Source organism: Halobacteriovorax sp. DPLXC-1, from assembly GCF_036903125.1.
Taxonomy (GTDB): domain Bacteria; phylum Bdellovibrionota; class Bacteriovoracia; order Bacteriovoracales; family Bacteriovoracaceae; genus Halobacteriovorax_A; species Halobacteriovorax_A vibrionivorans.
Window position 1 is genome coordinate 748,311 of record NZ_JAYMCO010000003.1, and the last position, 55,836, is coordinate 804,146.

A 55,836-nucleotide genomic window follows, 5' to 3' on the forward strand; every position below is an offset into this window, starting at 1 on the left:
GCTTCACGTTTGTAGCAGCAGGATATTTTGCATGGGCAAAGAAGTATGAAAAGTATATTTCGCAAGAAGTTCTAATTGCCCTTGTATATGCTTTTGCTTCATCTGCTGTTCTTTTAGTTGTTAATATGATGGCCCATGGAGCTGAACATATAAAAGAAATCCTTGTTGGAAAAATCCTTTGGGTAACATGGATGGATGTTCTAAAGACAGGGGTGATCTATTCAATTGTCGCTTTAATTCATTATATTTTTAGAAAACAAATAATAGCAGCTAGTATGGAAAAGTCAGACTCATCTAGCTTCTGGGACTTTGTGTTCTTCTCTCTATTTGGTGTTGTGATAACATCCTCAGTTGGGATTGCTGGTATTTTACTTGTCTTCTCATTTCTTGTGGTACCTGCTCTTTTAAGCAGCAATCTTGTAAGCTCTCTAAAAGGACAACTTCTTTTAGGTTGGGTCATAGGAACGATACTTAGCTTTATTGGTATGACCTTGAGTTATGTTCTTGATCTTCCTGCTGGAGCAATCATCGTTGTGGTATTTACAGTTCTTCCAATCTTTGTACTACCGTTTATATTACGAAAAAAGATCGCTACTTAATTTGAATCTTTAACATAATTTAGTTTCGAGATTTTAAACTCATGTCGAAGAGCTTTCTAATAATAATGCTTTTAGGAGGCCTTATGAAAATATCATATTTATTATTTTTAGTTGTATTTCTTTTAAATTTCTTTATTCCAAATGATGCCCTTGCTGTAAAAAACGAAGGGCTAGACAGTATTGTCACAGGTATTGATGTTAATGGTAATGAGTCAAGTTGTTTGCGTATGGTACAGCCTCTTTATTGTTCGATGGAAATTCAAGTAGGTGATTTGCATGGACTAGACTGTCGTTCAAGAGGATTTAAGGCCGTTCAATGTGGATGCCACAATTTTGTTTGCGTTGAATATGAAACAGATACAGTTGTTGGTGTTGATCGCCAGGGAATGAAAAGATCTTGTCGCCCTATGAAGGAAGGAACATCTTGTACAGAAATTTTTACTGAAGATGAGGCATTCGCTGAGCGATGTCAGGAAAAAGGTGGAGTGGCCGTTGCATGTGGATGTCATGATTATATTTGTGTGAAAAATTAACCTATCTTAAATTCTCATATTGTTTCATTAGAGAGATAACTTTCTTTATCAAATATAAATTACTTCTCACTGAGAAAGGGAAAAACAAGGATGATTATGGAAGCATTACAAAATGAATTAAAAACGGGAAAGGTTAAATTTTTTAATGAAGCAAAAGGTTTTGGATTTATTAAGCCAGATACAGGAGACGGGGACTTATTTGTTCATATTTCTGCTGTCGAATCAGGTAACAAACTAGCTAATGATGACAAAGTGACATATATGATTGGAGAAGGAAGAAGAGGCCCATGTGCAATGAAAGTTAAGAAGGCTTAACTTTCTTTTTCAATTAAACTTGATGTGAGAAAAGAGGGGCATTGGCCCCTTTTTTTTATTTATTTTCTTTAATATCTTTACAAGACCAATCAAAAGAGTGAACTCCATGTTCTGGAACTCTAGCAAATGTCCAAATATTACCATTAATCCCTGGGGCAACATGATCTAGGCGAAAACGAAAGTTTCCTGTCGTAAACGATTCTACTTTCTTGTTGTATTTAGGAATATAATTTACCTTCTTTATAAAAGAATACTCATTATTTTGATTTAGATCATCGACGAATACTTCAACTTCGTGAAACGGAGTATTTCGACCAAATCGCGACTCATATATTATTGCATCAGTAACTTTCGAGCTCATGTCATAATTTACGCAATGGTATAGCTCTTTTCTTTTAGGTGTAAGACCTGCCAATGTATTTAGTGATACAAAAATAAGTGCGCTTAAGATTATCGATTTCATAAATTCTCCTTTGGGGTAGCTTTAATTTTAAGGGCAATTCGAATTTAAGTGAAATTAACTTATCTAAGAAAATATTTCTTCCGATTTTCTAACAAAGTATTTCATTGAGGAGGTATTTATGGAATTCTTAGAGATTATTTTACTGATTATGTCGGCCTATTATATTTGGCGTAGGCCTCAATTTCAAAAAAGGGCAGAAAATCTTTTAATTGGAGCTACTTTTATTATGTTCTTTGTTTGGTTTGTAGCGACTAAGCATATGATCCTTCCTCCAGGAAATTACTAATGTCAGGCAAAACTGAGCGCTTTTACAATATTGTCTCTCTTGCAACGATTGCTCTGGTTGTTCTACCTATTGGTATCGCAAGTATTGTTCTAGGTTTCGGATTTGGCGATAACCCTTGTATTCTTTGTTGGCAAGAAAGAGCTGTTATGATGTTCATCAGTTTGACGACACTCTTTATTTTGCGCTACGGCCTAAGACCAAAGTACTTGGCCTTACTTATTTTCTACTGTGCAATTGGAATCTTTATGGCCTTACGCCACACTGGTGGTCATTTTTTAAGAGATATTGGACAGGGATTTGCACTTGAGATTCTAGGATTCCATACATACAGTTGGGGGATTTTTATTTATTGGATGATTTTTATATGCTTGGCCATCATTCTTGGCTTCTTTGGAGGTAACCTTGTTGATAATGAAGACGGCGAAGTTCGATACCTAACTAAGCTGCAGGGAAGTGCTTTTGTTATCTTTTTCATCGTTCTTGGAATTAACTCCATACAAGCGATTACACAAGTTGGGCCACCGCCATTTATTGGACAAAGTGATCCAATACGTTTCTCATGGACTCCAAAAGATTGGAAATGGTCGACACAGTCGTGGTCAAATATTCTTAGTCCTATGAGTTTACGTGGTAAGTATCATGTGGAAAAGCCAGTTATTAAGACTCAGGCCAAAAGAGATATTGCCATGTTTGAAAGCGGTGATGAGTTAATCAAAGTTAAGGAAGTAAAACTTCCTGAAACGATCATTGGTAATATTACAGACATTGATTATCATCCAAAATCGAAACTATTTGCTCTTGTTACAGATCAGTTCTACGTTTATATCCTCGATGATAAATTAAGTGATATAAAAGCTTACGTCCACCTGGATAATCTCTTTAGTATCGAAATAAAGACTCTTACAGCAGTTTCCTTTATTGATCGTAATCGATTAATGGTTACGGGAATTAATAAGAGTTATGTCATTTTAAAATTGGATAAAGAGGCTAAGTTAAAGAATCAATATGCGTCTTTTAAAGATGGTACTGATGGAATTTTAGAAACCAGGCGAGGACGATTTTCAACAGTACGCTCTAAATATGCATATATTCAAAGTTTAAGCTTTGATCGCGAAACAAATGAATTTGTTACCTTAAGTGTTCCTAATAAGAAGTTCAATAAGATCATTGCGACAAGATTTTCTTCAATAGACTATATGCTTAGTAGTGAAAAGGAAGTCTTTACTAATGAAAGTGAATTTCAGCCTCATGTGACGAGTTTGAAAATCTATGATTCCATTGCCTATGGACTTGCTCCTGATAATAGAGAAATCATTATTTCAGATAATAATTTCTCTTCTTTTACTGGATCTATTCTCTTGCCTGTTAATGGTGACTACAGGGGAGTGGTTATCTTTGAAAAAGATCAATTCATTATTATTGATGGCAATATCGCAAGCTACTTTATTAATTAGAACTAAGTGCTTTTATGATCTCTTCATTCTTTGTACGATCTTTGTAATTAATATGGATATCACTATAAGTAATCTTATCTCCATCTATAACAAATACTGCAGGATGGGCCACCATATGATGTGTTTCTCCAGAGTCTGCTTCAACATCAATTTGATATGATTGTTTGTATTTCTTTACGAGTTCATCATCAATTTTATTCACAATATTAAAGGCCAATAAACTTTGTGCTTTAGGATCACTAATAACATCGAAAGTGAATTTATTTTTATCTTTCATTTTCTTTGCAACTGCAGCTCGATCGACACTTATAACTAAGATTTGAGAGTTCTTGTCGATTTTACTCATAACTTCTGATTGCACACTCTTTAATTGCTTTATGCAGTACGGGCACCATGAACCACGATAGAAAATAAGAGCGGTCTTTTTATCTAAATTATCTAATTGATATTCTTTTCCTGTGATAGATTTTAGAGCTAAATTTGGGACCTTCTCACCGGCCTTTAGACCTATTTCAGATGCAAAACAACTTAAAGACAGTAATAAAATGATTATATATTTCATTTTTTCTCCATTTTCTTCCCTTGAGCTAGACGGACAAAGGGAAATTCTATATTGTTGCCCTGTGAAAAAATCATTCTTTCAATTCACATTCCTTGAGCTACAAGAGTTATTGAGTTCTAAAGGCTTAAATTCGTCTGGCGCAAACCTTCTTTACAATTGGTATTATAAGAAGAAAAACGCATATAGCAAAGAAATCCAAGATATTGCGAAATCAACTTTAAGTTTTATCAATGAAAACTTAAGTTTTTCTTTGCCTAAAGTCGCAATGGTTCAAGAGGCCAACGATCGTACCGTTAAATTTCTCTTTGAATTAGAAGATGGTAATAAAGTTGAAAGTGTTCTTATTCCATTTCATAAGAAGTATTCGATTTGTCTGTCTTCTCAGGTTGGCTGTGCGATGAAATGCTCTTTTTGCTTTACTGGTAAGCAGGGCCTAAAAAGAAACCTTAAGGCCTATGAAATTATAGGTCAGTTTCTAGCGGCATGGCATTGGCTTAAGGAGAATCGCCCTGGAGAAGAGCGCATCTTAAATATTGTCTTCATGGGACAAGGTGAGCCTCTACATAATTTTGATGAGGTGAAAAAAGCATGTGATATTTTTACTTCACAATATGGAACTTCAATTGGCCATCAAAAAATTACCATATCAACAAGTGGATATATACCAGGTTTAAAAAGGTGGAAGGATGAAATACCTGGAGTTAATCTGGCCTTATCTCTACATTCTGCATTTGATGAGATTCGAAATGAACTTATCCCAATAAATCAGCGCTATCCATTAGAAGAAGTTCTCGAGTACATTGATAATATCCCATTAAGATATAAGCAATTTGTTACTTATGAATATTTATTAATAAAGGACTTAAATGATGGAGAAAGGGATGCAAGAGCGCTAGGAAACTTACTTCAAAATAGAAGGGCCCTCATTAACCTGATTCCGTTCAATGAATTTCCTGGAACACAATACAAGCGTCCAAAAGAAGATAATATTCTTAATTTCAAAGAAATCCTCGATACTTACTCTATTCCAACTCTTGTTCGTACAACCAAGGGTGATGATGTCTTGGCCGCATGTGGTCAGCTCAATACTAAATGATCTAATTTTAGTACAAAACCTTAAAATATATGTACTTTTAATAGGACGGAATTCCCACTATTCTTTTAGTAAATAAAAGGAGTCGAAATGGGACGTTTAGTAGATGGAAAATGGATAAAAACCTCAATCATAACAAGTGATGATGATGGTGCTTACGATCGTATTCCTCGATCATTTAGAGATACGATTTCAAAAGATCACGACACTTTTAAGCCTGAGTCTGGCCGCTATCATCTCTATGTAAGTTACGCTTGTCCTTGGGCCCATCGAACTTTAATTTATCGAAAGCTCAAAGGGCTTGAAGAGCATATCAGTGTAAGTGTTGTCTCTCCAGATATGTTAGATATGGGGTGGACTTTTGAAACTAATATTTCAGGGGCCACTGGAGATGACCTATATGGCCTAAATTACCTGCAAGAGATTTATACTAAAGCTGATCCAGAAGTGAGTACTAGTGTTACTGTTCCAGTCTTATGGGATAAGAAGACACAGAGAATCGTAAATAATGAATCATCTGAGATTATTCGTATTTTTAACAAAGAATTTAATGAGCTAACAGGTAATACTGATGATTACTATCCTAAAGAGCTAGCTAGTGAAATCGATGAGCTAAATGATTTTATTTATCCAAATATAAATAACGGAGTTTATCGTAGTGGCTTTGCAAAGAAGCAAGAAGCTTATGAATCCGCTGTTACTAGTTTGTTTGATGCTTTAGATAAAGTTGAAGAGAAGTTAGAAGGAAATCGTTTTCTCTTAGGAGAAAGGTTAACCGAAGCAGACCTTCGTTTGGTTCCAACTCTTCTTCGTTTTGATTGCGTTTATGTGACCCACTTCAAATGTAATCTTAAACGAATAAAAGATTACAAAAATTTATCTCGTTATCTCAAGGAACTTTATGAGATGAAGGCGATAAGTGAAACAACGAATTTTGAACATATTAAAAGACATTATTTTTATAGCCATGAGGATATTAATCCATATCGAATTGTCGCTCTTGGCCCTTCGGAAATTATATAGGTGATTTTATGAGTAAAAAAGAATTAGCATATATTATTGATCCACCTCCTAAACACTGGGTTGGTAACGGCTTTCATGTCCACACAATGTTTCATCCTGGACATAATCTTTATAAATATACGACACCATTTCTTATGATGGACTTTGCTGCTCCTAAGAAATTTGCTCCAACAAAAGCAAAACGTGGAGTCGGAGAACATCCCCATCGAGGATTTGAGACCGTTACGTTTGCTTTTGGTGGAGAAGTTGAGCACAGAGACTCAAGTGGTGGCGGAGGAGTCATTGGAAAAGGTGATGTCCAGTGGATGACTGCTGCAAGTGGTGTTGTACATGAAGAATTTCATTCTCAGAAGTTTAGTGAAGAGGGTGGCGTTTTTGAAATGGTACAGCTTTGGGTAAATCTTCCAAGCGAGTTCAAAATGACGTCGCCAAGATATCAAGGCGTAAAGGGAGAAACTTTTCCAAGGATTCATCCTGCTCAAGGAGTTGAACTAAAATTAGTTTCAGGAAATTATTTAGGAGAAGTGGGTCCTTGTAAAACGTATTCTCCAATAAATCTTATTCAAACAGATATGAAAGAAGCTTCTAACTTCTCGCTTTCTTTAGAAGATAAAACAAACTTACTTGTTCTCGTTAGGAAGGGAAGTATTTCTTTAAATGGTAATGAAGTTAACGAACATCAATTAGCAATTTTTCATAGGGATGGCCAAGAGGTTGAGGTATCGAGTAAAGTGGGGGCAGAGCTTTTAATAATGAATGCCGTTCCAATTGATGAGCCTGTCTTTTCACACGGCCCTTTTGTTATGAGTACAAAAGAAGAAATTATTCAAGCTTTTGAAGATTACCAATCAGGCAAAATGGGACACCTCAGTTAATGGATTTTCCTTCTCAAGATATTGAAGCAACTCAAAAGAAAATAAGTCAGAAAGAATTTATTGCATTAATGGCCGCACTGATGTCATTTGCGGCCCTAGCTATTGATTCGATGTTACCGGCCCTAAACTTAATTGGAGATAGCTTAGGTGTCGTTAATCCCAATGATAACCAAATGGTCATATCATTTATATTTATCGGGATGGGAATTGGGCAATTATTATTTGGGCCAATTTCTGATGCCATCGGTAGAAAGCCTTCAATGTATATTGGTATAGGAACTTTCTTCTTTGGTTGTATAATATCTTATAGTGCAACAACATTTAATCTAATGTTGTTAGGAAGACTTATACAAGGTTTAGGGGCAGCATCAGCTAAGATTATATCAACAGCGATGGTAAGAGATCGATTCTCTGGAAATGTCATGGCAAAGACGATGTCTTTAATTATGATCATATTTGTCCTCGTTCCAGCGCTTGCGCCAACTTTAGGTCAACTAATTCTAAGCTTTGGAGGATGGCGAGATATATTTCTCTTTATGATCTTTTTGGCAATCATTAATTTCGCTTGGTTCAGTACGAGACAAGAAGAAACATTAATTGAAGAGTATCGCAGGCCTCTTTCTTTTTCTAAGATTAAAGAAGCAACTCTAGAAACCGTTAAGCACCCTGCTACTGTTGGTTACACTCTAGCAGCTGGTTTAATATTTGGTGCTTTTATTGGCTACTTAAATTCATCTCAACAAATATTACAATTAAAATATGGACTAGGTGATAAATTTCCAATCGCTTTTGGTGTTTTAGCATTGGCCATTGGACTATCTTCATTTTTAAATTCAAAACTTGTTGAAGAAATGGGGATGAGAAAGCTTTGTGAAACAGCTCTTACAGTTCTTACTATTGTCGCAATTATATTTAATATTATTGTTTACTTCACAAATGGAAATCCATCGTTTTATTTATTCTATGGTTTTCTGCTTCTTTGTTTATTCAACTTCGGTCTACTATTTGGGAACTTCAGTGCTTTGGCCCTCGAGCCTATGGGGCATATTGCCGGAACAGCAAACTCTGTTATAAGCTCTGTCCAGATTCTTATTTCAGCTCTTATTGGTTCCACTATTGGGCAATTGTATAATGAAACGGTAACGCCTATCGCAATAGGCTTCTTAGTTTGTAGCATGCTATCTCTTTTCATCGTAAAAAAAGTAAAATAGATAGACGATTAAAGTAAAATTTGGTCTCATTAATATATGTTAAAAGCATGTATCTTATTCTTATTTGTGACCATTCACACTTTTGCGTTTTCACCTCCTTCTGAGCATATCCGTAAGAGTCGTTGGGATGTTTCTCCAATCCAAATCAAATTCTTAGCTACTTTCTTTGCTATCGAATTAGTGACATATTCCATAATTTCCCCTGAATTTGTAAAACAAGAAATCGATAGTAGTGATTACGACTTTAACGAAGATGATATTGAAGTTCCTGTATGGGCATACCAACTAGGTAATCATGGGCCTGAAGTTTTAACAGCTGGAATGTATGGATACTATTTATTTGGAAATGATGAATACGCTTTTGAAAAAGCATTTGTTTTTACTGAGTCTATGCTCATTTCTCAGGGGATAACTTTTGGTACAAAGTATGCTGTAAATAAACAGCGCCCAGATGAATCTAATTATCTTTCGTTTCCAAGTGGTCATACAACTCATGCTTTTACTGTTGGGATGTGGATGAGTATGGATATTTATCGAAGCGAGAAGTTTCATGAAAATATTTACATTGCATCTCTACCACTTATTTACGCTTCATATATTGGCTGGACTCGTATTGATGCAAATAAACATAGCTTCAAAGATGTCGCTACTGGGGCCCTTATAGGATCTCTGACGAGTTATTTCATGTACGAGTTTCACTTTGATGAAAATGGAAAGTATCGATTTAATAATAAGAATGGAGCAATTCTAACTCCAACTGTTGATCCTATTCGTAACCGTTACGGTCTAAGCATTGGGGTTTCTCTATGAATTATCTAATTTCTATTCTATTGATCTTCTTCTCTTTTTCATCAATGGCCCAACTTAAGAGTCTAGACTACTTATATCGCTTTCCAGAAAAGGGTGGGAGTGTAGTAGAATATTCTATCTATTGGTCATTGGATGAAATGGAATTTGATGATCGATCTGGTGGCGTTGAAGAATTCTTTGAGGTTGATCGCTCTGTTCTGGTTGCTGGGATTAACTATAGGTATTCAATATCGGATCGTTTTCTTATTGCTTTTAGTACTCATGCTGAAGTAGCTGATTTTGATACTCATCTAGAAGATGAAAATGATAGTGAAACACCTGAGAAGAGTCCTTTTGCATTCTATGATCCAAGCATTGATTTACGTTATCGATTAATTCAAGAAAATGAAGTCTTCTTTGATATTGAAGCCTCTATTGTATGGGGTGCTACTAATTCTTCTAAAACTCCTTTAAATAGAACAGTAAGTCCTTTTGATGGACAAGAATACTATAAGATTGCTGCGTATACTGGTATTGATTTTAATACTTTTTCATTTATGGGTGTCATTGGTGCTAACTTCTACAATGGTGGTGTTAATCAGTCAGAATTTAATAATGAACGATTAAAGGCACAAGACAGTTCTCAGGTTCTGTTGGGCTTTCTGGGACAAGCTAAAGTGACAAAGAATATAAGAGCGACTGTTGGCTTCAATTTTCTTTCGGCCGACGCTTTTGACCTCACTGGTGTGACAGAGAGAGTTAATGTGGATCAATCAACTCAACAAAATTATTACATAGAATTTGACTATCTTAAGTTTCAAAATAGTTTAGGTATTATAAGCTTTAAAGTTAATCAACGTATTGATCGTTATAATTTACTTATAAATAACAATGATCTCTATGTTGCAGATAATACTTTTTTAGATTTTATATTTAAAGTTGAAAAGTGGTTCTAATGAGTCTTTTATTGGCCTTTGCTTTTTTTATAAGCTGTGGTGGCGAAACTGTAATTCAAAGAGAAGCAAATACTTGTGTGACAAGTGATAAGTTTCCAAAGACCTATATTGTTATGAGACAGTGGGGTTGGGATATTTGGTTATTAGAAGCAGGTGTTAAGGATGCACGCACTCTTCGCTATGTAAATGATAAGAAGTGGCGACAAGTGGAGTGCCCAAAATGAAACAAGTCCTATATTTCTTATTTCTATTTATTTTTTTATCGAGCTGTAGTTATCGTGAAACTATTCTACGTAAGGCTCCTGACTTCCTCAGTGACAAAATTGAAGACTATTTAGAATTAGATGAGGCACAGGAAGAAGAACTTCGATCTCAGGTAACATCTTCATTTTTTGAGCATCATAAAGAAGTAATCATCTTAAGAAAAATCTTAGCTGATTATGATATAACGAAAGACTCTCTAAGAAAGCAAGTCGTGAAAGGATATCCTCCGTATTCTCGTGTTCTAAAAGATGTAAATGCTATTTCTATTGAAGTGCTCTCTAAGCTTGATAGTAAGCAAAGAAAGGAGCTTGTTGAAAAACAGAAAAAAGCAAATGAAAAAAGAGAAACTGACCTTAAAAGTTATAAAAAGCGAGGAATAGAGAGACTTTCAAGATTGTTTGGTGAATTAACACCGAAGCAAGATATATTAGTGGAAAAGCTTGTTGTGGATTACTTAAAGAAGAAGGAAAATCTTAAGGCTTCAAGTGCTTGGAGAAAGAAATTTGTCGAGACATTAAAGATAGATGATCAAATAGCTTACCAAGTAGCATTGAAAAGAAACTTTAGTGATGTAGAGAATTTAAAGCAAGTTTTAAAGGACAATGAATACTTCTTTAAATTCTTTGATGAATTTCAAAAAACCTTAACAAGTAAACAAGTCGAAAAATTTAATAAGAAGAAACAAGAGGTTCTGGCCTGGATTGATCTATATTTAAAAATATATAAGACTCCTACAAATCATACCTAAGACGCATTAGCAGTGACTGATTGGCCAGGATTACTCGTCCATCAAGCTCAGATTCAAAAATTGTGTTATCTTCATCTAGTTTTATATCGATTTTAAATGCTTCGATACCTAGTCCTAGAAAAAAATCGTTATCAAAGCGATAGTCAGCATAGAGATTATTAGAAAAGACCTTTCCAGAAAAGCTACCTATCTTAATATAGAAGAGATTTAACTCACTATTTAAAATCCATTTTTGAGTTAAGTTAATCTCAGCTTTGAGTTTAAATGTTGGTAATGGTGCGACAAAGCTATTCTTGGTCTTTGCTTGTCCTGATTCACCAACACCTACTTCAATAGGCATGACATAGAATCCAGCACCACCTGAGAGATTAATTCGATCATCAAGAAAGAATGAGTAAGCATAGAAGAGTCTTATGATATCAAAGTTAAATACTGAGTCGATGAGTGTTCCAGTTGGGATTGTTTGCTCATTACCATCTTTATCCTCATATTTTATATCTTCAGCAAGTACTTTTCTTCCACTACGATGATACTGATACCAGGAAAATGCCATAATATGCTTTTTATTATCACTAAATCGCCAGTCATAGTTTAGTCGAATTGAACTTTGGTTTTCTTTTAGGCCTAAGGTATCCTCCGTATCAATTATAAAGCCTCCACCTGAGCGCGTTCCAAGTTGGATTGAACTATCGTGGAAAGAGACACCATAAGTTAAGCTGATACTGTGAGTGGGCCACTTCATTTCATCTGAAGCGAGTGTAGAAAAGGGGAGAGTGATAACCAAAAAAAATAGGGCCTTAAACATGAAAACTCCTAAACTATATAGTGACACTTATATAGTTTAGGAGAAACTTAATTTTGTATTTAAATTTTATTAATCGATACTATAGAGAAGCTCATCAATTTGCTTTTCATCTTCCTCTTTAGAAGGAGCTTTTGCTAGTACTTCTTTTGCAGCGTTAATCTCTTCTTGCGTAGAGCTTTCGTCTGCCAGTACTTTTCTTGCTTCTTTTTCTTTTGCAATCCTTTCATCTCTGGCCTTACTGAAGTTAACAATCTTATTTCCTTCAGCAAGTACTTCATCATAAGAGATACCACCCATCTTTCTCTCTGATGGTGTCTGAGGTAAGAATATATAATCAGTTCTTTTTAGCTTTAATCGCTTACTTTGATAAACCATTGCTTTAGCAAAAGACTCAAATGCTTTTCTGGGTACGTAATGCTCAGAATCTCTTTTTAGAATATAACGTAATTGAGATAATTTCGATGCATCAGTTCCATCTTTTGGCGCTTTTTGGCTAAGTGGTAGATAAAATTGGTAGTCAAGGATATTACTAATAGCAAACTCATGTGCTCCCTTGATTCCAATTTCTCTCATTGTATCATTAGAAGTCGTTGTACAATTATAAAATGGAGTAATTTCTAGACCCTCTTCTGTACGTACTCGATGTAGTTGTTCTTCAAAGATATCACGAACTTTCATCATATCTTCTTTTGAGCGAGCATAGCCAATTAGTGTATAAGTTGGACGGTAATTAACCTGTCCTTGAATTAGGTGACCAAAGTAACTTACTAGGTCTGTATTACTAGCAAGAACCTCTTTTTCACCTTTAAAGTAAAAATTAAATGTTTCACCTTTTATTGATAAGTCTTTTTGTACTTCTCCCATTCCAATAGCAAAGTGTCCTGCTGCTGAACCTGGAATATCTCCTTGTCGTCCACTTAAAGTGACAACAAAAACGTGATCTCCTGGAGTGGCCTGATAATTATCACGATGACGAATTGTTCCTCTAAATGGCTCAAGTGATTGTGAGTTTTTATTCTTTGGCATTTCTTTAAGAATGTATTTTAAAGGATTCTTTTCGAATTTCTTATTTGCTGGATATGGATTATCACCAACAGTGAAAAGGTTTGCAGGAATAATTGCATTAATTATATATGTATTGTCTTCCATGTGACCTTGAGTGTGGACTTTCTTTCCTACAAAATAGTCACGTGATTTTTTATCAAATTTTGTTCCGTAAATCTTCTTTGTTCTTCCAAACTCAGCCTTTTGATCATTAAGATAGAATGAACCATCGGCACTTTTTGTAAGAACTCCAACTCGATCTTCTAAGTCGGCAACAACTCTTGGCATCTTATCAATAATAAGGTTATTCTCAGAGATCTCACCATCAAACTCAAAGACATAATTAGGAGAGTTGACTAGGACTTTATCGAGATACTTATTGTAGCTTTTAGGGAATTTTAATTGTGTAACTTTGAAGTTGTCGACTTGGCCATCAATATGGATTTTTGCTTTCACAACACCATCTTTCTTAAATAACTTTCCACGGTAGCTTTCAGCTTGTGTATTTGTACTGAAAACGACTAATGTCATTAAAGCTAGGCAACAGATATTCTTCATCGTCTTTCTCCCTAATTGTGATTTACGATTGGATTTTTCTATTTCATATATAAGTGCAATAGATATGCCAAGTTCATATCGTGATTACAGGGTGTTAGCAAATAATTGAATGTTTAGTTATTGAAAAGTGTTTAGGAAATAAACAGTGGGCCAAGGAATTTGGCCCACGATATAGACAAGTATTATAGTTGCTTGTTGATGAAATCTCTAATCTCAGACATAGACATCATATCATCTGGATCAATACAGAATTCAAGACGATCGTTAGCGATGCGGATTTCGTTAGCAACATCTGCTGTTGAAACTTTAGCATCTTCAGAGCGCTTGTCATTTAAGTCTTCAGTAAACTCTGCAAGAGTTGTCCCTGTTACTTTTGGTGCAAGTTGTGCATCTTCGATAAGCTTAATTTGTCCGCTAAAGTTTCTTCTACTTGAGTCTAGAACACCAGAGGCAGCAAGCGTACTTGATGAACCGTAGTAAACAGCTTCAGTTGCTGAAGTAATACCATCATGAATAATATCTAGAGCGATAAGATCAATGATAACATTATCTGAATCTGCTAAAACAGCTGTTCCTGCTGCAATTGTTGATGATGCAAGCTCAGTTCCACCCCAGGCAAGTGCTACACCTGTTGTACTAAGTGCTGCAGCCGTACCAATTGCTTTATCAGTAGGTGCATCATTTCTTTCTTTGTAAAGCTCAAGACAATTTGCTTGTGCTGCTGTTGTTGCAATAGAGCATAGTAGCCCAAGTGCTAAAAGTGATTTTTTCATTGTTCCTCCTAAAATTACCATCTCTCATGTAAAAGATAGAATCGTTTTTGATGATCTAGTATTTCTTTGTTAACTAATAGTCCTTCGTATGGTTCAGTGTAGACACGAACTCTTCTTTTTGTTCGATGATCGCGTTTCCACTTAATAATTTCTCTTTTAGAAAGCTTTTGTCCTTCTTCTTGAATCTTTGCTAAAGTACCTTTTCCATAAAATGACTCTAAGCTTGTCTTGATTTCAGACTCGCATTTTGAGCTATTGCAAATTTCATAGAGGTTAGCTGGAACCTTTTCTAGGCCATGTAATTCATCAAATCCAATACGGTCTGTTTTTTTGATAAAAGCCTTGTATTCATTAAAGGCAGCTAGGTCAAATGATACAATCTCATTTAGTTTTCTAATTTCATTAAGACTTAGCTTATTAATTAGCACTTTAACTTGTTCTGGTTTTATGTCGTATCGAAGTTGATCAATATCTTTAAGATCAAGTATCTCAACAACTTTTTCTTTTAATTCTCTTAGTGATTTAATCTTAATAATTGGATAAGGATTAACTAATGCTCTTTTTAAGTACTTTGGTAGAGCTAGAGGGATTCTTCCTTTTATACCAAGGCTCTTATGATATGGAAGTCCTACTTGTTTAAAGAAGTTTACAAGTGCTCCAGCACAATTATTTGCAAAGAAAGTATAATCTCCCAAATCACTACTTTGTGGAAGGTCATAAAGAAGAGGAAAGATTTCTTCTACTGTTGTCTTTACTTGTCCTTCAGTTTTCTTTGGAATTGCTGATAGGGCATAGATTGACCCTGTTTGCGACCTCAGTGGCAGGATTCCATATTGTCCCTGTCCATATTTTTCACTAGAGTAGTTTTTAAGTTTTTCAACAGTTTCTTGCATTACACCTTTATGTGTTTCAATGCGGTGTTTAGCGATCTGTCGCCATTGCTCTTTTAACTCGTTAATTACGTTATTTCTGATTTCTTCATTTGAGATAATAATGTATCGATCAAGATCTCTTTTTTGTCTGTTATTGTATTCATCCATAAAAAGACGAAGACTTTTGACTTGAGGAAATACTGGGTATCCACCAAAAATACCTTTTACATAGTTGAGCTTTACACTATCGACATTTGCTACAAAGCTTAGAACAACATCATCAGATTCAGTTCCAATATCATCAACAAAACGAAGCATTGTGTGACCAAAGCCACTTTCAATATTTGACCAAGAGCTTGATGCAATAATAAGCTCTAAACCTATAATTCGACCGGCATCATGACGCCTAAATAGGCGTTGAAAGAAGCGACCATTCTCATTTAATAAGTCCTGATAATTTGCAGACCAGTTGATTCGATTAATTTTCTTCTTGCGCTCTTTTTCTTTGCGACGTTCTTTCATTCTTTCACGTTGTCTTTCACGAAAGTCTGAGTCGCTGTGTCTGGCCTGGGCCTGTAAGCTTGAAATTAATGTAGTTAGTACTACTAAAAGTAGTGCGGTTCTCTTCATCTAATTCTCCAAATATTCCCTGTTAATATAGGTTATTTAGAGATTCAGATGAGTATGATTGTAAAAGTTTTTAGGGGTGTAAATTTAATGAACAGGTTTAAATCGTTGAATTTATGAAGTCGATATCCAGGCCTTGCTCTTTAAAGTGCTCTCTTAAGTAGAGCTTTCTTGCTTGATTGGGTCCTTTTTCAATTAGCCCAAAGACAACTTCTTTTAAAGTAGCAAAAGCATAATTGTGATAATTTTCATCATTAATTTGTATTGAATTAACTTTTTTCTTAGGTGCACCAAATGCAGATCCCATGAGTGAGGCCGCTATGGAAGAGGTTTCTTCTTGCTTACCAGCACTTTCATCCATAATTGTTTGTGCCAGTTTTATCTCTTGTGCCTCAACATCTCTAAAAGTGATATCGTTATTCTTAAGAGTGAATCCATATGGGCAGTGAAGACAGCTTGTTCGACAGCAAGAACCTCGGTTTCTTAAAAATTGTGATGTCTTAACCTCTAGGCCTTCATCATTAGTATATGTAAGTTTTTGATTTGAATCCATAAATCGATATTAGCCTTTAAAGAAACTCTTGTCGAGAGTTCTTACTTTGTGGCCAGATGCTTTTCTGCTCGCCAAATACCAATTAAGCTCAAACCAGAACTCATGGAAGTGACATTATTACCCTTTAAAAAGATTGTTGTGGGTGTGGACTTTACTTGGAGCTTTCTCGTTGCATAAGGAGAATTTATGAAACGAAACTTATATGGACTTTGATTAATAAAGCGACGTACTTTCACTCCTGTTTCAAATGCGTTAATAGCGTAGATTGATTGTGGATTGATTTTTCCTTCCAATACTGAGTCATGGAGTCTTTGCATTTCAACTTTACATGGCCCACACCACGTTGCCCAAAAGATCGCAATAGAGTGATCCTTCTCATTTTGAGACGGAAAGTTGATCTTCTCATTTGTTCTGATATCAAGATATTCTTTTGGATTGAGATTAGAGCCCTCTTTATTAAAGTTATTCATGACAGCAGGCGCCTGCTTGTAAATTATAAACCCAAGCAGCATGAGACTGATAAAATTGGTGGCAAAATTCCACTTCTTTTTCATGGCAAATATTTTAGCATGATCTTAAATGGAAGTGATTAATTAAATCCTAATTTTTGACACCTCTCTAAGTTACTAGAAGTACAGTAAGCTACGACTAATAAATAGACGCTACTTAAGGAATGTAGTATTTAATAAACATGAATAAAGAAGAACTTGAAAAGAGATTAGTCGATCTTGAAGAAAAATTTTGTCATCAAGATCATTTATTAGGCCAACTAAATGAAGTTGTAACAAAGCAAGAGTTTATCATTGATGAATTAGTTGCACATGTTAAGAATCTCGTGGCCGCCCAGAGCGACGGTCCTGCTGAGCAGATGACACTTGAGAATCTTAAAGACTTTAAGCCACCACATTACTAGAGGCAAAAAATGATTAAACTCGAAGAAATTTATCAGGGGCTACGAGAGTTTAAACAGCTAACAGGTCGCCCTCAACAAACTCCAGGTGCACACTTTTCTAAAGTTACACCTGAGAAAGCACCTAATCCTAAATTACTTTGTTGGAGTAATGGCCTAGCTACTGCCATGGGAATTAAAGATTCAGATAAAGAACTTTGGATTAAACTTTTAAGTGGTAATCAAGAAAATTATATTCCAACTCCGATTGCTGCTCGCTACGGTGGCCATCAATTTGGACATTGGGCCGGACAGCTTGGTGATGGCAGGGCCATGAGTCTTGGTCAATTAAATGGGATGGAAATTCAACTTAAAGGTGCAGGTCTAACTCCTTATTCAAGGGGAGCAGACGGTAAGGCCGTACTACGCTCATCACTTAGAGAATATATTTGCTCTGAAGCAATGTTTCATTTAGGAGTTCCAACCACAAGGGCATTAAGCCTTGTTGAGACCGGAGAGGATGTCCTTAGGGATATGTTCTATGATGGAAATGCTGCTTACGAGAAAGGAGCTATTTGTACTAGAATTGCACCTAGTTTCTTGAGGTTTGGGAATTATCAAATACATGCGGCCAACCATGAACTCGAAGAATTAAAAGAACTTATCGATTATACAATAGAAAATTATTTTCCTGGCATGTCCATTAAGGAAATGTTTGGTGAGGTTGTGCGCCGAACTGCTTATCTCATGAGTGAATGGATGCGTGTTGGCTTTGTTCATGGAGTGATGAATACTGACAACTTATCAATGCTAGGACTTACTATCGACTATGGGCCTTATGGTTGGCTTGATCGATTCGATCCTAATTGGACACCAAATACAACTGACTTCAGAGAAAAACGTTACCGATTTATTAATCAAGTCAATATTGCATATTGGAATCTTGCTCAATTAAAAGAGGCGCTTCAGACTGTTTGTCTTGATAACCTCGATGAACAACTGGATAGCTTTCCTGATAAGTTCCATCACTTCTATCAAGATATTCAAGCAAAGAAAGTTGGACTTAAAACCTGTGAGCGTCAATTTATAGATGAACTCTTTGATCTTCAATATGATCTTCAAGCAGATATGACCCTCTTTTATCGCAGCTTAATGGATGTGATGGAGGGCAAAGAAGTTGACTGGCAAAGCATCTTCTATAAAGACTTAACTAATGATGATAGAAATCGTCTGGATATCTGGTTAAAGAAATGGCAAAGGGAGCAAAAGCTTCAAAGAGTAGATCCTATGATTGCCTATGGAGTTATGAACGAATCAAACCCTGTCTTTATTCCAAGAAATTATATCGTGCAACTTGTTCTTGATGACCTAGAAAAAGGTGATGAAACAAGTCTACGTAATTTAGAGCAGGCGATTTTGAATCCATATGAATTAAATGAGTTCACGAGACCTTTTTATAAAAAAGCTCCTGAGTGGTCGACTTCACGACCAGGATGCTCAACTCTAAGTTGTTCAAGCTAATTTAGGGCCTAGTTGCAAAATTGTGCAGGAGCTCGCTTCCAAGTCGGCTCACATTGTGTGATCCATTTTCCGCTATCATAGTGAGCGTATCCAAACCACCACATAACGTGATCGTTGTCTTTAAGCTCAACTTCGTTTGGATAAACCTCTGGACTTAGGCCATTTACTGAGTAACACCATCCATGAGCATTCATTTGAGTATCACTTAAGACCTCCATGGCATCAATTCCTGTTGGAGTATCAAAGATGGAATTCATTCCTCGTTGTGTACCCTTATGAGGGATTTGATAAGTATTTAGAAGCTTAATTGTTGCACTTCCAACTGTTGCACCATTATCTAGTTGCATTTGGGTTTCAAATAGAGCGGCTCTTTCACATGGGCCAACAAATTCAAAAGTTGCAGCAAGGTTAAAAGTTGAAATAAGTGCTAAAAGTGCAAATTTATACATAATCTCTCCTAAATATATGGCTTTGTAACATTCGATGTTTTCATTGCCATGGTGCCATGCGCAAGCGTATGATTTTTTACATGTCTAAATATGTTTGGGGTAGTGAAGAGACCCAATACTTCTTCAAATTAAATCCAGAGGCCATCTTGGATGCTATTGACGCTGTGGGCTTTAAAACCACTGGCCGTTGTTTACCTTTAAATAGTATCGAAAATCGTGTTTATGAAATTGAAGTTGATCGACCTGAAAGTGAGATCAACTCACCAAGTGATAATTTTATCGTGGCCAAATTCTATCGTCCTGGACGTTGGACAAAGGAACAAATACGAGATGAACACGACTTTTTAAATGACCTTGTGGAAGCAGAAGTTCCAGTGATTCCACCACTAAATATCGATGGTGAAACTCTATTTGAAATGCCTGATCATAAGATTTTGTATTGCCTTTATGAAAAGAGAGGGGGAAGAAACCCTGAAGAAATGAATGAAGAGCAACTTGAAATAATGGGGCGCTCACTTGCTCGTATCCATAGTGTTGGTGCTCTTAAGGCGGCCGAACATCGAATAAAACTCACTCCTGAATCTTACGGAGAAGCTAATCTTAACTACTTAAAGTCTACGGACTATATTCCTGCAGATATCAGAGAAAGCTTCATTACAATTTGTGATCAGATCATTCGTGAATCAAAGCCTCTCTTTGAGAATATGAACTTTCAAAGAGTTCATGGTGACTTTCACAAAGGAAATATCATTTTAAGAGGTGATGATTCTTACTTTGTTGACTTTGATGATATGGTAATGGGCCCAGTCGTTCAGGATGTATGGCCGATTTGTCCAGGGGATGATCAACAATCCATTATCGATCGAAATATATTTTTAGATGCATATGATAGTATTCGCTCATTTCCTTATGAGCAGCTAAAATTAATTCCTTCTCTTCGTGCACTACGCCTCATTCACTTTAGTGCATGGATTGCGAAGCGATGGGACGATCCGTCATTTAAATATACTTTTGGCTACTTTGAGTCGCCTAATTATTGGTACGGCCAAATGAATGATTTAAGGGCCTTACTAAGTAAGATTATAGAAGTTAAGAATCCATACGTTTACTAGACGAATTCATATCTTTGCGAGAAAATTTAGTTCTAATCACTAAAATTTTATGAGGTAAAGAATATGGATATTCGTCTTAAAACTTTCGAAGAATATGAAGCCGCTTATGAGCAGGCAAAGAATAACCCGAGTGAATACTGGGGAAAGATCGCAGAGAATTTTCAATTTTCTAAAAAGTGGCAAGATGTTACGTTAGGTGATTTTACTGATGGGGAAATTCGTTGGTTTAATGGTGCCAAATTAAATATCACTGAAAATTGTCTCGATCGTCATCTTGAAACAAGAGGTGATAAGAAAGCACTGGTCTATGTTGCTAATGATCCTAGTGAGAAAAATCAAGAATTCACTTATAAAGAACTTCACGCTCAAGTTTGTAAAACGGCAAATATGTTAGAAGAGCTTGGTGTTAAAAAAGGTGACCGTGTTTGTATCTATATGTCTATGGTCCCAGAGCTGATGTTTACAGTTCTTGCTTGTGCCAGAATTGGTGCGATTCACTCTGTTGTTTTTGGTGGCTTCTCAGCTCAGGCCCTGGCCGGAAGAATTGTAGATGCAGAGTGTAGTGTGCTTGTCACAAATGATGGAGGACTTCGCGGAACTAAAGTCACTGAACTTAAGTCTATTGTCGATGAGGCCCTAAAAGAAAAAGACTGCTCTTGTGTTAAGAATGTAATTGTACATAAGCGTGCAAATAATAAAGTAACTATGCAAGATGGGCGTGATCTTTGGTGGCACGAACTCTTTGATAAAGCTTCTGATAAACACACAGCTCCTCAACTCGATGCAGAAGATCCATTATTTATTCTCTATACTTCTGGTTCAACTGGAACGCCTAAGGGTGTTGTTCATACGCAAGCTGGTTATATGGTTTGGGCCGCTTATACTTTTGCCAATGTCTTTCAAGTAGACCCAGGAGAATCGACTAAAGATATGTACTGGTGTACAGCAGATATTGGTTGGATCACTGGCCACACTTACATCACTTATGGGCCACTTTTAAATGGCGCCACAACAATGATGTTTGAAGGTGTACCAACTTATCCAGATGCGGGACGCTTTTGGGATATCGTTGAAAAGAATAAGGTAACACATTTTTATACTGCGCCAACTGCGGTTCGTGCTTTAATGGCGTGTGGAGACGATGTTCCTGCAAAGTATGATCTTTCAACTTTAAAGGTTCTAGGCTCTGTTGGTGAGCCTATTAATGCTGAAGCTTGGCATTGGTATAATGAGCATATTGGAAAGAAGAAATGTCCAATTGTAGATACTTGGTGGCAAACTGAAACAGGTGGAATTCTTATTTCTCCACTGGCTGGGCTGACAAAGACAAAGCCTTGTAAAGCAACACTTCCTCTTCCTGGAATTATTCCTGTTCTAGTTGATGATGATGGCCGTGAGATTGGTGAAACAATGGCCGAAGGAAAGCTATGTATTAAGCACCCATGGCCAGGAATGCTTAGAACTGTTTATAAGAATCATGAGCGTTTCATGAATGCCTATCTTAGAACTTATAAGGGTTATTATTTCTCTGGTGATGGTGCCAAACGCGATATCGAAGGTTATATGCGAATCACAGGACGCGTGGATGATGTTATCAATGTGTCTGGTCACCGTTTTGGAACGGCCGAGATTGAAAATGCTATCGGTAAGAATACGGCCATCGCTGAAAGTGCCGTTGTTGGTTACCCGCACGATGTAAAAGGTGAGGGGATCTATGCTTATGTTGTGACTGATTTAAAAGATGAGGCAGAAGTTACAAAGCATATCAACGACACAATTATAAAAGAAATTGGTGCCGTTGCTCGCCCTGATAAGATTCAAATCGTTTCAGGCCTTCCAAAAACTCGAAGTGGAAAGATTATGAGAAGAATTCTTAGAAAGATTGCGGCCCATGATTTTAATAACTTCGGTGATACTTCGACTCTTCTAGATCCAGAGGTTGTTGAAGAAATAAAAAATGGTGTTAAGTAAGTTAAATTAAGTAAACATTTTACATAAGTATTATTGATTCCTCTCTTATGTGCTAGAAATAGTGCATGAGAGAGGAAGGCCTTGAGCTAATGCGTGACATTCTTAAAAAGCATCACACCCTTAATAAGTCTAGGGTATGGTTTGATCTTATTATTAATGCAGTTATTGGTTGGAGTGCATTCTTTTATACGTGCTTTCACTTTAATATCATCTCTTTCTTACTTGCTATATTTTTTATCTATCGTGGGACACTCCTTGTTCATGAGGTTTCACATATTGCTAAAAAGATTAAAGGCTATCGCTTAGCTTTTAATTTATTATTTGGATGGCCAAATGCCTATCCCGTATATCTCGGTGATGCCCACCTTTTTCATCACGGAAAGAGGACCTATGGAACCACTCGCGATCCGGAGTATAAGTATATTTCAAGTTTTGATTCTTTGACTCTTATTAGGCCATTTTTGTCATCGCTACTTTTACCATTCATTCAAATTATTAGGTTCGGCATCTATCCACTTTCATATCTATTTCTTAATAAAGAACAAAGAATTTGGACTTATCAGAATATCTCAACTCTCGCTTTTTCTATGGATTATAAAAGGCCATATAGGAGGGAAGAGGAGATTCGTCGAATGATAAGAAATGATCTCATGTGTATGCTTTATAAATTTGTCATTGGGTGCGCTATCTATTTTAGTATTCTTCCATTTGAGATGATTTGGGTTTGGTATAGTGTTGTGGTCATCTCATCAACTCTTAATATGTATCGAGCGCTATTTAATCACCTCTATACAAATGAAAGTCTGACTCCAATGGGTTGGGAGGATCATCTTCTTGATACTGTGACAATAGAATCAGGGCCGAGTTCATTTTTTATCTTTGTTAATGGCCTTAATTACCATGCCATTCATCACCTTTTTCCAGAGCTACCTTATACTAATTTGGCCATGGCCCATCGTGAGCTAATGCAAAAACTTCCCGATGATCACATCTATAAACTTAATACTTTCTCTAGTATTTTTGACGTTTTAGCGACTTCAACTTCTATTGAGCGTAGTAAAAAAGAAATCATTCAGACCGAGCTCGTTTAGTGTATAATATGAGTCATGAAAAAGACTTTTATTCTTCTAGTTTTCGGATTACTTCTCTTTGGATGCTCAAAGCCAACACCAAAAGAGACTGTGGAAACAGTAATTCGTGAGACTTTCTTAGTAAATTTTGAAGAGACATTTAATCACTATGATCCCGGATTCAGCTCAAGTCAGCAAATCGCTGATTATCGTGGGTTCGTCAAAGATGTAGTCATTTGGGAAAAGAACATAAAGAAGACAAAGAAGGAAGTCTTAGAGGCAATCCAAGGCCTACTTTCATTTAAAATTGTTGAGGTAAAAGAAGAGGCCAGAACAGCTACAGTAAAGGCCGTTGTAATCGTACCAGAGTTTGATAATAAATTTGATATGCAAATAGCTCTTTTAAGCTTAACAAGGCCACCTCTTATTTCTAAGAGAGCTCAGGCCAATGCAACTATTTTAAAAAATATAAATGATGGAGAGTATACTCTAAAGCCAGTAGAAATTACTTTTACTTTAAGAAAGAAAGATAAGTGGCGTGTTGCAGGAGTCAATAACGTAAGAGGACTGTGGCGTTTTGAAAATTAATTTTCTCTATCTTCTATTATCTTTATTTCTATTTGGTAGTCTTTACGCTGACCATGATGGTGATCTCTATAAAGGCCACGGCCACTATGGCCAATCTCCTTTTTCAATTACTTTTGATCAGGTCAGTGAACAAGCTGAGTTAGTAGAAGAAGATTTTGATTTTGATCATTCTTTATTCATTTCTTCATATTGCTTCAAATTATCTAAGAAGCCTGCCACGTATAGAATTGATTTTTCCCAAACCTATTTTAGCCAAGAGCATCTTGGTGGTCACTCAGGACTAAGCCCGCCAAATAATCCAAATTCATAAGTTTTTTTATTATTTAATGTTTTTGGAGGACGTATGGAAAATACGACAAATAGCACTTCTTCGGAAGTTAAGAAATTTGATTATGAAGGTAAAATTCCTGAAGGGAAGGAGTATATAAATGAAGGGGGAAGTGATATAGGCCTATATCTAATTCTTACTCTCTTTATTGTCGTCTTCTTTGCAGTGATCTTTTTTCAAATGTATGGATAGAAAAGATAGATAAGAAGAAAGGGCCAGTTAATGGCCCTTTTTTATTATTTGAAAATGAGAATTGCATCTTCATCTTGATCCTTATTTGGATCCATGATGAGCTCATCATCTTGATCAGTTTGATCCTGATCAGTTTGGTCTTGATCAGTTTGGTCTTGATCAGTTTGATCCTGGTCGTCAGTTGGATCTGTCGGCTCAGTTGGCTCAGTTGGTTCCGTTGGCTCAGTTGGTTCTTCGATCTCATATACTGGTGTTCTGTTGATATATTCAGGTCTAAACCCATTCTCAACTGCAATTTGAACTAGCTCTTCATACTTTGTCTCATCAATTTCTCTGTCGCGAGTTAAGATGAAAAGAGTATTACGATCTCTATCTCCTACGATAGCTTCTGTATAATTCTCATCAAGATGAATGATCTGATAGTCTCCAGCTCCAACTCCAAAGTATCCAAGAAGAGGAACAAAGCTAACCTTAAGTTTCGCATTTGAAATCTTATCAGCGACTTTTGCATAGGCCTTGTCAACTTTCTCTTCTCCATTTGCTAGCTGGCAAGAGTTCTTTACTCTAACGCGGTTATGCTTAAACTTGTATTGTGCTTTAGTTCCCTTACATCTTAAGTTAAAGAAAGCATCGTATGCACCTTGTTGGTACCAAGTTCCTAAATATTGCTCAAGATTAACATATTCTACTGTTTGAAAATTATTAAGAGGAAGCTCTTCTGATGGAACTAAAACTTCATTAATTTCGTGAACAATAATATTCTTATCAAATCCCTTTAGAGTACTAAGACGAATGGCAAGATTATTAAGAATAAATTCTTCGCTATCTTGATCCACAAGAATGACACGGCCATTATAAGTCTTTACTTGCTTATCAGCTCTTAGATCCTTCTTTGTTAAGCGCCCATAGCCAACGTGATACATTAGAACTTTTCTTAGCTCTAGTGGATTCGCAAGTAGGTACTCTACTGTTTCAGGTGGAAGCTTTGCAAAGGCCTGGTCGTTAGGTGCAAAGATTGTGATATCTTCGTCTGCATGAACAAGATCATCTAGACCTGCTAATTGAGCTGCACTGATGAAGTTTCTAAAACGTCTCGTGTGCTTCATTGCAGTCATTGTTTCTGTTTTTGATAATGTCGTGTTTGAATTTCTTTTTGTTTGCTCAGCAGTGGCCGAGTTAAAAAAGAAAGGTAGTACTGTTAATAGTAGTACGAGTTTTTTCATTGAATCCTCCCATAAGTTAATGAAAGGAAATGTAGCTTTTTATTAATACTTTTGATGTTTAAGATTGGTTAAGAAAGGTTAGTAAAAGTTAAGGGGCCGAAGCTGGCCCCTTATTTACTCTATACGTTTGCTTTAATTAGTTGAACTTTAAAGACTAAAGTTGAGTGTGGAGGAATTTTCGCTCCTGCACCGTGCTCACCGTAAGCAAGCTCTGATGGAATTGTTAATTCCCAAGTGTCACCTTCTTTCATTAGTTGAAGTGCTTCAGTCCAACCCTTAATAACTCCACCTACTGGGAATTGGATTGTTTGACCTCTTTGGATTGATGAATCAAAAACAGTTCCATCAATTAATTTACCTTCATAGTGAACTTCTACAGTTGAGTCTGCACTTGGAGTTGCACCGCTTCCGCTTTCTAGAACTTTGTATTGAAGACCTGATGCCGTTGTTGTTACACCTTCTTCACTCTTATTCTTTTCAAGGTAAGCACGACCTTCTTCCGCTAGCTTATTTGCAGCTTCAGCAAGTTGTCTTGCCATATGCTCTTGAAATTCATTCATTGTTTTTTGTGTTTCTTCTGCTGAAAGTTGGCTTTCTTCACCTTTCATTGCTGACGTAACAGCATTTGCGAAGATTTCAGAATTGATTTCTATTCCTTGAGCAACAAAATCAGATCCAATTTGACGACCGATAATGTAGCTTACTTTTTCCATATGAGTTTCCATAAACATCCTTTGTTTGTTTAATTGACAGTATTGAAAAAGCACCATAGCACTTAATGGAGGATGTGTCGAAAATTTGAGCTATTGTCGCATTGTTCCGTTTGCAGCACCACCAGGATACCAACAAATTGGTCGCTCAATATTTAGAACCCCATGGATCATTGTGTCAAAACGGCATTGTGAATCTGGGTAATAGGATGCATCGGTATTAAGCTCAGTTGCAACTTTATTAGAGAATTGATCGAAGTCGACTTCATCTCCTGTGGTCTTAAAAAATGCCTGATCGGCTTCCATGGCCGTTAATAATCTAAGGCATGTATTTGAGTTGTGCATAATCTGATTTGAGCAAATTGCTTCATACGTTGGATTACTATTGATCTCACGTAACTCATTTAAATACTTAAAAACTATTGGTAAACACACCTTTGTGGCAAAGTAGTCAGATTGTCCCTCTGTTGTACTACCTGAGCTCTTAAAGGGTTCTCCTCCAATACCGTGTCCAATTTCATGACAGCCAGTAAGGGCAAGTCCATCAGGAGTCATGCCTGAGAGACGAGCAAAACCACCCATTAAGTAAATGCGATGCTCTATTTGATTCTGATCACTTTCAACTTTTACATATGAAGCGTGAACCATGTCGATATCCCACCAATAGGTGTCAGCATTGGGGATACCTGGGATTGGTAAGTTAATTTTTAAAACTTCATTTTGCGAGGGGGCCAATTCGCTATATGCTTGGTAGAGGGCCTCTTTTACTTGTAGAAATTCATCTCTTGTCACACTTGCAAAAGATGAGCTTGCTAAAAAGATTATGGCCACTAAGAGAATGAAATTTTTCATATATGCTATGTACTAAGATCTAAGAATTAGAGCAAGTGAGATGGTAAAAAAGTAGAGTATTAGGAGGAGTGATGTATCACGAAGTACTTGATTTTTGGTTCGATGAATTAAGTGATGAACAAAAATGGGTCAAAGATCCTAAAGTTGATCATGAAATAGAGAAGCGCTTTGGTCGTCTTCACACTATGGCCGCTAAAGGGGAGCTCTTTGAGTGGCGCCATGAGCACTTAGGGCGTCTTGCTGAAATCATTCTCTTAGATCAATTTTCTCGTAATATTTACCGCGACGATCCTCGCGCATTTGCCAGTGATGACATGGCCTTAGTATTGGCCCAGGAGGCCGTGGCCCAGAAAACCCATGAAGGCTTCACGCAAAGAAAGAAACACTTTCTCTATATGCCCTTTATGCACAGTGAATCCTTAGTGGTTCAAAAAGAAGGACTGAAGTATTTTGAGGAACTAGGAAGTGAGCAGGCCCTTAATTATATGCATCAGCATATGGCCATTATCGAACGCTTTGGTCGCTACCCACATCGAAATAAGGTCTTAGGTCGACGCTCAACAGATGAAGAAAAGAAGTTTTTAAAAACACCTGGCTCAAGTTTTTAACGTATAACCAAAATATCTTCAAGGAAGAATGCCGATAGTTCACTTCGTCCACTGAGATTCGACTTTTGATAGATTTTTGTACAATGTTGCTTGATTGTTTTTTCTGCTGTGGAGCGAATATCTGCGATTTCTTTGATACTTAAGCCTTTTAACAAAAGTAGAGCGATATCCTTTTCTGACTTGGTCAGATTCCAGTCATCCAATTGTTCATTGATTTTGTCAGAAATTCCTTCTGAGAGATTCTTTGTTTGTTCTTTAAAGTTTTGTAAGTCAGTTTTCAACTTTGATACGTTTGCACTTATCCTAATATTCTCTTTCTTAATAAATAATAACTTAAACCACAAATATGCAGCTCCGATGAAGCCAATGATCATGATGATGGCCTCTTCAAAGACATGTTCAAAACTTGCCCCTTCATGGAGGTCCTCGTAAATGTCAAAGATAAGAAAAATTGAAATGGTTAGGAAAAGAAGCCCTGTTATAAGGCGTTCACGTTTATTTAACATTGGATTAGGACCTTGGTCTTATATATTTGTAACATCTTGTTTTTACATATTTTATTTGGAAATAGGACGTAAGTCCAGTTACAAAAATTTACTTTTGGAGCGAATCTATATGCACGAAGGAGGAACAAATGACTCGTATTGTTCATATGGAAACGCTTAGACCAGACTACACTTATTCAACACAGGAAATTATGGAGACTGCTGATCGTATGTGGTTGAAAGATGTAGATAAGTTAACAAGAAGAAAGGCCCTAAAGATTCTTGAGGGTGCAAATATTGACCAAAGAAGTATTGTGGTGGATTTAGAGACAGTTTTCTCAGACTTAAGCTTTGAAGAGAAGAATAATATCTACAAAGAGAAAATGATTGAGTATGGAAAAAGGCTTCTTAAGCAAACATTTGAAAATAGTGATGTGGATCCATCGCAAGTGGATTATATCATAACAACAAGTTGCACTGGTTTTATGATTCCATCAGTGGATGCCTACTTGGTAAATGAGTTTGGAATGAAGCCGGGGGTGGTTAGGCTACCTGTTACTGAAATGGGTTGTGCAGGTGGAACTTCGGCCCTTATTTATGCAGATAACTTTTTAAAATCAAATCCTGATAAAACGGCCCTTGTCTTAACAATGGAGATACCAAGTATCACATTTCAAAAGGATGATCTTGATGGGGCCAACCTTGTTTCAACGGCAATTTTCTCAGACGGCTTTGCTTGTGCTGTCTTAAAAGGTGGGGAAGGAAAGGGCGCCCATATCATTGATAGTGATATGTACCACTTTAGTCACGGTGAGTATCTCATGGGCTTTGAGCTTGTTAACTCAGGTTTAAAGATTGTGCTTGATAAGGATGTACCTTCCGCAATTGAAGGAAATTTTGAAGATATATTCCTACCTTTTTTAAAACGCAATGGACTTGAGATTGAAGATATTGAAAATTATATGTTTCACCCAGGAGGAAAGAAGATTATTCAAATGGTGGAAAATTATATTTCAGACTACCAAAAAGATATCTCTGAGTCTCGTTGGGTCTTAGAAAATCACGGGAATATGTCCAGTGCTACTATTATGCATATTCTTCATAAGGTAACGAATGAGCGCACAATTAAAGAAGGTGAACGTGGTTATATGCTCGCCTTTGGCCCTGGATTTATGGCCCAGAGTATTTTGCTCGAGTGGAGGTAGCCCACCTTGAACTTCAATCGCGCCGCCCTCATTCTCATCTTTCTTGCAGCCTTTGGTGCCATGTTCTCTTACACAAGAGAGCTGGCCCAGAAGAATCCAGAATCTATCTTTCTAACTGATGAAGGAATGGAAAAGTTTGAAAAATTCCAAGAGGATTTTCCAGAAGTCGAGTCATTAGTGATCTACTCTCATGGTATGCCTACCGTGAATACCTACGAAGATCTTGAGGTATTTGGAAAGAAGCTAGAGGAGGCATGTGATGATGAATGTTACTTTCTCTATCCACATGAATTAGTTAGGAAACGCCAGGACTACTTAGACAGATTAAAGGAAAGAGACTTCAAAAGTCTTGAGTTAACATCTTCAGAAAGTGTCGGCTTTATCGTCTTTAATAAAGGGGAGAAGGGGCAGTTAAAAAATATTGTTAGGGAAGTGGAGAAACAAGTTCGCTTTCATTGTGCAGGTCATGACTATACAAATTACCAATTGGATAAGTCTTCTGAGGTCGTGCAAGAAAAGATCTTTCCATTTCTCTTTGCCTTCTCTTTATTTCTACTCTTTGTCTTTATTAGAAATATCGTAGATTCGATTCTCTTATTCTTTCCATGTGTCCTCTCTTCTATACTCTCTCTTAGTGTCATTAAGTATTTCTTTCATCATATGAATATGGTGAATTCAATAGTGCCCTTGATGACTTTTGTGATTACTTTATCTCTTGGACAACATCTTTATTTTACTGCAAGAGATATGGGATCCCTAAAGCTTGCCTTAAAAGTAAAATTAAAGCCAATTGTCTTAATGCTTATCACAACCTTTATAGGCTTCTTGTCTTTATATATTAGTGAGATTTTTGTCATTAGAAGCTTTGGTCTACTCAGTAGCTTTCTCATTCTTATCTCATCGATCTTAGCAATTATATGGCTAATATCTGTTGAAGGGCTCCTTCACTACCGTAGAGATCGAGAATATAAGTTAAGACTCTATCCTAAAAAGAGCCTTTCTTTTTTTGGGATTATTTCTCTTGTTGTAATTGCTCTCCTGGCAGGGATTTGGGGAGGAAATAATGTGAAGGTTATCACTGATGCCACAAAGTACTTTCCTAAAGAAAGTGATATACATGCAAGTTTTGAAGAAGTAACGAAGCTTGCAGGTGGAGTGCCCATCGTTGAAATTGGTATTAACACAAAGGACTATGAGTCTTTAAAACATATTCTTAAATTAGAAAATGAGTTGAAAGAAGTAACAGGTCTTAAGGTCTTTTCACGAAATCAGATGATTCAAAGAATTAATAAAGACTATAGTGGAAGCCTCTCAATACCTGAAAATCGTTTTGCCTATACTACGCTGTATTCAAAAGCACCAGAGGCCTTAAGGGAAGCCTATTCTATTGATGGCGAATATAAGATCACTTTACTCGGTGCTCCTCTAAATGTTGATAAGTATGAAAGTCTTATAAAAAAAGTGCATCAGATTCTAAAAGGGCAGAATTACACAATTGATGGCCTTTATTATAATTTAATGATTTCTCAAAAAGAGATGGTTCATACGCTATCAAAAAGCTTTCTTATTAGTCTTATCATTATGGCATTGATAGCAGTGATAACACTTAAGGAGCTTAAGTTATTTATTATTTTTATTCTCGTTAATACACTACCTTTAGGGCTCTCTCTTGGTTTTTTAAACCTTAGTGATATGTCACTTAATATTGCTACTGTTATGACTTATAGTGTAGGTCTTGGAATTGTGGTGGATAGCACATTCCATATTCTTCATTATCTAGGTAGTCATAAGTTTTCCATGGAAGAATACCTCGAGACAATTGTTAAACCCGTCTTAACAAGTTCAATTACATTGATTGTCGCATTCCTCTTATTTGGCGCCTACGATTTTCTACCAATAAAGGAATTTGGGCTCAATCTTTCATTTATTTTACTTTGTGGGATGATATTTGATCTCTTTGTTCTACCAACTCTTTACTTAGGACGATCTGATTTTAACACTGGGGGAAGTCATGATTTATGATGCAATTGTTATTGGAGCCGGCCCAGCTGGGTGCATCTTTTCACACCTTATGGCAAAACAAGGAAATAAGATTTTAATTTTGGAAAGACAATCAGAAATAAAGAGGAAGGTTTGTGGAGAATATCTTTGTCCTGAAGGAGTTAAATCCCTTAGAGAATTAGATTTAAATCATGTCTTATCTGGCTTTAAACATCTAAATGGAATGATTATCCATTCTCCGAAAGGAGCGGTTGTCGATTCAAATTTTCCAGCTAGTCATGGCCGTTCTAATTATGGAGTCAGTGTTAATCGTGAAGTCTTTGATAACCGTCTCCTCTCTCAAGCAATGGAGAGTGGGGCACAAGTAAAAATGGGAACAACAGTTGTCGAGATTAAATTTAATAGTTCTTTCTGGCAGATTAAAACTTTTGATGGAGGAGAGTTTTATTGCCGTCTCTTAATTGGTGCTGATGGCAGAAATTCATTTGTTGCTAAAAGTCTTAATCTAAAGCTTGAAAACGAAAAGAAGAATATTGCTCTACATGCTTGGCTTCCTTGTAAAAGAAAACTTCCTCGAAAAGGACAAATGTTTATTTTTGATGAAGGTTGCTATATTGGTGTTGATCCAATCAATGACAAAGAAGTTAATATCTCTCTTGTGTGTCAGGCAAAGCATATAAAGAAATACGGCTCGGCAAATGATACGTTTGAATTCTATCTTAATAAAATAAAAGATCAAATAGGAGTCTCTATCACAAAAGAGATAAAGGTTCATACCAGTTTTCCTATCGAGCACTCTGTAAGCGATATCATAAAAACAAATGTCGCCTTAATAGGTGATGCCGCTGGATTCGTTGATCCTATTACAGGTGAAGGGATCTTTAATGCCATCAAGACTGCCCATATGTTAGTGCAGTCTTTAGAGGATTACCCATCTCTTGTGAGTTTTGAGCAGGGCCTTCTGAATTATAAACAAAAAAAAGAACTCTACTTTAAAGAAAAGACAAGACTTAATAAGGGATTTCAATGGCTCATTCGTTCTAAGCTCCTTGTTGAGATCGTTGCGGCCTTTATTAATTTAAGTCAGAAAAAAAGAGATGCTTTCATCGGCATTATTGGAAATATCTACACACCATTTCGTGGTGTAATGAAAATGATTTTTTAAATCGAGGTTTATATGAAGAATATACTTATTGGATTCATGACAATTCTATTTTTTCAGTCTCTTTATGCAAAGGAGCTGAGCTTAAATTATAACGATTATGACAGTGCACATAGTGGAGATAAGAAAATCATCTTTCATATGGAGTCCACTAAGGCGGGGCTTATTACAACCAGTTTTGATGGTGTCGTTAAAGAAGGAAGTATTGTATATAAAGAGGAAAAAGGGCAATATCGAGATGTTGTTATTAGGATAAAGGCAATGAGCTTGGATACTGATAACGATGCAAGAAATGAAAAAATGTATGAGGAGACATTAACTGTTAAGAAGTATCCTGAAATCATTGTTTCTCTAAAAGGTCCTATCAAGTTTAATCAAGAAAATATTGCTATCATTAAAATTAGAGGGCAAGAGTATCCAATTAAAATCTTTATGAGGGAAAGTCATAATGAAAAACAAACCTTGATTTCAGGGCATTCAAATGTATCAATTAAGGCGTTAAAGATATCAGATCCATCAATTTGGATTGCCTCTGTCAGAGATCTCGTTGAGATAAAATTCACATTTGTCCTTTAATTTGTTAACATGCATTGCAATACAAAAGTTTGAAAAGGATAAATCTTGAAAGATGCAAAACTAGTGTGGTCTGACGAGGCCGGTGATTTACGCCAAAAAAATTCAAAGAAGAACTCAAATAAAAATGCCAACGAAGAAGTTAACGAATCTGAACTTGTTCTAAGTATTAGACGACTTACCTCAGGTAAGGGCCGTGCTATTGTGGAGATCTCAAGCCTTCCAAATAATAAGAAATGGTGCCAAAAACTAGCAAAAGAATGCAAGAAGTCCCTAGGTGTAGGCGGTGCTTATAAGAATGATTATATCGAAGTTCATGGTGAAAAACTTGAAGAAGTGAAGGCGCTACTCGATAAAAAGAATTTGAAGTGGAAGCAGACTGGAGGCTAGACTATCAAATATTTGCGTGCTAATATTTTTATCATGTTAAGAATTCTTCTTTCTCTATTCACAATTGCCATGATTTTTGTGAGCTTCTCTCACGAGGCCCACGAAGTTATGACTGAACTACAAGTTAAAGTAGAGAAAATTAATTCCTCACACGATATTACTCCTGCTAATCACTGCGATGGCCATGATAGTAACCCAGACCACTGTCATATTCATTGTACAGGACTCCATTTCGTGGCCGATATACACCAAGTACACCAGTTAGATGTGCCAGTTAAAATTGAATCTCAATTATTAACTTCTGGAGATAATTTCTTTAAGTCTCCATTCCTAGATCCCACAATAAAACCACCTTCTTATTCTTAACTAAATTTAACACGACTTTTATCAAAGAATATTAGAAGGATAGTTGCATGAAATGCTTATACACTTGCGTCTTAACGCTTGTACTCTCACAAGTAGTGTTTGCTACAAAGAGTACTTGTCAGATTAAAGACGCCAATGAGTTCTTAAGGCTCATTAAAGAAAACCATCAAGTCAATCTCTTGGCCGAATCAACAAGAGAGTCTCTAGCAGGAGAAATTGAATCTGCTAATGCTGTTTATAATCCAGAATTTGAATCTGAGATTGTTTCTGGTGGCAGTGGTGAATTAAACTCCATGATTAAGGTTACTCAAACATTTGAGCTTGGTGGAAAGCGTGGGGCCCGTGAAAGTCTTGCGAAAAATCAAATGGTACTGGGTGAATTAGAAATAAAGAATAACAAAGAGAATGTTATTTTAGAAAATGTTTTGAGTCTTTACCGCTTAAGACAAATTAATGAATTGATACCGATTTATAAAGAAGCTTATGAGTCTCTACAGAGTCTTTTAAAGAAGAAGGGCCGTATCAAGAAATCTCTCTCTCCTTCACAGGAGGTTGAATATGAAACTCTTTCACTTGCCATTGATGATTACTACCTAAAGCTTTCTGAATTAACTGCTAAGAGAGCAACGCTTTTAACTCATTTGAAATTAAATGCAGGAGGAGGTTGTAGTGTTAGGCTAACTTCTTTACCAAGAGAATTTCGTTTTAAGAATATTTCCATGCACGAGCTTAACTTAGAAGAAAGTACTGAGTATCAAAAGAATAAGGCAAAGCTTTTGGCCGCAAGGTCTAGTTATGATCTGGCAAAGTCTAATGCCTATAGTGATTTAAAAATCGGGCCGATGTATGAGTTTGCAAAGGCCGATAACCAAAAGGATCATGCTTTTGGATTAAGTCTGACTTTCGATATACCTGTTTTAAATACCAATGATGGGTCAAAAGCGAAAGGTCTGGCCCAAGTTAAGAGGGCCGAATTTAATATGCGCTATCAAGAAATTGACTTAAAGATGGACTTAAATAATTGGCTGGCCAAGTACAAGAGGTATAAGTCTGTTTATCAGCGTATGGTTTCAAGAAGTTCACTTGAGAAGAAACATAAGCGTATTGAAACTCTCTTTCAACGAGGAGTCATTTCTACTGGCCTTGTTATTGAGGCTCATAGGCAACTCGTTGATTTCACTAATCGTCGTAACGATTATGAACTTGGAGCCGTTGAAGCTTTATGGAATATCTATCTGTTACGCGGATCAATTTTAAAGGAAAGAATATGAAATATATTAAGTTAATAGTCTTAGTCTTCTCTCTAAGCATTTTTGCTAGTGGAGACGATCACCACGATAATCACCACGAGGACCACCATGAAGAACACAATGGTGAACACAAAGGTGAGCATGGAGAACATCATGACGATCATGACGATCATGACGATCATGACGATCATGACGATCATCATGGACACGGAAATGAAAAATCAGGAAAAAATAAGGCCATCACAGAAATTGACGAGCACTTGGGCTTAAAGCTTTCACCTCAAGCAACAGCACGCTTAAAGATTAAAACCATTCCTTTTTCTTATAATTTAAGTGATCTAAATAAGTCATCATATGTGATCATCGGAAAAGAGCGCGCTCTTTATCGTAAAAGAAATGGTTTTTATAAGCTTATTGATGAGCATGATTTTTCCACTGCATTTAAACCCTCAGATGAAATTGTCATTGAAGGAATAGAGCTACTTAGAATAAGCGATATCTTCTCAACTGATAAGTCTGAATACGGCCACGCACATTAGGATTGGGGGGATAAGATGAATTTAATTAATAAGCTTATTGAATTTAGTGTTCACAATCGACTCTTTGTCTTTATAGCAACGGTTATTCTCATTATTGGTGGGATCTATTCATTTGATCGACTAGCAATTGATGCTGTTCCAGATATAACAAATACTCAAGTACAGGTTAATACCGGAGTTAAGGGTCTAACACCCGAAGAAATTGAGCGAATGGTGACTTTTCCAATTGAGTCGGCCTTAACAGGTATGCCTGGAGTAGAACAGACACGCTCAGTTTCAAAGTATGGAATCTCACAAGTTACAGTAATCTTTAGTGAAGAGACTGATATTTACAAGGCCCGTCAGTTAACGTCAGAAAAACTTGTTAACCTGGATCTTCCTCAAGGAATTAAGCCTGAAATGGGCCCGATTTCCACTGGTCTTGGAGAGATTTTTCATTACTCTCTAAAATCTAAGAAAGAATATGTTAACGAATCGGAGGAGCTTCTTACTTTAATGGAGCTTCGCTCAATTCAAGACTGGTTTATTAAACCAAGACTTCTCACTGTAAAGGGAGTAACGGAAGTTAACACAACTGGTGGTTATCAAAAGCAGTACTTCATCCAGCCTAATATCAATCAAATGTCTCGTTTCGGAATTCACTTTGATGATATTGAGGAGGCCATCAAAAGTACGAATCTTAATGTGGGGGGAGGCTATATTCCTCAAACAGGTGAGCAGCTCTTAGTACGTGGTGTTGGTCTTTTAAAATCAATTTCAGATATTGAAAATATTGTGATTAAGAGACTTGGATCGCTTGATATCATTCGTGTTAAGGATGTTGCGGCCGTTAAGTTTGATAAAGAAATTCGTACCGGAGCTGCCACTCATAATGGTGAAGAAATTGTTCTTGGGACGGCCTTTATGCTTCTTGGTGAAAACTCTCGTGCCGTCTCTCTACGCTTAAAAGATAAGATTGATGAGATTAAGAAGAACTTACCAGAATGGGTGGAGTTAGAAGTTGTCTATAATCGTTCTGACATGGTTAATGCTACTTTAAGTACTGTCGAGCATAACTTAATTGTTGGAGCGGGTCTTGTCATGGCCTTTCTCATGCTTCTTGTTGGAAATTTTAGAGCAGCTATCATTGTCGCAGCAACAATTCCAATTTCTCTTCTTATTACTTTTATTCTAATGCACTGGCAAAATGTTTCAGGGAATCTCATGAGCCTTGGTGCTTTAGACTTTGGTATTATTGTTGATGGTGCTGTTATTGTTATTGAAAATTGTGTTCATCGTCTACAAAAGCGAACTAAGGAGTTAGGAAGGTCTTTATCAAGAGATGAGATTAAAAGTCTTGTGATTCAAAGTGCTATCGAAATTCGCTCAGCTGCAGGTTTTGGTGAGCTCATCGTTATCGTCGTTTTCATTCCTCTCTTTGCTTTAACAGGTATTGAAGGAAAGATGTTTGGGCCTATGGCCATGACTTTTATTATGGCCTTAGCAAGTGCCCTTGTTCTCTCATTCACTCTTGTTCCGGCCCTGGCCGCAACGTTCTTAAGTTCAAATACAAAAGATGTGGAACCAAGACTTATGACAATGGCAAAGCGGTCTTTTGCGCCTATTTTAAATCTAGCATTAAGGTTTAAAAAAGTTGTTCTTGGTTTTGGATTAGCAAGTATCGCTCTTGGTGTCTTACTTTTTTCTTCTCTTGGATCAGAATTTATCCCACAACTTGATGAAGGAGACTTTGCTGTCCAATTTATTCGTCCTGCAAATATCAGTATTGAAAACTCAATTAAACTTCAACGCTTAAGTGAAGATGTCATTAAAGAATTCCCTCATGTTAAAAATGCTTTTGGCCGTACTGGTGCAAGTGAAATTAGTACTGATCCTATGGGAGTTAATATCTCAGACACCTATGTCATGCTAAATCCTAAAAGTATGTGGCCTAAAGGAGATATTAAAACGAAGAAGGATTTGATGGAGGAGATTCGCAAGGCCTTGGCCAATAATATTCCGGCCCAAGTGATGATGTTTTCACAACCAGTTGAACTTCGTTTTAATGAGATTCTTGAAGGGACTCGATCTGAAGTTTCAGCTAAGGTCTACGGTGAAGATCTGGCCGTCATAACTGATGTTGCAAATAAGGTTGCGTCCGCAATTAAGAAAGTCGATGGTGCAGGAGAAGTAGAAGTCGAATCAAAGGGAATGTCTCCAATGATTCAATACACTCCTAAACTCGATGAACTTGCAAAACTTGGTGTTAGTAGTAAACCAGTATTAGATGTCATTTCAACGGCCATTGGTGGCGCTCAAGTTGGTAGCATTTATGATGGTGTTAAGAAGTATCCAATTGTCACAAGACTCTCTGGTGAAGAAAGGCGTGATGTTGAAACGATCTCCAATCTACCTGTCGGAATTTCAGATGGGTATACTGTAAAAATAAGTGACGTTGCCCATATTGATTTTTCTGAAACCTATTCTTCTGTAAATCGAGAAAACTCTGTTCGAAGACTTGCTATTCTTATCAATCCAAAAACTCGTGATATTGAAAACTTTGTAAAGAATGCATCTAAGGAAGTTGAGAAGCTTAAGCTTCCTGATGGCTACTATGTTGAATGGGGTGGAAGCTTTAGGAATCTCATTTCTGCTAAGAAGCGCTTAAGTATTCTTGTTCCACTCTCGCTTCTTCTTATTCTTGTGATGCTTTATGGAGCCTTTAAGAATTATGCACAAGTGATTCTCATCTTTTTATGTGCACCGATGGCCTTGATTGGCGGTGTACTCTCTCTTAAGTTTTTAGGCTTACCATTTAGTATTTCAGCTGGAGTGGGCTTTATTGCTCTTTGTGGGATTAGTATCTTAAATGGGGTTGTTCTTGTGACTTACTTTAATCGCCTTCTAAAAGATGGAAAGTCTCCAGATGATGTGGTTCGTGAAGGAACAATGATTAGACTTCGCCCTGTTCTTATGACCGCCCTAACTGATATCTTCGGCTTTTTACCAATGGTTTTTTCAACGGGACTTGGAGCCGAAGTTCAGCGCCCACTTGCAACAGTTGTTGTTGGGGGAATATTGTCGGCAACAATTTTAACATTAATTGTCTTACCATCTCTCTATCGACTCTTTATTCATAAAATGCGTCCACAATAACCTGTAAGGCCTTAAAATTTAAGAGCAATCTTAAGTTTTAAGGCTTTCTTTTATCTGTCACAATATGGTGTTTAATTTTAGTTCACTAGCTTTAAATTTTTCAATTTTAGAATATTTTACTCAATAAATGATAATTTATTCACAAATACCTTATAGGGGAGAAAATGAGGAAAATTTCAATTATTGCATTACTTGCATTTATGAACCTATCTGCTTCGGCCAGTCTTTCAAACATAGAAGGATTATCGAGTTGTCGTTTCTCAAGTAAGTATGAAGCACGAAATTTTGCAAAGGCTCTTGATGGCTCTGTTGTTGCAGCGGCTCGAATTAGCACTGCTGATCTTGCTCAAGTCGATTCGTGTTCGACTGCTATGACGATGGCACTAAAAGAAGGTTATAAATACGAAGATATTATCAATAACGTTGATACTTCTAAGAAGCTATTTGATAACGGTGTCGAAGCAACAATACTTTTAAAAGGTGTTGATGAGTATGTCGTCAATGGTGCGACTTACACTGGTACAAATTCGATCATTGATGGTGACTTTGACATGATGGTTAGTGTTAATGGTAAGCGAAATGAGATTTCTCAAGGTATCCCAACTGATGTGGGAAGCAATTCATTCATAATTAAAGTTCTTTCCGATAAGAAGATTAATATTAGTAGCAAAGAAAATGATCTGGATGCCAATGTAAATGCAATTATCACTAAGGATGAAAAAGGTGAGATAAAATCTTTTTCTGTACTTTCTAAAGACTTAGAAGCCTTTTTAAAGCCTGTCCTTGACGAACAAGGAATCTCTTTGGCCAAAGGCCTTAATATGAATACTCAGGATTTAAGTTTTGCCATGGATTATGAAGTGTCGGCCATGGATTGTGGAAAGGAGCTAAAAGGTGTTTTTAAATGCTCCAGCGCATTTATTTTTAAAATGTCAGTTCAATTCAAATAATCACTAAGCCCTTAATATATAAGGGCTTTTTTTGTGTCAATTTTTCTAACAGGCCCTATCTAATTTTCAATTACACCCAAAGTTTAATGTTTAGTTGTTAAATTAATTAAATATAAAATTTAGGGAGAGAAAATATGAAAAAGAAACTTATTATTTCTATGTTGGCACTTCTTAGTGCTCCTACTTTTGCTGCAAACGGTATCCAAGCATCTGTTGAGTTAAATGGAGTTGATACATATAAAGTAGAAAAAAATGTTCTGCAAGGTGATCGATCAAGCATTAATGGACAGGTTGATATGTTAATCGTTGTTGAAGGTCAAAGCCAAGAAGTTTCTCAAGTAGTTCCTGTACAAGTAGATTCTAATAATATGAGAATTGAAGTGGTATCAAAAGATGAAGTTCGTCTAATTGATGATGAATCAGGTATTAACACAATCGTTAAAGCAGACGTTAAAAAGTCTCTATTTGGACGTGTGAAGTCCGTTTATGTAAGTTCTGAAGAATTAGAAGCTGCGCTTAAGCCTGTTTTAGATGCACAAGGATTAGACCTTGCTAAAGGTTTTCATATGAAAACAGATGAGGGCTCTTTCTCTATGGACTATAAAGTTTCAGCTATGGAATGTAATGAAGTAGAGAAGAATGAATTAGAGTGTCGTTCTTCTTTCGTATTTAATATGTCTGTCCAATTCTAATTGGCACTAATTTGACCAACTTAGCTTATTAAGTTGGTCAAGTCTTTGATATCATTATAAATATAAGATAAATATTTAATTTCTGATATAATTACTCCGTTAAGTGTAATGGGAGAATTATATGAGGAAATCATTTATTGCGACATTTACACTAATTTCATTAGTTTCAATACCCGCTCAATCAAAAATGATTGTTGAAAAAGAAGAATATAATGCTCAGGCCATTATCAAAGAGTATGCTCTTGAAAACTTCTATCAACGCTTCCTTGATATTACTAAAACCTATAATGAAAATCGTCTTGATCCTGAGACATTTGCAACTTCTTTCAAAGACGTTAAAGAACAACATAAGTTTTATCGTTGGGCCAAGAAAGTTGGTATAAAGAAATTACCAGAGGCAAAAATTGAAGAAGGAATTGCAACAATTCAAGTAGGTGAACATAGGATTCAATATTCGATTGCAACACTTGTTAAAAATGAAATCCTTGTCAATGGTAGGGCCTATGAATTTGAGAAATTAAGTTTTAATCAAGCATTCAATAAGCTTAAGGATAAGGTTAATACACAAAAGAGGGTGACAATCCTAGACCTTATTGTCAGTCCCGCATTTGCAGATGCAAATACAGGGTTAGAAAATGCGATGTTAGCAACACTACTATACTTAAACTCTGACTTTGCTGAGAGAGAGTGGTGCGTATCTTGCTCAGATGAAAATAAAGAAGTAACTAAGAAGAACTTTGAAAAGCTACTTTCAAAAGTAGATGAAAAAATAGTCGCATGTGAAAATGAATCTGCTGGAATTGAAGACGTCTATAGTAATATTTCATATTTTGAAGGTCGTGATGATGAGGGCGGTTTTAGAATGACTTCAGCTGCCAATCTCAAGAATTACTTTCCTCAAATTGAAAGAGAGTTAAAAGATGTAACATGTGAGTCTCTAGTCTTTGATATTTATAAAGATGAAATCTTTCCAGAAAAAAAGCATCTTATTACTCAATATGCAGAAGGTGATAGTTATCGCCGAGCAAATATGGCCACAACAGTGAAGCAGAAGTACGATAGTAAAGTTAAAGCAAGCTGTGATCGTGTTGCTCAATTAAATGCATGTATGCTTAATAACTCTTATTCAGCTCAAGATGTCTATAATAATTCGCGATCTTCAGGTGAAAAAGAATTCAACTGGCGCTCAAAACCTAGAAAAGATTATAAAGTACGAGGTATTTCACAATAGAATCTTCAGATCTTTTGTGCTAAAAATGACGCTATGGATGAATTATCAGAAGCATTTGAAAATATCTTAGAAAAAATTGAGTTTAAGAAGCATCAGCAATTTGCTGAATTCTTACCTAAGCTTATCCACGTCTCTAATGATTCGTCTAAGAGTACATACGCAATGTACAATAATATGGTTTTTAAACTCGACGAATTCTTTAAAGGAATGCCTAATTTTCAAAATGAATTTGGTAAGGATAAGAAGTATCTTGCAGGAACTCATGTTCTTCGTGCTATTACTGATGAGTTAGGCTTTGAATTAGATGATGAAGAACTTTTCATTATTTATCACTTAAGAGATCTTGGAAAATTTAGAAAGAGAGAAAAAGATCTCCACGATGAACTAAAGAGTCTTTGGACTCAGCCGCAGTACAAGGAGTTTGCTCTTGGTGATCAGGACTTTTCTCACGCTATTAAAAATCTTATGCGTGCAAAATTCATTGATTACCGTCGCGGAAATCTCCACATAAAGCCGTCTCTAATAGTAAGATTTAAGAATCGCTATTAACCGCTTCTAAAAAGATTTTTCCAAATCTCTTTAATTTCTTTGGCCCAACACCATAGATATCTTCTAGGTCGGTGAGGGTTTGTGGACGTTGCGCGGCCATCTCCATTAGTGTCTTATCTGGAAAGATCTTGAAGGCTTGAGTGCGTTTTTGCTTGGCAAGCTTGGAGCGCAGGACTCTTAAGTTCTCATAAAGAGTTTTATCTGTTCCGTCGTTAGGCTTATAAGTTGCTGCAGACTTTTTGCGAGTCGTTTTCTTTTTCGTCGTTTTTTTCTTTGTTGCCTTAGCTGCTTTCTTTGCTGCTTTTACTTTTGCAGCTGGCGCACCTTTTTTAAAATCTGCACGAATAAAGACCTCTTTTCGGCCTTCGATGACTTCAATGGCAGATTGAGTGAGTTTTATCTGAGAGGTTCCATCCATGATCATCTTAAGATGGCCTTGAGCAATGAGTTGGCGACAAAGCGAATAGAGAAAGCCTTCATCTTCATTAGATGCATAAGAAAAACTTGTTATATGGTGGTGCCCATTCTTTTGTATAACTCCCGAGATATTACCTTTAAGAACATCCACAATATAATGAACGTTGTAGCGTTGATCTGTTTCATAAACACAAGTAAGAACTGCCTTAGCTAGTTCTGTTGCATTGATACGCTTATGTTTCGTCTGATCGTTTAAGCAAATATCACAATTTCCACATGGGCCAATGTATGGATCATTAAAATAGTTTAGAAGGACCTCTCTACGACAAGTTGTTGCTTCACTAAAGCCTAGGATTGCATCAAGTTTTTCTTCTGTAACTCTTCTTCTAGCAGCAGAGCTTACGCCTTTAGTGGCAATTCGTTTAAGAAGAACAAGGTCTCTTAGTCCATAGAACATAAGGACTTTTGAAGGAAGGCCATCACGTCCAGCTCGTCCTGTTTCTTGGTAGTATGATTCAAGACATTTTGGCATATCCATATGGGCAACAAAACGAACGTCTGCTTTATCAATTCCCATTCCAAATGCAATGGTTGCTACAACGATGACGTTACTATCGTTAATAAACTTTTCTTGCACTTTTTCTCGGTAAGGAGCACTCATCCCGGCATGATAGGCATAGGCCTTAAAGCCTGCCTTAACAAGTTTATCTGCACATTCTTCAACACCACGGCGAGAGAGGCAGTAAACGATACCAGATTGGCCATCGAGGTTTTCACCAATGAATTCTTCAAGCTTATAAAAGTCTTTTTCTTTTGTGGTTTTCTTATTAACGGCGTAGGTGATATTAGGACGATCAAATGAGCTAATGAAAATACCTGCACCATGAAGGTTTAGACAGCGGATAATTTCTCCGCGAGTTGCCTCTCCCGCAGTTGCAGTTAAGGCCATTCTTGGAACATCTGGGAATTTCTTTGTAATCATTCCAAGTTGCATATACTCAGGTCTGAAATCATGGCCCCATTGAGAAACACAGTGGGCCTCATCAATTGCAAAGAGAGAAATCTCAACTCGCTCTAGGATACGTTGAAAGTATTCATTCATCATACGCTCAGGTGAGACGTAGAGAATTTTAATATTTCCATTTAGAAGATTACCAACAATATCATCTTGTTCACTATGAGATATTGATGAATTAAGATAAGCAGCTTCAACACCTTTTTCGATAAGTGCATCGACTTGATCTTTCATCAAAGCGATAAGAGGAGAGATTACAATGGCCGTCCCAAAGCGGGCCAAGGCAGGAATCTGATAGCATAATGACTTACCGCCACCTGTTGGCATTAGGACCAGTGCGTTGTTTCCAGCGATAACGCTTTCCACAATTTGCTCCTGTTTGCCGCGAAACGCATCATATTTGAATATATTTTGAAGTATTTCAATTCCCTGACTCACTACTATAGTTTAACTGATCAAAAAGGGTCGGCAAAGCTTTAAAAGCTGCAATGTTAAATCTTTGTAAAAAAGCGAAATGAACTTCGCTATTTTTGCTGTGATGCCATAGAATATTTAAAATGGGGTTTTATATGAATAAATTATTATTAGTTCTATTAATCAGCTTTAGTGCATTTGCATCAAATAAAGTGTTATTTCTAGGAGATTCTTTAACTGCTGGTTATGGAATTGACCCGGAAAAAGCCTATCCAAATCTGGTTAGAGATATTCTAAAGAAAGAAGGGATTGAGATCACTGTTATGAATGCTAGTATCAGTGGCTCAACTTCAGCTTCAGCTGTTTCCCGTCTAAAGTGGTCACTACGAGGTAAGCCAGATGTGATGTTATTAGCTCTTGGTGCAAATGACGGTCTAAGAGGAATTAAACTTCACTCGACAAAAGATAATCTTAAAAAGGCCATTAAATTAGCAAAATCAAAAGGTGTAAAAGTGATTCTTGCAGGAATGCAGATCCCACCAAATTATGGGCCTGAGTATACAAAAGAGTTTAAGAAAATGTTTCCTGATTTAAAAAAAGAAGAAGGAGTAACATTACTTCCTTTTCTCTTAAAAGACGTAGCAGGACAAAGAAAACTAAATTTAGATGATGGAATTCATCCAAATGAAGAAGGGCATAAGATCATTGCAAAAACTGTTGCCCCATTTATTAAGGGAGCACTTTAATGACTGAAATTGTTTTAACTTTAGATGAAGTAAAAAAAGACTTTTCTCAAGGGGAAGAAGTATTAAACGTTCTAAAGGGCGTTGACCTAAATGTTAGTGAAGGGGAAACCATTGCCATTCTAGGTAAGTCAGGAAGTGGTAAATCAACTCTGCTTTCACTACTGTGTGGAATTGATGATGCAACTTCCGGCAATATTTCTTATCGTTCTAATTCTCTCAAGAACTTAAATAGTGAAGAGATAACTGATCTTCGAGCAAAACATATTGGTGTTGTATTTCAACAATTTCACCTATTAGAACATCTAAACGCATATGAAAATGTTCTGCTACCTTTAGAGGTCAATGGTAATAGTGATAAAAGTGAGCGAGTGGACTACTTCTTAGAAAAAGTCGGAATGTCTCATCGAAAAAGTCACTTTCCAAACCAACTAAGTGGCGGAGAAAAGCAAAGGATTGCTATTGCCCGAGCTCTCGTTACTCATCCTGGTGTTTTATTGGCCGATGAGCCAAGTGGCTCTCTTGATGAGAATACAGGTGGTGAAGTTATGGATCTTATATTTGATATCGTTCGCGATGAAAGGATGAGTCTTGTTCTTGTGACTCACGATAAGGACTTAGCTAAGAGATGTGAAAAAATATATCATCTTGAGAATGGAGTTCTTAGTCTTGAAGATTAAAATGGTAATGCGAGAGCTAAGAAGCTCTCCTGTATTCTTTCTTATTTTTATTTTAAATTTATCAATTGGAATGGTTGGGCTTTCAACAATTGAAGTATTTAAATCTTCTTTTGATAATGCTTTAAGTGCAAAGTCCAAAACTCTTCTTGGTTCTGATATTTCTATTAGTTCAAGAATTGCCATCACAAAAGACAGTCTTGATACGGCCAAAGAAAATCTCGATTATACTGAGATGACTAAGAATCGCTCTCTTTATTCCATGCTCTTTAACGGTGATAAGTCTCGTTTAGTTAATGTTAGAGGACTTGGTGCAGGCTTTCCATTTTATGGAGATATCATTGTAAAAAGTGGAAAACACTTTAAAAATATAAAAGATAATGAAGTTTTTATTTATCCAGAGCTTGTTGGGCAACTAGGTTTAGAAGTTGGTGATAATGTAAAAATAGGGGAGAAGTCCTTTGTTGTCGCAGGAATTGTAGAAGAGGATGGCGCGGCCGGATTTTCGATGGGTCAGCTTGCCCCGAGATTATATCTTAAAAATGAAGTTTTAAATTCAACCCAGCTCATTAAGCCTGGGAGTACAATTTGGAGAAGTGTTCATTTTAAAATTGCAGGTGAACTCTCAGATAAGAATTTAAGAGAAGTCGAAAAGAATTTAGAAAGTAAAATTGTGGACTCATCCATTCGAGTGAGATCACCACAGTCTAATTCTCAAAGAGTCGGTCGATCGATGGATTATCTGGGAGACTTTCTTGGCCTAGTATCTCTTTGTGGTCTTTTTCTAGCAGGACTTGGCCTAATCTACCTTTTTAGAGGCTTCTTATTAAAACGTAGAAAAGACCTTGCTATCCTAAGTTTCATAGGAATGCGTAAGAAAGATATCTTTAAAATCTATACATTAAAGCTTTTCTTTCTAGCTCTTATTGGTTCTCTATTAGGTATTACAATTGGTTCGGCCTTTAGTCCTGTTATTCAGACTATGGTTAGTAAGAACCTAGGTATTGATATTAAATTGCAATTTGAATTAACAACATTCTTCGTCACAATGGCCGTTGGTGTTGCTTCAACAATTGTCTTAGCTCCAGCTTTAATTATTCCTTATTTAAGACTAGACCAGAAGGCACTATTTGATCACGATACAACGCTTTCACGTAATATTTATGATTATTTATTATATATTCCAATTATTCTTTTTTACTGGGTAATGGCCATTTACTTAAGTGAAAGTATAAAAGTTGGAAGTGCATTTATCGCCGTCTTCCTTGTTATTGTCGGTATATTCTTTCCGTTGGGAAGCTTTATCTTAGATAGGCTTGGTAAACTTAGATTAAATCTTAATCTCTCATCGAGTATGGCCTATAAGTATGTAACTCGACATAAGATTTCCACTTTATTTATTTTTCTGTGCCTATTTATATCGACTTCACTTATGACTCTCATCCCATCGGTGAAAAACATTCTAAGTGCAGAGCTTTCGCTTCCCGCAGAAGAAAGACCTGTGTATTTTCTTTTTGATATCCAACCCGAACAAGTCGATGATTTAAAGTCTTTTATTAAAGAAAATAAATTAGAGCTCTTAAATATCTCTCCAATCGTTCGAGGACGACTTGTTAAAATTAATGGTGAAGGTTATAAACCTAGTGAAGGAGAAGATCTTACAAGGGAAGAACAAAGAGAGAGAAGGAGTCGTAACCGCTCCACGAATCTAAGTTATCGTGATCACCTCGTACGCGGTGAGGAGATTATAGAAGGACGCCTGCCTAAGAAGTTCGACTTTGAAACTGATGAAGTTGCAGAAGTCGGCCTAGAGTATCGATATGCAAATCGACTTGGAGTTGATTTAGGTGATGAGTTAGAATTCAATGTTTTGGGAATGCCAATACTAGCTAAGGTTGTTGCTCTTAGATCAATTCGTTGGACAAGCTTTCTTCCAAACTTCTTTATCTCTTTTGGCCCTGGTGTTCTTGAGGATGCACCAAAAACTTTTATCGCAGCAGTTGGTAAAGGTGAGGGCGTTGTAAATGATGAGCTACAATCAAATTTCGCCGCTAAATTTCAAAACGTATCACTTATCGATATTCAAAGTTCTCTAAAGAGGATCGCAACAATAATGGAGAGTATCACAAAGATTCTAGTCACTATGAGCTTCATTGTTTTCTTAGTTGGGCTCTTAGTGATCTATTCTCTAATCTCACATCAATTAGAGTCACGAAGAGAGGATATCTCTCTTTTAAATATAATTGGAATTCGATTTAGTGAGATCAGAAAGTCTGTTATGAAAGAGATGGCATTGATGGCCATAAGCTCTGTTTTAGTGGGTATTGTCCTTGGCCAACTGGTAACTTTTGCAATTGCTGAATTACAATTTGATCTGCGCTATATCTTTAGTGGAGTTGAAATTATTGGCTTTGGTATGCTGATAATTGTTCTTTCAATTATCATTTCTTTTGCTTCTTTTAATCGCTTTATTAGAAAGTAAAGGCGGCCCGGTATAAAGGCCGCCTTGGAGTAAGTATTGAAATTTACCAGTTATATCTTTCGGCACAGAAATAACGGTAATCGTTTTGGTAGTAATTTAGATCATCTCTAAGGTCAGCACAGATGTCATAACCAACAGAACAAGTATATGAGTAAAATGTTTGCTCAACGTGATCAGTATAGCTATCAACTAACTCGTAATTACATGTATCATATGAACTGTAACGGTGACGGTAACCATTATAAATGAAGTATGGGTAATCTGATCCATACCAATAACCATCACTATATGAAACTCTTACTCTTAGCCAACGGTTGTTATATACGTAAATTGGTCTAATTGTTCTGTGGTAGTCACGAGTCGTGTACCAACGACGATTGTGTCTTACATGATCGCGATATGGCGTGTGGCGATATCGACGATATGCTCTTGTTGGATCTGGTCTTCTTGTACGAGAATCATCGTATCTTCTATCAGTCGTTCTTCTTGTACGAGAATCATCGTATCTTCTATCAGTGGTTCTTCTTGTGCGAGAATCATCGTATCTTCTATCGTCAGTTCTTCTTGTGCGAGAATCGTCGTATCTTCTATCATCTGTTCTTCTCGTACGTGAGTCATCATAGCGACGATCATTACGAGTTCTTGAGTTATCATAACGTCTGTCATCTCTTGTATTTCTTGAACGACTTCTATCTGATTGGTTATTACCACGTGTACGGCTATTGTCGTATTTTCCACTATTTCCACGTGATCGACGATCGCGGTCATCACGTCTACCAGCTGCAAAAGTTGTGGCCGTAAGTGCTGCTAGAACAGCAAAAAGAACTAATTTTCTCATGAAGAATCTCCCTAGAGTTTATTAAAATATTCTTTCTTCTAGCTTGGGAAAAAGGAGATTTGAAATAAAAATTTTATTTGGCCGAATAAATTAACTTTCTTACATTTATTGTTACGATATTATAGGTATTTGGAAGGATTTCTTACATTGCACAAAGTCAAAAGTGAGAACTAAGTAGCAAAAAGGCCTCAGTTAAGAGGCCTTGGTATTTCAAATTATTTAATTTTTGTTTTTAGGTAGTCATCGTAGCTGATGTACTTATCTTCGATCATTTTCCCAGTTTTATGATCTAGGTCGATAATACGGTTTGCAACCGTCTGAATGAACTCGTGGTCATGAGAAGTAAAGATTAGATTACCTTTAAATCTAGTGAAGCCTTCGTTAACTGATGTGATACTTTCTAGGTCTAGGTGATCTGTTGGTCCATCGACTAGAAGAACATTTGCCCCTGAGAGCATAAGCTTAGACATCATACAACGAACTTTTTCTCCCCCTGAAAGAACATTCGTCTTTTTAAGAGCTTCCTCTCCTGAGAAAAGCATCTTACCAAGGAAGCCGCGGATAAATGTCTCGTCCTTATCTTCTGAGTATTGTCTCAGCCAGTTTACGAGATCGTTCTTTCCATCCATGAAGTAGCTTGAGTTATCTTTTGGAAAGTATGACTTCGTTATTGTCACACCCCATTCAACGTCACCTGAATCCGGCTCCATTTCACCCATAAGGATTTTCATAAGAGTTGACTTAGCAACATCGTTCTCACCAAGAAGAACAATCTTGTCATCTTTATTGAGCATAAATGAAATATTATCAAGCAGCTTAACACCATCAATTGTCTTAGAAATATTATTAACTCGTAGGATCTCTTTTCCAGCTTCACGCTTTGGTTCAAAATGAACAAATGGATACTTACGAGTTGATTTTGGAAGATCGTTTAGCTCTAGTCTTTCTAATTGCTTTTGACGAGAAGTCGCCTGAGAAGACTTAGAAGCATTGGCAGAGAATCGTTGAATGAAGGCCTTAAGCTCTTTTGCCTTCTCTTCTGCTTTCTTATTCTGATCGGCACGAAGCTTTGCTGCAATCTCTGAAGACTTTCTCCAGAAGTCATAGTTTCCAGCGTAAGTTGTGATTTTACCAAAGTCGATATCTGCAATGTGTGTACAGACTTTATTTAAGAAGTGACGATCGTGGGATACAACGATCACAGTCTTTTCATAATTTAATAGGAAGTTCTCAAGCCACTGAATGGCCTTGATATCAAGGTTGTTTGTCGGCTCATCCAGAAGAAGAATATCTGGAGATCCAAATAATGCTTGAGCAAGTAAGACCTTTACTTTTTCTGGACCAGTAAGTTCTTTCATCGTCTTATAATGGTATTCAGTTCCGATCCCTAGACCAGAAAGAAGGATACCTGCTTCAGATTCTGCTTCGTAACCATTCATTTCAGCAAATTCACTTTCAAGCTCTGCTGCCTTCATTCCATCTTCATCACTAAAGTCTTCTTTCATGTAGATGGCATCTTTTTCTTTCATAATTGAGTAAAGCTTTTCGTTACCCATAAGAACAGCTTGAAGAACTTGTTCTTCTTCATATGCAAAGTGATCCTGCTTAAGAATTGAGAGGCGCTCACCTGGAGTGATATTAACTGTACCATTATTAGGTTCAATTTCTCCTGAAAGAATTTTTATAAACGTTGATTTTCCAGCACCATTGGCACCAATTAGCCCGTAGCAATTACCTGGAGTAAATTTAATATTAACGTCTTCAAATAGCTTCTTTCCACCAAAGCTTAAACCAACATTGGAAGTTGAAATCATAAATTGTCCTTCATTTTAAATAGATGCTTAACGAGGCATAGCTTAATATATTTAATGCGTTTAGTCTACGGATTTACTTGGTTCTTAAAGCAAAATTATTTTAGGGCCAAAGGCATCTAACTTCATCAAAAGATTTTTTTGATTGTGATAAAATTTGTCTCATCAAAAGGAGTCTGTCATGAAAGCTTGGGCCACAATTGTGGCGTTCCTTCTTATTGCTCTAAATGCTTACGCTGGTCCATCAGACTATTACTCAAAGCATCATCGCTTTAAGGCAATTAAGACAACTCACTATATAAAGATCTCAAAAGATGGCCACCCAAAGGCCCTTCTAGAGCTACCAAGACGATATAAAGAAAGGGAAAAATGGCCACTTGTGGTCAATATACATGGTTATACCGGTAACATCTTTCTCCAGTATATACTAACGAGACTTTCGATTTATAAAGATATTCTTGGGTTTATGATTCTAACTCCTCAAGGGAGAACTGATCGCGACGGTAATACATTTTGGAATGGTGGAAACTTCTGTTGTGATTTCTACGAAACTGGAGTGGATGATACGCTCTATATGAAAAATCTTATCGACTATATAGCTTCACATCCAGACTTTAATCGAGTCGATACCAGAAGAATTTATTACTTTGGCCATTCAAACGGCGGCTTCTTTGCCTATAAGATGGCCTGTGCTTATCCCAATTATGTAACGGCCGTTGGCACCTTGGGAGCATCTCTAGATCTTCGAGATGAAAATGGAGAAATTATCGTTGAGCAGGATCCATGTCCACAGGCCAGTGCGATTCCTATTTTTCATATTCATGGTACCAAGGATAAATCAATTCCATATGCAGGAAAGGATTATATGCCTGAGTATGACTTTGGCCATATTGGAGCAAGGGAAGCTGTTGAGCGATGGCTCTATCATAATCGATGTGACATGCAAGGGGATCAGAAAAGAACAAATGCGAGCTTGTTTATTTGGGGCAAAGAAACAAGAGTTGAAACCTTTAGCAACTGTGAAAACCAAGCAACTGTGAAATTAGCAACCGTTAGAAGAGGAAGACATATCGAGCTGCTGCGGTATCGTTTTTACAAAAAGATGCTCAAGTTCTTTTTGAAGTATCAAAAATCAAGCATTGAATAGATTCATTATTAAGTAGCAATTTAAGTATTCTTGTCTTCAAAAGAATCCATTTGGACATCTATAATGGAAGAAATAGACGAGCAAGGTGGTTCATAATGAGTAATGAATATCAAATTATCTACATTAGTGAGAAGACTAGTGAATTTGAGGCAGATCGCGACTTGAATAAAATTACTTCTGCATCCTTTCGAAATAATAATGCCCGTGATGTCACCGGTGTTCTCATGTACAACGGCGGTTTCTTCTTTCAAGTGATTGAAGGAAAAAAAGAAGACGTTATCTATACCTATAATAAGATTATTCTCGATCCTAGACATCAAAATGTTAATCTCTTATCAGATCGTGAGATTGAGCACAGAAGTTTTGAGAATTGGCCAATGGCACTTATTAAATTAAGTGATGTTGATCTGGATGTCATTGACCATGTGGTTGCTTGGAATGACCTAATTAATGATTCTCGTAAACATGAGCCCATCTCCGAAGATAAGATTGATCGATTAATCGAGGCTTTGAGATATAAAATTGATATGGATACTATTTCCTCAAAAGCTGCATAACTTTCCTGTCACTTGCTAGCATGTTAAAATTTGAACATGTCAAAACAAGTAAAGGTTGCCATCGTTGGAGGAGGCCCGGCCGGCCTCTTCTGCGCATATGAGCTGTTAAAAAATAATATTGAAGTTCACCTCTATGAAAAAACAGGTGGAGTTGGAAAGAAGTTCTTAGTTGCTGGAAATAGCGGCTTAAATCTTACCCACGGTGAAGAGTTATCAAGCTTTGTTAAGCGCTATGGTGTTAATGAAGCGCGATTTAAAAAGTATATTGAAGACTTTACTCCGATGGATCTTGTTAATTGGGCAAAAGAGCTTGGTACAGAAACGTTTATTGGTTCAAGCGGACGTATTTTTCCAAAGAAAATGAAGGCCGCTGATATTCTCTATCAATGGATGAAGGCCCTAAAAGATCATCCTAATTTTCATCTCCATTTAAAACACGAATTAGAATATATTCTTGATGATGGCGATCTTGTCTTTCGTCATGAGCATGCCCAAAAAATAGTTAGAGCTGATTATTATATTTTCGCTCTTGGAGGCGGAAGTTGGAAAAAGACAGGTAGTGATGGTAAGTGGATCGATTATATCGAAAAACTTGGAGTTGAAACCCGTAAGCTAAAGGCCATGAATTGTGGCTTTGAAGTTGAATGGTCATCGCACTTTTTAGAAAAAGTTGACCGAGGCTTTGTAAAGAATGTCATTGTGACTAGTCGAGGAGAGTCTGCTCGAGGTGAGATTATGCTAACTCCATATGGCCTAGAAGGTGGCGCTATCTATGCTATCTCTAACTTTGTTCGTGATGAAATTGATGAAGTAGGTGAAGGAGTCATTAGTATTGACCTAAAGCCTGATCTCACTTTTAAAGAAGTCCTTGAGAAAGTTACTAAGAGGGGAAAAGACTCTCTTACAAATCGATTAAGGAAAGGATTAGGTTTAGATAAAGTGGCACTTGCTCTTTTGTATGAAGTTCTTGATCGCAAGAAGGCACAAGTTGATAAGGAATATCTTGCACATGTTATTAAGGACTGTTTAATTACTGCTCGAAGAACTCGTCCAATGGATGAGGCCATTTCAACATCTGGTGGAGTTTGTTTTTCTTCATTAAACGAAGACCTAAGTATGAAAATTAATGAACGATATTACTTTATAGGTGAGATGTTAGATTTTGAAGCACCTACTGGAGGATATCTCTTACAAGGATGCTTTTCGACAGCTTTTCAAGTTGCGAAGTCGATAAAAGGAAAACTCAATGTTTAGTTTACACCCAACTTTAAAGAAAGACTTAGTAGAGATTTGTGACTTAAAACTTTGTAAGCTCATGCTCCTTCCCGATACTGAAAACCCATGGGCCGTTTTAATTCCACGTCTTGAAGACATAAGAGAAGTGCATGAATTATCACGTCAGGATCAAATACAATTGATGGATGAAATTAACGAGGTTTCATTATTTTTTGATAAGAATTTTGGGCCTGAAAAGATAAATATTGGCGCTCTAGGGAATATGGTTGCGCAATTACATGTTCATATTATCGCTCGTTACTCTAGTGATAGAGCGTGGCCCGGAGCTATTTGGGGCACAAAGTCAAAAAAAGAATCTTTTAAAATCAAAGAGTTAGAAGTGAAACTTAAAGAGGCTTTTTCACGAAACTGACAATGGACAGCAAAATAAATTTTTTTTCCTTTTTTCGTAGGTATTTGGCTACTTGTAGGGTAAAATTATCTTAACAAAAACAATTTTTTTAAGAGGTTTATTAAAATGAGTACAGGTACAGTTAAGTTCTACAATTCAACAAAGGGTTTCGGTTTCATCACAAAAGATGATGGTGGAGATCTTTTCTTTCACATTTCATCAGTTCAAGGTGGAGAGCCTAATGATGGTGACAAAGTAGAATACGAATTAGGTGAAGGTCCAAAAGGTCCATGCGCTATTAATGTTAAAGTAACTAATTAATATATATAATATTGCAAATTCACTTATTAAAAAAGCCTCGCTATTGCGAGGCTTTTCTTTATCTATTATCTTCTACTAATTTTATTCCATTATCATTTATTTCGATAAGCTTGTCTTTATAAAGCATACCAATCGATTTCTTAAATGTTTTCTTACTCATTCCTAGAAAGTTCTTAATATCTTCTGGTGAACTTTTGTCATGTAAGATACTTGAGCCGCCATTGCGTTTTAAAAAGTCTAAAATAACATCTTTTGAATCAACTAAGTTTTTAATTCCTTGTTCTTGCAAGGCCACATCCACAAGTCCGTCTTCACGGATCTTTTTGACGAATGCTTGATATGTATTACCAACTAAAACTCGTTGGAATGTTTCATTCTTATAGATCATTCCAATAAATTTACGATTTACAATTACACGATGACCAAGTTCAGTTTGAGAAGCAATTTGAATATCAACTTGATCTCCTTCACTTATATCAAAGTCTGAGCCTTGAATATATTGGCCAAGTTTTGTTGTACCAAAGATTCTCCCTGTACCGTCCTCTTTACAAACTCGTACAAGGTGAGACTCATATGGACGAACTTTTATTTTTTGTTCATTTCCAGGAACGAGTAGATCTTTACTAATACCAAAATCAAAGAAAGCACCAAACTCTTGAACTTCAACAACTTTTAAAAGAGCATACTCACCAACACATGCAAATGGCATCTCTGTTGTGGCCACTAGCTCTCCCTGAGTATCTGGATAGATGAAGACCTTTAAGTCACCACCGATTGTGATTTTTAAAGGTGCGAAGTCCTCTGGAAGAAAGACTTCCTGAGTTCCTTCTTGGTCAATTAGACGATAACCGTTATGAAGTTTTTTTAGGACCTTTAGAAGGTTTATTTTTCCTATATGAACCATTTGATTTTACCTTTGAGTGTTTCTTTGTTTTTGGAGCCGCTTTATTTGCTGTAGGCTTCTTTGCATTGGCCGCAGCTTTTTCGGCCCTTTCTTCTCTCGTTCCACGGTTCTTAATGATTAAACCATTTAGAAACTTTCTTAGTACTTGATCGCCACATTCCTTATAATTAGGGTGATCATCTTTTCGAAATAGAGCTGAAAGTTCAGTTTTAGTCATTTCAAATTCGACAAGTTTTAAGATTTCGATGATTTCAAAATCTTTTAGAGAAAGAGCAATTCGCAGCTTTTTTAAAATATCATTATTCGTCATTTTAGTGCCTACTTTCTAACGTTATCAAATAATTCTTGTAGGCCACGACGACGGCGACGTTTCTTAGCGACAATAATTTTTTCTTCGCTTATTTCTTTAGCTACTTTTTTCTTATCTTCCACTTCACGC

At 36.6% G+C, this 55,836-nt stretch carries 62 protein-coding genes (2 of these 62 running past the window's edge); 43 read left to right on the forward strand and 19 right to left on the reverse strand.

Annotation, left to right across the window (positions count from 1 at the left end; translation table 11 throughout):
• From VCM44_RS13600 to VCM44_RS13610, 3 genes are all read left to right on the forward strand, one after another.
• Positions 1 to 599: the 3' portion of a metal ABC transporter permease gene (locus VCM44_RS13600; protein ID WP_115360910.1), read on the forward strand. 205 nt of this gene lie to the left of the window's left edge; 599 of the gene's 804 nt are visible here — the last part of the coding sequence; its start codon lies off the left edge, out of view; the stop codon is at positions 597 to 599.
• 83 nt (positions 600 to 682) lie between these two features.
• A complete protein-coding gene (locus tag VCM44_RS13605) occupies positions 683 to 1,132 on the forward strand; it encodes a hypothetical protein (RefSeq protein WP_334679127.1) in 450 nt (149 codons plus the stop codon).
• Between the two features lie 96 nt (positions 1,133 to 1,228).
• Complete coding sequence (locus VCM44_RS13610) at positions 1,229 to 1,447, forward strand: cold-shock protein (protein ID WP_120404466.1); 219 nt, start codon at positions 1,229 to 1,231, stop codon at positions 1,445 to 1,447.
• A 55-nt stretch (positions 1,448 to 1,502) separates the two neighbouring features.
• Here the strand turns inward: VCM44_RS13610 and VCM44_RS13615 are convergent, their stop codons facing one another.
• A complete protein-coding gene (locus VCM44_RS13615) occupies positions 1,503 to 1,910 on the reverse strand; it encodes a hypothetical protein (protein WP_120404467.1) in 408 nt (135 codons plus the stop codon).
• 118 nt (positions 1,911 to 2,028) lie between these two features.
• Between VCM44_RS13615 and VCM44_RS13620 the strand changes: the two genes are divergently transcribed.
• Positions 2,029 to 2,196 carry a hypothetical protein gene (locus tag VCM44_RS13620; protein ID WP_158536828.1) on the forward strand — a complete coding sequence of 56 codons (168 nt, stop codon included), beginning with the start codon at positions 2,029 to 2,031 and terminating at the stop codon, positions 2,194 to 2,196.
• Positions 2,196 to 3,650 carry a disulfide bond formation protein B gene (locus VCM44_RS13625; protein ID WP_334679128.1) on the forward strand — a complete coding sequence of 485 codons (1,455 nt, stop codon included), beginning with the start codon at positions 2,196 to 2,198 and terminating at the stop codon, positions 3,648 to 3,650. The genes VCM44_RS13620 and VCM44_RS13625 overlap by 1 nt, the downstream gene beginning before the upstream one ends.
• Here VCM44_RS13625 and VCM44_RS13630 read toward each other — a convergent pair.
• Positions 3,643 to 4,212, reverse strand: a complete 570-nt coding sequence (locus tag VCM44_RS13630; protein WP_115360902.1) for a peroxiredoxin family protein — start codon at positions 4,210 to 4,212, stop codon at positions 3,643 to 3,645. The two genes, VCM44_RS13625 and VCM44_RS13630, sit on opposite strands and share 8 nt — an antisense overlap.
• Before the next feature lie 61 nt (positions 4,213 to 4,273).
• Between VCM44_RS13630 and rlmN the strand changes: the two genes are divergently transcribed.
• The 8 genes from rlmN (at position 4,274) to VCM44_RS13670 (ending at position 11,171) form a co-directional block, all read left to right on the forward strand.
• Positions 4,274 to 5,308 (forward strand): 23S rRNA (adenine(2503)-C(2))-methyltransferase RlmN, encoded by a 1,035-nt coding sequence (gene rlmN, locus VCM44_RS13635; RefSeq protein ID WP_115362275.1) that lies wholly within the window; start codon positions 4,274 to 4,276, stop codon positions 5,306 to 5,308.
• 87 nt (positions 5,309 to 5,395) lie between these two features.
• Positions 5,396 to 6,328 carry a glutathione S-transferase family protein gene (locus VCM44_RS13640; protein ID WP_115360900.1) on the forward strand — a complete coding sequence of 311 codons (933 nt, stop codon included), beginning with the start codon at positions 5,396 to 5,398 and terminating at the stop codon, positions 6,326 to 6,328.
• Positions 6,329 to 6,336: 8 nt separating this feature from the next.
• A complete protein-coding gene (locus VCM44_RS13645) occupies positions 6,337 to 7,203 on the forward strand; it encodes a pirin family protein (RefSeq protein ID WP_115360898.1) in 867 nt (288 codons plus the stop codon).
• Entirely contained in the window at positions 7,203 to 8,414 is a 1,212-nt protein-coding gene (locus tag VCM44_RS13650; protein ID WP_115360896.1) for a multidrug effflux MFS transporter, read from the forward strand. Before VCM44_RS13645 ends, VCM44_RS13650 begins: the two co-directional genes overlap by 1 nt.
• A gap of 36 nt (positions 8,415 to 8,450) precedes the next feature.
• The gene (locus VCM44_RS13655; RefSeq protein WP_120404472.1) at positions 8,451 to 9,224 is read left to right on the forward strand and encodes a phosphatase PAP2 family protein; all 774 of its coding nucleotides are present in this window, start codon (positions 8,451 to 8,453) and stop codon (positions 9,222 to 9,224) included.
• Positions 9,221 to 10,159 carry a hypothetical protein gene (locus tag VCM44_RS13660; RefSeq protein ID WP_120404473.1) on the forward strand — a complete coding sequence of 313 codons (939 nt, stop codon included), beginning with the start codon at positions 9,221 to 9,223 and terminating at the stop codon, positions 10,157 to 10,159. The genes VCM44_RS13655 and VCM44_RS13660 overlap by 4 nt, the downstream gene beginning before the upstream one ends.
• Positions 10,159 to 10,383: a hypothetical protein gene (locus VCM44_RS13665; protein WP_334679129.1), complete on the forward strand. Its 225-nt coding sequence runs from the start codon at positions 10,159 to 10,161 to the stop codon at positions 10,381 to 10,383. Before VCM44_RS13660 ends, VCM44_RS13665 begins: the two co-directional genes overlap by 1 nt.
• On the forward strand, positions 10,380 to 11,171 hold the full coding sequence (locus tag VCM44_RS13670) for a hypothetical protein (RefSeq protein ID WP_334679130.1): 792 nt from the start codon (positions 10,380 to 10,382) through the stop codon (positions 11,169 to 11,171). The genes VCM44_RS13665 and VCM44_RS13670 overlap by 4 nt, the downstream gene beginning before the upstream one ends.
• Here VCM44_RS13670 and VCM44_RS13675 read toward each other — a convergent pair.
• The 6 genes from VCM44_RS13675 to VCM44_RS13700 all read right to left on the reverse strand — a co-directional run bounded on the left by VCM44_RS13675 (position 11,155) and on the right by VCM44_RS13700 (position 16,873).
• Positions 11,155 to 11,976 (reverse strand): hypothetical protein, encoded by an 822-nt coding sequence (locus VCM44_RS13675; protein WP_334679131.1) that lies wholly within the window; start codon positions 11,974 to 11,976, stop codon positions 11,155 to 11,157. The genes VCM44_RS13670 and VCM44_RS13675 overlap by 17 nt on opposite strands.
• Before the next feature lie 69 nt (positions 11,977 to 12,045).
• Positions 12,046 to 13,578, reverse strand: coding sequence for a hypothetical protein (locus tag VCM44_RS13680; RefSeq protein WP_334679132.1), 1,533 nt, complete (start codon positions 13,576 to 13,578; stop codon positions 12,046 to 12,048).
• 182 nt (positions 13,579 to 13,760) lie between these two features.
• Positions 13,761 to 14,351, reverse strand: a complete 591-nt coding sequence (locus VCM44_RS13685) for a hypothetical protein (protein ID WP_115360880.1) — start codon at positions 14,349 to 14,351, stop codon at positions 13,761 to 13,763.
• A 14-nt stretch (positions 14,352 to 14,365) separates the two neighbouring features.
• On the reverse strand, positions 14,366 to 15,853 hold the full coding sequence (locus tag VCM44_RS13690; protein ID WP_334679133.1) for a lipoprotein N-acyltransferase Lnb domain-containing protein: 1,488 nt from the start codon (positions 15,851 to 15,853) through the stop codon (positions 14,366 to 14,368).
• A gap of 97 nt (positions 15,854 to 15,950) precedes the next feature.
• The gene (locus VCM44_RS13695; RefSeq protein ID WP_115360876.1) at positions 15,951 to 16,403 is read right to left on the reverse strand and encodes a DUF5522 domain-containing protein; all 453 of its coding nucleotides are present in this window, start codon (positions 16,401 to 16,403) and stop codon (positions 15,951 to 15,953) included.
• A gap of 41 nt (positions 16,404 to 16,444) precedes the next feature.
• Positions 16,445 to 16,873 carry a TlpA family protein disulfide reductase gene (locus VCM44_RS13700; protein WP_334679134.1) on the reverse strand — a complete coding sequence of 143 codons (429 nt, stop codon included), beginning with the start codon at positions 16,871 to 16,873 and terminating at the stop codon, positions 16,445 to 16,447.
• A 221-nt stretch (positions 16,874 to 17,094) separates the two neighbouring features.
• Here VCM44_RS13700 and VCM44_RS13705 point away from each other — a divergent pair, with 221 nt between their 5' ends.
• Together VCM44_RS13705 and VCM44_RS13710 are read left to right on the forward strand one after the other, a co-directional pair.
• Complete coding sequence (locus VCM44_RS13705) at positions 17,095 to 17,316, forward strand: SlyX family protein (RefSeq protein ID WP_115360872.1); 222 nt, start codon at positions 17,095 to 17,097, stop codon at positions 17,314 to 17,316.
• 9 nt (positions 17,317 to 17,325) lie between these two features.
• On the forward strand, positions 17,326 to 18,813 hold the full coding sequence (locus VCM44_RS13710) for a protein adenylyltransferase SelO (RefSeq protein ID WP_334679135.1): 1,488 nt from the start codon (positions 17,326 to 17,328) through the stop codon (positions 18,811 to 18,813).
• 8 nt (positions 18,814 to 18,821) lie between these two features.
• Here the strand turns inward: VCM44_RS13710 and VCM44_RS13715 are convergent, their stop codons facing one another.
• On the reverse strand, positions 18,822 to 19,262 hold the full coding sequence (locus VCM44_RS13715; protein WP_115360868.1) for a DUF4430 domain-containing protein: 441 nt from the start codon (positions 19,260 to 19,262) through the stop codon (positions 18,822 to 18,824).
• 80 nt (positions 19,263 to 19,342) lie between these two features.
• Here VCM44_RS13715 and VCM44_RS13720 point away from each other — a divergent pair, with 80 nt between their 5' ends.
• From VCM44_RS13720 to VCM44_RS13745, 6 genes are all read left to right on the forward strand, one after another.
• Entirely contained in the window at positions 19,343 to 20,374 is a 1,032-nt protein-coding gene (locus tag VCM44_RS13720) for a serine/threonine protein kinase (RefSeq protein ID WP_158536827.1), read from the forward strand.
• 63 nt (positions 20,375 to 20,437) lie between these two features.
• Complete coding sequence (acs, locus tag VCM44_RS13725) at positions 20,438 to 22,345, forward strand: acetate--CoA ligase (protein WP_334679136.1); 1,908 nt, start codon at positions 20,438 to 20,440, stop codon at positions 22,343 to 22,345.
• Between the two features lie 65 nt (positions 22,346 to 22,410).
• A complete protein-coding gene (locus tag VCM44_RS13730) occupies positions 22,411 to 23,436 on the forward strand; it encodes a fatty acid desaturase family protein (RefSeq protein WP_334679137.1) in 1,026 nt (341 codons plus the stop codon).
• Between the two features lie 15 nt (positions 23,437 to 23,451).
• Entirely contained in the window at positions 23,452 to 24,003 is a 552-nt protein-coding gene (locus VCM44_RS13735; RefSeq protein WP_334679138.1) for a hypothetical protein, read from the forward strand.
• Complete coding sequence (locus VCM44_RS13740; RefSeq protein WP_334679139.1) at positions 23,993 to 24,313, forward strand: hypothetical protein; 321 nt, start codon at positions 23,993 to 23,995, stop codon at positions 24,311 to 24,313. Before VCM44_RS13735 ends, VCM44_RS13740 begins: the two co-directional genes overlap by 11 nt.
• 33 nt (positions 24,314 to 24,346) lie before the next feature.
• Positions 24,347 to 24,523, forward strand: a complete 177-nt coding sequence (locus tag VCM44_RS13745; protein ID WP_334679140.1) for a hypothetical protein — start codon at positions 24,347 to 24,349, stop codon at positions 24,521 to 24,523.
• Between the two features lie 44 nt (positions 24,524 to 24,567).
• Here VCM44_RS13745 and VCM44_RS13750 read toward each other — a convergent pair whose 3' ends face one another.
• The 3 genes from VCM44_RS13750 to VCM44_RS13760 form a co-directional block, all read right to left on the reverse strand.
• Positions 24,568 to 25,746, reverse strand: coding sequence for a lipocalin family protein (locus VCM44_RS13750; RefSeq protein ID WP_334679141.1), 1,179 nt, complete (start codon positions 25,744 to 25,746; stop codon positions 24,568 to 24,570).
• A gap of 119 nt (positions 25,747 to 25,865) precedes the next feature.
• A complete protein-coding gene (locus VCM44_RS13755; protein WP_334679142.1) occupies positions 25,866 to 26,471 on the reverse strand; it encodes an FKBP-type peptidyl-prolyl cis-trans isomerase in 606 nt (201 codons plus the stop codon).
• Between the two features lie 78 nt (positions 26,472 to 26,549).
• Positions 26,550 to 27,308, reverse strand: coding sequence for a hypothetical protein (locus tag VCM44_RS13760; protein ID WP_334679143.1), 759 nt, complete (start codon positions 27,306 to 27,308; stop codon positions 26,550 to 26,552).
• Between the two features lie 71 nt (positions 27,309 to 27,379).
• Here VCM44_RS13760 and VCM44_RS13765 point away from each other — a divergent pair, with 71 nt between their 5' ends.
• Positions 27,380 to 27,916, forward strand: coding sequence for a DUF924 family protein (locus tag VCM44_RS13765; RefSeq protein WP_120404486.1), 537 nt, complete (start codon positions 27,380 to 27,382; stop codon positions 27,914 to 27,916).
• Here the strand turns inward: VCM44_RS13765 and VCM44_RS13770 are convergent.
• Entirely contained in the window at positions 27,913 to 28,422 is a 510-nt protein-coding gene (locus tag VCM44_RS13770; RefSeq protein WP_115360837.1) for a helix-turn-helix transcriptional regulator, read from the reverse strand. The two genes, VCM44_RS13765 and VCM44_RS13770, sit on opposite strands and share 4 nt — an antisense overlap.
• Positions 28,423 to 28,550: 128 nt before the next feature.
• Between VCM44_RS13770 and VCM44_RS13775 the strand changes: the two genes are divergently transcribed.
• From VCM44_RS13775 to VCM44_RS13835, 13 genes are all read left to right on the forward strand, one after another.
• On the forward strand, positions 28,551 to 29,606 hold the full coding sequence (locus VCM44_RS13775; RefSeq protein ID WP_334679144.1) for a type III polyketide synthase: 1,056 nt from the start codon (positions 28,551 to 28,553) through the stop codon (positions 29,604 to 29,606).
• 6 nt (positions 29,607 to 29,612) lie between these two features.
• Positions 29,613 to 31,628, forward strand: coding sequence for a hypothetical protein (locus tag VCM44_RS13780; RefSeq protein ID WP_115360833.1), 2,016 nt, complete (start codon positions 29,613 to 29,615; stop codon positions 31,626 to 31,628).
• On the forward strand, positions 31,618 to 32,772 hold the full coding sequence (locus tag VCM44_RS13785; RefSeq protein WP_115360832.1) for an NAD(P)/FAD-dependent oxidoreductase: 1,155 nt from the start codon (positions 31,618 to 31,620) through the stop codon (positions 32,770 to 32,772). The genes VCM44_RS13780 and VCM44_RS13785 overlap by 11 nt, the downstream gene beginning before the upstream one ends.
• Before the next feature lie 12 nt (positions 32,773 to 32,784).
• Complete coding sequence (locus VCM44_RS13790; protein WP_334679145.1) at positions 32,785 to 33,345, forward strand: YceI family protein; 561 nt, start codon at positions 32,785 to 32,787, stop codon at positions 33,343 to 33,345.
• Between the two features lie 45 nt (positions 33,346 to 33,390).
• Entirely contained in the window at positions 33,391 to 33,732 is a 342-nt protein-coding gene (locus VCM44_RS13795; RefSeq protein WP_158536825.1) for a hypothetical protein, read from the forward strand.
• Between the two features lie 33 nt (positions 33,733 to 33,765).
• Positions 33,766 to 34,098: a hypothetical protein gene (locus VCM44_RS13800; protein WP_133296909.1), complete on the forward strand. Its 333-nt coding sequence runs from the start codon at positions 33,766 to 33,768 to the stop codon at positions 34,096 to 34,098.
• A 47-nt stretch (positions 34,099 to 34,145) separates the two neighbouring features.
• Positions 34,146 to 35,369 (forward strand): TolC family protein, encoded by a 1,224-nt coding sequence (locus tag VCM44_RS13805; protein ID WP_115360823.1) that lies wholly within the window; start codon positions 34,146 to 34,148, stop codon positions 35,367 to 35,369.
• Positions 35,366 to 35,887: a hypothetical protein gene (locus tag VCM44_RS13810; protein WP_334679146.1), complete on the forward strand. Its 522-nt coding sequence runs from the start codon at positions 35,366 to 35,368 to the stop codon at positions 35,885 to 35,887. The genes VCM44_RS13805 and VCM44_RS13810 overlap by 4 nt, the downstream gene beginning before the upstream one ends.
• A 15-nt stretch (positions 35,888 to 35,902) precedes the next feature.
• Positions 35,903 to 39,022 (forward strand): efflux RND transporter permease subunit, encoded by a 3,120-nt coding sequence (locus VCM44_RS13815; RefSeq protein ID WP_334679147.1) that lies wholly within the window; start codon positions 35,903 to 35,905, stop codon positions 39,020 to 39,022.
• 164 nt (positions 39,023 to 39,186) lie between these two features.
• A complete protein-coding gene (locus tag VCM44_RS13820) occupies positions 39,187 to 39,972 on the forward strand; it encodes a hypothetical protein (protein ID WP_334679148.1) in 786 nt (261 codons plus the stop codon).
• A 134-nt stretch (positions 39,973 to 40,106) separates the two neighbouring features.
• Positions 40,107 to 40,664 (forward strand): hypothetical protein, encoded by a 558-nt coding sequence (locus VCM44_RS13825; protein WP_334679149.1) that lies wholly within the window; start codon positions 40,107 to 40,109, stop codon positions 40,662 to 40,664.
• A 121-nt stretch (positions 40,665 to 40,785) separates the two neighbouring features.
• Positions 40,786 to 41,895 carry a hypothetical protein gene (locus VCM44_RS13830; RefSeq protein WP_334679150.1) on the forward strand — a complete coding sequence of 370 codons (1,110 nt, stop codon included), beginning with the start codon at positions 40,786 to 40,788 and terminating at the stop codon, positions 41,893 to 41,895.
• Between the two features lie 33 nt (positions 41,896 to 41,928).
• A complete protein-coding gene (locus VCM44_RS13835) occupies positions 41,929 to 42,444 on the forward strand; it encodes a hypothetical protein (RefSeq protein ID WP_115360814.1) in 516 nt (171 codons plus the stop codon).
• Here the strand turns inward: VCM44_RS13835 and recQ are convergent.
• On the reverse strand, positions 42,428 to 44,314 hold the full coding sequence (gene recQ / locus VCM44_RS13840) for a DNA helicase RecQ (RefSeq protein ID WP_334679151.1): 1,887 nt from the start codon (positions 44,312 to 44,314) through the stop codon (positions 42,428 to 42,430). The two genes, VCM44_RS13835 and recQ, sit on opposite strands and share 17 nt — an antisense overlap.
• Before the next feature lie 131 nt (positions 44,315 to 44,445).
• On the opposite strand from recQ, the gene VCM44_RS13845 reads away from it, so the two are divergent.
• The 3 genes from VCM44_RS13845 to VCM44_RS13855 are packed head-to-tail and all read left to right on the forward strand — an operon-like array spanning position 44,446 to position 48,192.
• Positions 44,446 to 45,036, forward strand: coding sequence for an arylesterase (locus VCM44_RS13845; protein ID WP_334679152.1), 591 nt, complete (start codon positions 44,446 to 44,448; stop codon positions 45,034 to 45,036).
• Positions 45,036 to 45,713 (forward strand): ABC transporter ATP-binding protein, encoded by a 678-nt coding sequence (locus tag VCM44_RS13850; protein ID WP_199506625.1) that lies wholly within the window; start codon positions 45,036 to 45,038, stop codon positions 45,711 to 45,713. Before VCM44_RS13845 ends, VCM44_RS13850 begins: the two co-directional genes overlap by 1 nt.
• Positions 45,703 to 48,192 carry an ABC transporter permease gene (locus VCM44_RS13855; protein ID WP_334679153.1) on the forward strand — a complete coding sequence of 830 codons (2,490 nt, stop codon included), beginning with the start codon at positions 45,703 to 45,705 and terminating at the stop codon, positions 48,190 to 48,192. The genes VCM44_RS13850 and VCM44_RS13855 overlap by 11 nt, the downstream gene beginning before the upstream one ends.
• A gap of 43 nt (positions 48,193 to 48,235) precedes the next feature.
• Here VCM44_RS13855 and VCM44_RS13860 read toward each other — a convergent pair whose 3' ends face one another.
• Complete coding sequence (locus VCM44_RS13860) at positions 48,236 to 49,030, reverse strand: hypothetical protein (RefSeq protein WP_334679154.1); 795 nt, start codon at positions 49,028 to 49,030, stop codon at positions 48,236 to 48,238.
• 215 nt (positions 49,031 to 49,245) lie between these two features.
• Positions 49,246 to 50,844: an ABC-F family ATP-binding cassette domain-containing protein gene (locus tag VCM44_RS13865; RefSeq protein ID WP_120404493.1), complete on the reverse strand. Its 1,599-nt coding sequence runs from the start codon at positions 50,842 to 50,844 to the stop codon at positions 49,246 to 49,248.
• A gap of 178 nt (positions 50,845 to 51,022) precedes the next feature.
• Here VCM44_RS13865 and VCM44_RS13870 point away from each other — a divergent pair, with 178 nt between their 5' ends.
• From VCM44_RS13870 to VCM44_RS13890, 5 genes are all read left to right on the forward strand, one after another.
• Entirely contained in the window at positions 51,023 to 51,988 is a 966-nt protein-coding gene (locus VCM44_RS13870) for an alpha/beta hydrolase family esterase (protein ID WP_334679155.1), read from the forward strand.
• 95 nt (positions 51,989 to 52,083) lie between these two features.
• On the forward strand, positions 52,084 to 52,545 hold the full coding sequence (locus VCM44_RS13875; protein WP_120404495.1) for a BLUF domain-containing protein: 462 nt from the start codon (positions 52,084 to 52,086) through the stop codon (positions 52,543 to 52,545).
• A 36-nt stretch (positions 52,546 to 52,581) separates the two neighbouring features.
• Complete coding sequence (locus VCM44_RS13880) at positions 52,582 to 53,799, forward strand: NAD(P)/FAD-dependent oxidoreductase (RefSeq protein WP_334679156.1); 1,218 nt, start codon at positions 52,582 to 52,584, stop codon at positions 53,797 to 53,799.
• Positions 53,792 to 54,193, forward strand: a complete 402-nt coding sequence (locus tag VCM44_RS13885; RefSeq protein ID WP_120404497.1) for an HIT domain-containing protein — start codon at positions 53,792 to 53,794, stop codon at positions 54,191 to 54,193. The genes VCM44_RS13880 and VCM44_RS13885 overlap by 8 nt, the downstream gene beginning before the upstream one ends.
• 105 nt (positions 54,194 to 54,298) lie before the next feature.
• Complete coding sequence (locus tag VCM44_RS13890; RefSeq protein WP_115360793.1) at positions 54,299 to 54,493, forward strand: cold-shock protein; 195 nt, start codon at positions 54,299 to 54,301, stop codon at positions 54,491 to 54,493.
• Between the two features lie 58 nt (positions 54,494 to 54,551).
• On the opposite strand, the gene VCM44_RS13895 is transcribed toward VCM44_RS13890, so the two are convergent.
• The 3 genes in view from VCM44_RS13895 to VCM44_RS13905 are tightly spaced (at most 8 nt apart) and all read right to left on the reverse strand, a layout consistent with a single transcriptional unit that may run on beyond the window.
• Positions 54,552 to 55,397: a CvfB family protein gene (locus tag VCM44_RS13895; RefSeq protein WP_115360791.1), complete on the reverse strand. Its 846-nt coding sequence runs from the start codon at positions 55,395 to 55,397 to the stop codon at positions 54,552 to 54,554.
• Positions 55,345 to 55,707 carry a DUF1456 family protein gene (locus VCM44_RS13900; RefSeq protein ID WP_114706487.1) on the reverse strand — a complete coding sequence of 121 codons (363 nt, stop codon included), beginning with the start codon at positions 55,705 to 55,707 and terminating at the stop codon, positions 55,345 to 55,347. Before VCM44_RS13900 ends, VCM44_RS13895 begins: the two co-directional genes overlap by 53 nt.
• 8 nt (positions 55,708 to 55,715) lie before the next feature.
• Positions 55,716 to 55,836, reverse strand: the end of a protein-coding gene (locus VCM44_RS13905; protein WP_114706486.1) for an RNA recognition motif domain-containing protein. It continues 260 nt past the right edge of the window; the window shows 121 of its 381 coding nt (coding positions 261-381); its start codon lies beyond the right edge, outside the window — the gene reads right to left on this strand; its stop codon occupies positions 55,716 to 55,718.

What these genes read in the sequence shown, in the direction of transcription:
- VCM44_RS13755 (WP_334679142.1), bottom strand. Translation starts at nt 26,471, where the DNA reads ATGGAAACTCATATGGAAAAAGTAAGCTACATTATCGGTCGTCAAATT.
- VCM44_RS13815 (WP_334679147.1), top strand. Translation starts at nt 35,903, where the DNA reads ATGAATTTAATTAATAAGCTTATTGAATTTAGTGTTCACAATCGACTC.
- VCM44_RS13790 (WP_334679145.1), top strand. Translation starts at nt 32,785, where the DNA reads ATGAAGAATATACTTATTGGATTCATGACAATTCTATTTTTTCAGTCT.
- VCM44_RS13890 (WP_115360793.1), top strand. Translation starts at nt 54,299, where the DNA reads ATGAGTACAGGTACAGTTAAGTTCTACAATTCAACAAAGGGTTTCGGT.
- VCM44_RS13625 (WP_334679128.1), top strand. Translation starts at nt 2,196, where the DNA reads ATGTCAGGCAAAACTGAGCGCTTTTACAATATTGTCTCTCTTGCAACG.
- VCM44_RS13730 (WP_334679137.1), top strand. Translation starts at nt 22,411, where the DNA reads ATGAGAGAGGAAGGCCTTGAGCTAATGCGTGACATTCTTAAAAAGCAT.
- VCM44_RS13655 (WP_120404472.1), top strand. Translation starts at nt 8,451, where the DNA reads ATGTTAAAAGCATGTATCTTATTCTTATTTGTGACCATTCACACTTTT.
- VCM44_RS13845 (WP_334679152.1), top strand. Translation starts at nt 44,446, where the DNA reads ATGAATAAATTATTATTAGTTCTATTAATCAGCTTTAGTGCATTTGCA.
- VCM44_RS13615 (WP_120404467.1), bottom strand. Translation starts at nt 1,910, where the DNA reads ATGAAATCGATAATCTTAAGCGCACTTATTTTTGTATCACTAAATACA.
- VCM44_RS13800 (WP_133296909.1), top strand. Translation starts at nt 33,766, where the DNA reads ATGTTAAGAATTCTTCTTTCTCTATTCACAATTGCCATGATTTTTGTG.
- VCM44_RS13660 (WP_120404473.1), top strand. Translation starts at nt 9,221, where the DNA reads ATGAATTATCTAATTTCTATTCTATTGATCTTCTTCTCTTTTTCATCA.
- VCM44_RS13810 (WP_334679146.1), top strand. Translation starts at nt 35,366, where the DNA reads ATGAAATATATTAAGTTAATAGTCTTAGTCTTCTCTCTAAGCATTTTT.
- VCM44_RS13630 (WP_115360902.1), bottom strand. Translation starts at nt 4,212, where the DNA reads ATGAAATATATAATCATTTTATTACTGTCTTTAAGTTGTTTTGCATCT.
- VCM44_RS13715 (WP_115360868.1), bottom strand. Translation starts at nt 19,262, where the DNA reads ATGTATAAATTTGCACTTTTAGCACTTATTTCAACTTTTAACCTTGCT.
- VCM44_RS13805 (WP_115360823.1), top strand. Translation starts at nt 34,146, where the DNA reads ATGAAATGCTTATACACTTGCGTCTTAACGCTTGTACTCTCACAAGTA.
- VCM44_RS13860 (WP_334679154.1), bottom strand. Translation starts at nt 49,030, where the DNA reads ATGAGAAAATTAGTTCTTTTTGCTGTTCTAGCAGCACTTACGGCCACA.
- VCM44_RS13720 (WP_158536827.1), top strand. Translation starts at nt 19,343, where the DNA reads ATGTCTAAATATGTTTGGGGTAGTGAAGAGACCCAATACTTCTTCAAA.
- VCM44_RS13680 (WP_334679132.1), bottom strand. Translation starts at nt 13,578, where the DNA reads ATGAAGAATATCTGTTGCCTAGCTTTAATGACATTAGTCGTTTTCAGT.
- VCM44_RS13875 (WP_120404495.1), top strand. Translation starts at nt 52,084, where the DNA reads ATGAGTAATGAATATCAAATTATCTACATTAGTGAGAAGACTAGTGAA.
- VCM44_RS13765 (WP_120404486.1), top strand. Translation starts at nt 27,380, where the DNA reads ATGTATCACGAAGTACTTGATTTTTGGTTCGATGAATTAAGTGATGAA.
- VCM44_RS13820 (WP_334679148.1), top strand. Translation starts at nt 39,187, where the DNA reads ATGAGGAAAATTTCAATTATTGCATTACTTGCATTTATGAACCTATCT.
- VCM44_RS13885 (WP_120404497.1), top strand. Translation starts at nt 53,792, where the DNA reads ATGTTTAGTTTACACCCAACTTTAAAGAAAGACTTAGTAGAGATTTGT.
- VCM44_RS13770 (WP_115360837.1), bottom strand. Translation starts at nt 28,422, where the DNA reads ATGTTAAATAAACGTGAACGCCTTATAACAGGGCTTCTTTTCCTAACC.
- acs (WP_334679136.1), top strand. Translation starts at nt 20,438, where the DNA reads ATGGATATTCGTCTTAAAACTTTCGAAGAATATGAAGCCGCTTATGAG.
- VCM44_RS13775 (WP_334679144.1), top strand. Translation starts at nt 28,551, where the DNA reads ATGACTCGTATTGTTCATATGGAAACGCTTAGACCAGACTACACTTAT.
- VCM44_RS13865 (WP_120404493.1), bottom strand. Translation starts at nt 50,844, where the DNA reads ATGATTTCAACTTCCAATGTTGGTTTAAGCTTTGGTGGAAAGAAGCTA.
- VCM44_RS13645 (WP_115360898.1), top strand. Translation starts at nt 6,337, where the DNA reads ATGAGTAAAAAAGAATTAGCATATATTATTGATCCACCTCCTAAACAC.
- VCM44_RS13745 (WP_334679140.1), top strand. Translation starts at nt 24,347, where the DNA reads ATGGAAAATACGACAAATAGCACTTCTTCGGAAGTTAAGAAATTTGAT.
- VCM44_RS13895 (WP_115360791.1), bottom strand. Translation starts at nt 55,397, where the DNA reads ATGGTTCATATAGGAAAAATAAACCTTCTAAAGGTCCTAAAAAAACTT.
- VCM44_RS13835 (WP_115360814.1), top strand. Translation starts at nt 41,929, where the DNA reads ATGGATGAATTATCAGAAGCATTTGAAAATATCTTAGAAAAAATTGAG.
- VCM44_RS13685 (WP_115360880.1), bottom strand. Translation starts at nt 14,351, where the DNA reads ATGAAAAAATCACTTTTAGCACTTGGGCTACTATGCTCTATTGCAACA.
- VCM44_RS13650 (WP_115360896.1), top strand. Translation starts at nt 7,203, where the DNA reads ATGGATTTTCCTTCTCAAGATATTGAAGCAACTCAAAAGAAAATAAGT.
- VCM44_RS13710 (WP_334679135.1), top strand. Translation starts at nt 17,326, where the DNA reads ATGATTAAACTCGAAGAAATTTATCAGGGGCTACGAGAGTTTAAACAG.
- VCM44_RS13850 (WP_199506625.1), top strand. Translation starts at nt 45,036, where the DNA reads ATGACTGAAATTGTTTTAACTTTAGATGAAGTAAAAAAAGACTTTTCT.
- VCM44_RS13610 (WP_120404466.1), top strand. Translation starts at nt 1,229, where the DNA reads ATGGAAGCATTACAAAATGAATTAAAAACGGGAAAGGTTAAATTTTTT.
- VCM44_RS13735 (WP_334679138.1), top strand. Translation starts at nt 23,452, where the DNA reads ATGAAAAAGACTTTTATTCTTCTAGTTTTCGGATTACTTCTCTTTGGA.
- VCM44_RS13695 (WP_115360876.1), bottom strand. Translation starts at nt 16,403, where the DNA reads ATGGATTCAAATCAAAAACTTACATATACTAATGATGAAGGCCTAGAG.
- VCM44_RS13705 (WP_115360872.1), top strand. Translation starts at nt 17,095, where the DNA reads ATGAATAAAGAAGAACTTGAAAAGAGATTAGTCGATCTTGAAGAAAAA.
- VCM44_RS13620 (WP_158536828.1), top strand. Translation starts at nt 2,029, where the DNA reads ATGGAATTCTTAGAGATTATTTTACTGATTATGTCGGCCTATTATATT.
- VCM44_RS13825 (WP_334679149.1), top strand. Translation starts at nt 40,107, where the DNA reads ATGAAAAAGAAACTTATTATTTCTATGTTGGCACTTCTTAGTGCTCCT.
- VCM44_RS13640 (WP_115360900.1), top strand. Translation starts at nt 5,396, where the DNA reads ATGGGACGTTTAGTAGATGGAAAATGGATAAAAACCTCAATCATAACA.
- VCM44_RS13785 (WP_115360832.1), top strand. Translation starts at nt 31,618, where the DNA reads ATGATTTATGATGCAATTGTTATTGGAGCCGGCCCAGCTGGGTGCATC.
- VCM44_RS13665 (WP_334679129.1), top strand. Translation starts at nt 10,159, where the DNA reads ATGAGTCTTTTATTGGCCTTTGCTTTTTTTATAAGCTGTGGTGGCGAA.
- VCM44_RS13870 (WP_334679155.1), top strand. Translation starts at nt 51,023, where the DNA reads ATGAAAGCTTGGGCCACAATTGTGGCGTTCCTTCTTATTGCTCTAAAT.
- VCM44_RS13700 (WP_334679134.1), bottom strand. Translation starts at nt 16,873, where the DNA reads ATGAATAACTTTAATAAAGAGGGCTCTAATCTCAATCCAAAAGAATAT.
- VCM44_RS13880 (WP_334679156.1), top strand. Translation starts at nt 52,582, where the DNA reads ATGTCAAAACAAGTAAAGGTTGCCATCGTTGGAGGAGGCCCGGCCGGC.
- VCM44_RS13675 (WP_334679131.1), bottom strand. Translation starts at nt 11,976, where the DNA reads ATGTTTAAGGCCCTATTTTTTTTGGTTATCACTCTCCCCTTTTCTACA.
- VCM44_RS13900 (WP_114706487.1), bottom strand. Translation starts at nt 55,707, where the DNA reads ATGACGAATAATGATATTTTAAAAAAGCTGCGAATTGCTCTTTCTCTA.
- VCM44_RS13750 (WP_334679141.1), bottom strand. Translation starts at nt 25,746, where the DNA reads ATGAAAAAACTCGTACTACTATTAACAGTACTACCTTTCTTTTTTAAC.
- VCM44_RS13830 (WP_334679150.1), top strand. Translation starts at nt 40,786, where the DNA reads ATGAGGAAATCATTTATTGCGACATTTACACTAATTTCATTAGTTTCA.
- VCM44_RS13690 (WP_334679133.1), bottom strand. Translation starts at nt 15,853, where the DNA reads ATGAAGAGAACCGCACTACTTTTAGTAGTACTAACTACATTAATTTCA.
- VCM44_RS13605 (WP_334679127.1), top strand. Translation starts at nt 683, where the DNA reads ATGAAAATATCATATTTATTATTTTTAGTTGTATTTCTTTTAAATTTC.
- VCM44_RS13670 (WP_334679130.1), top strand. Translation starts at nt 10,380, where the DNA reads ATGAAACAAGTCCTATATTTCTTATTTCTATTTATTTTTTTATCGAGC.
- VCM44_RS13760 (WP_334679143.1), bottom strand. Translation starts at nt 27,308, where the DNA reads ATGAAAAATTTCATTCTCTTAGTGGCCATAATCTTTTTAGCAAGCTCA.